The sequence below is a fragment of the Streptomyces similanensis genome (assembly GCF_039543625.1).
GTDB classification, from domain to species: domain Bacteria; phylum Actinomycetota; class Actinomycetes; order Streptomycetales; family Streptomycetaceae; genus Streptomyces; species Streptomyces similanensis.
The window spans coordinates 114,669-155,600 of record NZ_BAABKC010000006.1 but is presented as its reverse complement, the minus strand read 5'-3'; the positions used below and the strand labels follow the sequence as shown (position 1 = coordinate 155,600).

40 protein-coding genes and 1 pseudogene (1 of these 41 cut by a window edge) are annotated in these 40,932 nt (G+C 73.7%); 25 read left to right on the top strand and 16 right to left on the bottom strand.

From position 1 onward, the window contains the following. The 5 genes and pseudogenes from ABEB07_RS02335 to ABEB07_RS02315 form a co-directional block, all read left to right on the top strand. Nucleotides 1–1,322 (top strand): annotated as a pseudogene (locus ABEB07_RS02335) (hypothetical protein); the annotation flags it as partial. A 226-nt stretch (nucleotides 1,323–1,548) separates the two neighbouring features. Continuing rightward, nucleotides 1,549–2,478: an ABC transporter ATP-binding protein gene (locus ABEB07_RS02330; protein WP_203633189.1), complete on the top strand. Its 930-nt coding sequence runs from the start codon at nucleotides 1,549–1,551 to the stop codon at nucleotides 2,476–2,478. After that, complete coding sequence (locus tag ABEB07_RS02325) at nucleotides 2,475–3,215, top strand: ABC transporter permease (protein ID WP_164583113.1); 741 nt, start codon at nucleotides 2,475–2,477, stop codon at nucleotides 3,213–3,215. The genes ABEB07_RS02330 and ABEB07_RS02325 overlap by 4 nt, the downstream gene beginning before the upstream one ends. 5 nt (nucleotides 3,216–3,220) lie before the next feature. Further along, nucleotides 3,221–4,414 carry a sensor histidine kinase gene (locus tag ABEB07_RS02320; RefSeq protein WP_345666771.1) on the top strand — a complete coding sequence of 398 codons (1,194 nt, stop codon included), beginning with the start codon at nucleotides 3,221–3,223 and terminating at the stop codon, nucleotides 4,412–4,414. Continuing rightward, nucleotides 4,411–5,025: a response regulator transcription factor gene (locus tag ABEB07_RS02315; RefSeq protein ID WP_345666760.1), complete on the top strand. Its 615-nt coding sequence runs from the start codon at nucleotides 4,411–4,413 to the stop codon at nucleotides 5,023–5,025. Before ABEB07_RS02320 ends, ABEB07_RS02315 begins: the two co-directional genes overlap by 4 nt. 78 nt (nucleotides 5,026–5,103) lie before the next feature. On the opposite strand, the gene ABEB07_RS02310 is transcribed toward ABEB07_RS02315, so the two are convergent. After that, a complete protein-coding gene (locus ABEB07_RS02310; protein ID WP_345666759.1) occupies nucleotides 5,104–5,976 on the bottom strand; it encodes a transglutaminase-like domain-containing protein in 873 nt (290 codons plus the stop codon). Further along, complete coding sequence (locus ABEB07_RS02305) at nucleotides 5,973–7,016, bottom strand: GNAT family N-acetyltransferase (protein WP_345666758.1); 1,044 nt, start codon at nucleotides 7,014–7,016, stop codon at nucleotides 5,973–5,975. Before ABEB07_RS02305 ends, ABEB07_RS02310 begins: the two co-directional genes overlap by 4 nt. A 139-nt stretch (nucleotides 7,017–7,155) precedes the next feature. Here ABEB07_RS02305 and fdxA point away from each other — a divergent pair, with 139 nt between their 5' ends. Next, the gene (gene fdxA, locus ABEB07_RS02300) at nucleotides 7,156–7,476 is read left to right on the top strand and encodes a ferredoxin (protein WP_030746389.1); all 321 of its coding nucleotides are present in this window, start codon (nucleotides 7,156–7,158) and stop codon (nucleotides 7,474–7,476) included. A 117-nt stretch (nucleotides 7,477–7,593) separates the two neighbouring features. Further along, complete coding sequence (locus tag ABEB07_RS02295) at nucleotides 7,594–8,685, top strand: bifunctional succinyldiaminopimelate transaminase/glutamate-prephenate aminotransferase (RefSeq protein ID WP_345666756.1); 1,092 nt, start codon at nucleotides 7,594–7,596, stop codon at nucleotides 8,683–8,685. A gap of 206 nt (nucleotides 8,686–8,891) precedes the next feature. Here ABEB07_RS02295 and ABEB07_RS02290 read toward each other — a convergent pair whose 3' ends face one another. Next, the gene (locus ABEB07_RS02290) at nucleotides 8,892–9,311 is read right to left on the bottom strand and encodes an ATP-binding protein (protein WP_176150381.1); all 420 of its coding nucleotides are present in this window, start codon (nucleotides 9,309–9,311) and stop codon (nucleotides 8,892–8,894) included. Between the two features lie 382 nt (nucleotides 9,312–9,693). Beyond that, nucleotides 9,694–10,683, bottom strand: coding sequence for a heavy metal transporter (locus tag ABEB07_RS02285; RefSeq protein ID WP_345666755.1), 990 nt, complete (start codon nucleotides 10,681–10,683; stop codon nucleotides 9,694–9,696). Between the two features lie 172 nt (nucleotides 10,684–10,855). Between ABEB07_RS02285 and dapE the strand changes: the two genes are divergently transcribed. Together dapE and ABEB07_RS02275 are read left to right on the top strand one after the other, a co-directional pair. Continuing rightward, complete coding sequence (gene dapE, locus ABEB07_RS02280) at nucleotides 10,856–11,935, top strand: succinyl-diaminopimelate desuccinylase (RefSeq protein WP_345666754.1); 1,080 nt, start codon at nucleotides 10,856–10,858, stop codon at nucleotides 11,933–11,935. A 114-nt stretch (nucleotides 11,936–12,049) separates the two neighbouring features. Next, nucleotides 12,050–12,808, top strand: a complete 759-nt coding sequence (locus ABEB07_RS02275) for an LOG family protein (RefSeq protein WP_176150384.1) — start codon at nucleotides 12,050–12,052, stop codon at nucleotides 12,806–12,808. A gap of 276 nt (nucleotides 12,809–13,084) precedes the next feature. Here ABEB07_RS02275 and folP read toward each other — a convergent pair whose 3' ends face one another. Then, the gene (gene folP, locus ABEB07_RS02270) at nucleotides 13,085–13,945 is read right to left on the bottom strand and encodes a dihydropteroate synthase (protein WP_176150385.1); all 861 of its coding nucleotides are present in this window, start codon (nucleotides 13,943–13,945) and stop codon (nucleotides 13,085–13,087) included. Between the two features lie 118 nt (nucleotides 13,946–14,063). On the opposite strand from folP, the gene ABEB07_RS02265 reads away from it, so the two are divergent. Next, nucleotides 14,064–14,420 (top strand): DivIVA domain-containing protein, encoded by a 357-nt coding sequence (locus tag ABEB07_RS02265; RefSeq protein ID WP_345666752.1) that lies wholly within the window; start codon nucleotides 14,064–14,066, stop codon nucleotides 14,418–14,420. A 183-nt stretch (nucleotides 14,421–14,603) separates the two neighbouring features. Next, complete coding sequence (locus ABEB07_RS02260) at nucleotides 14,604–15,191, top strand: DNA-3-methyladenine glycosylase I (RefSeq protein ID WP_345666770.1); 588 nt, start codon at nucleotides 14,604–14,606, stop codon at nucleotides 15,189–15,191. A gap of 28 nt (nucleotides 15,192–15,219) precedes the next feature. Here ABEB07_RS02260 and chcB read toward each other — a convergent pair whose 3' ends face one another. After that, nucleotides 15,220–16,023, bottom strand: a complete 804-nt coding sequence (chcB, locus tag ABEB07_RS02255) for a 2-cyclohexenylcarbonyl CoA isomerase (RefSeq protein ID WP_345666751.1) — start codon at nucleotides 16,021–16,023, stop codon at nucleotides 15,220–15,222. 68 nt (nucleotides 16,024–16,091) lie between these two features. Between chcB and ABEB07_RS02250 the strand changes: the two genes are divergently transcribed. Together ABEB07_RS02250 and ABEB07_RS02245 are read left to right on the top strand one after the other, a co-directional pair. After that, nucleotides 16,092–16,256: a hypothetical protein gene (locus ABEB07_RS02250; RefSeq protein WP_176150387.1), complete on the top strand. Its 165-nt coding sequence runs from the start codon at nucleotides 16,092–16,094 to the stop codon at nucleotides 16,254–16,256. Nucleotides 16,257–16,415: 159 nt separating this feature from the next. Further along, the gene (locus tag ABEB07_RS02245; protein ID WP_003966491.1) at nucleotides 16,416–16,583 is read left to right on the top strand and encodes a DUF3117 domain-containing protein; all 168 of its coding nucleotides are present in this window, start codon (nucleotides 16,416–16,418) and stop codon (nucleotides 16,581–16,583) included. A 92-nt stretch (nucleotides 16,584–16,675) separates the two neighbouring features. Here ABEB07_RS02245 and ABEB07_RS02240 read toward each other — a convergent pair whose 3' ends face one another. Beyond that, entirely contained in the window at nucleotides 16,676–17,308 is a 633-nt protein-coding gene (locus tag ABEB07_RS02240) for an O-methyltransferase (RefSeq protein ID WP_164582131.1), read from the bottom strand. A gap of 254 nt (nucleotides 17,309–17,562) precedes the next feature. On the opposite strand from ABEB07_RS02240, the gene sigE reads away from it, so the two are divergent. From sigE to ABEB07_RS02215, 5 genes are all read left to right on the top strand, one after another. After that, nucleotides 17,563–18,339, top strand: coding sequence for an RNA polymerase sigma factor SigE (gene sigE / locus ABEB07_RS02235; RefSeq protein WP_203632849.1), 777 nt, complete (start codon nucleotides 17,563–17,565; stop codon nucleotides 18,337–18,339). Beyond that, on the top strand, nucleotides 18,336–19,334 hold the full coding sequence (locus ABEB07_RS02230) for an anti-sigma factor family protein (RefSeq protein WP_345666750.1): 999 nt from the start codon (nucleotides 18,336–18,338) through the stop codon (nucleotides 19,332–19,334). Before sigE ends, ABEB07_RS02230 begins: the two co-directional genes overlap by 4 nt. A gap of 143 nt (nucleotides 19,335–19,477) precedes the next feature. Then, the gene (locus ABEB07_RS02225; protein WP_345666749.1) at nucleotides 19,478–21,700 is read left to right on the top strand and encodes a S1C family serine protease; all 2,223 of its coding nucleotides are present in this window, start codon (nucleotides 19,478–19,480) and stop codon (nucleotides 21,698–21,700) included. A gap of 213 nt (nucleotides 21,701–21,913) precedes the next feature. Beyond that, a complete protein-coding gene (locus ABEB07_RS02220) occupies nucleotides 21,914–22,354 on the top strand; it encodes a sec-independent translocase (RefSeq protein ID WP_345666747.1) in 441 nt (146 codons plus the stop codon). 253 nt (nucleotides 22,355–22,607) lie between these two features. Next, nucleotides 22,608–23,279, top strand: a complete 672-nt coding sequence (locus tag ABEB07_RS02215; RefSeq protein WP_345666746.1) for a hypothetical protein — start codon at nucleotides 22,608–22,610, stop codon at nucleotides 23,277–23,279. 125 nt (nucleotides 23,280–23,404) lie between these two features. Here the strand turns inward: ABEB07_RS02215 and ABEB07_RS02210 are convergent, their stop codons facing one another. From ABEB07_RS02210 to ABEB07_RS02200, 3 genes are read right to left on the bottom strand one after another with little or no spacing between them, the layout of a single operon-like run. Then, nucleotides 23,405–24,538, bottom strand: coding sequence for an Mrp/NBP35 family ATP-binding protein (locus ABEB07_RS02210; RefSeq protein WP_176150390.1), 1,134 nt, complete (start codon nucleotides 24,536–24,538; stop codon nucleotides 23,405–23,407). A 43-nt stretch (nucleotides 24,539–24,581) separates the two neighbouring features. Beyond that, complete coding sequence (locus ABEB07_RS02205; RefSeq protein ID WP_164588734.1) at nucleotides 24,582–25,178, bottom strand: DUF1003 domain-containing protein; 597 nt, start codon at nucleotides 25,176–25,178, stop codon at nucleotides 24,582–24,584. Further along, nucleotides 25,168–26,454 carry a magnesium transporter MgtE N-terminal domain-containing protein gene (locus ABEB07_RS02200; protein ID WP_176150392.1) on the bottom strand — a complete coding sequence of 429 codons (1,287 nt, stop codon included), beginning with the start codon at nucleotides 26,452–26,454 and terminating at the stop codon, nucleotides 25,168–25,170. Before ABEB07_RS02200 ends, ABEB07_RS02205 begins: the two co-directional genes overlap by 11 nt. Nucleotides 26,455–26,732: 278 nt before the next feature. Between ABEB07_RS02200 and ABEB07_RS02195 the strand changes: the two genes are divergently transcribed. Next, nucleotides 26,733–27,485, top strand: a complete 753-nt coding sequence (locus tag ABEB07_RS02195) for a hypothetical protein (protein ID WP_164588736.1) — start codon at nucleotides 26,733–26,735, stop codon at nucleotides 27,483–27,485. Between the two features lie 81 nt (nucleotides 27,486–27,566). Here ABEB07_RS02195 and ABEB07_RS02190 read toward each other — a convergent pair whose 3' ends face one another. Beyond that, nucleotides 27,567–28,079 (bottom strand): hypothetical protein, encoded by a 513-nt coding sequence (locus ABEB07_RS02190; protein ID WP_345666744.1) that lies wholly within the window; start codon nucleotides 28,077–28,079, stop codon nucleotides 27,567–27,569. Nucleotides 28,080–28,122: 43 nt separating this feature from the next. Further along, the gene (locus ABEB07_RS02185) at nucleotides 28,123–29,241 is read right to left on the bottom strand and encodes a magnesium and cobalt transport protein CorA (RefSeq protein WP_345666743.1); all 1,119 of its coding nucleotides are present in this window, start codon (nucleotides 29,239–29,241) and stop codon (nucleotides 28,123–28,125) included. Between the two features lie 557 nt (nucleotides 29,242–29,798). Between ABEB07_RS02185 and ABEB07_RS02180 the strand changes: the two genes are divergently transcribed. Beyond that, nucleotides 29,799–30,395 (top strand): suppressor of fused domain protein, encoded by a 597-nt coding sequence (locus ABEB07_RS02180; protein ID WP_345666742.1) that lies wholly within the window; start codon nucleotides 29,799–29,801, stop codon nucleotides 30,393–30,395. Between the two features lie 52 nt (nucleotides 30,396–30,447). Here ABEB07_RS02180 and ABEB07_RS02175 read toward each other — a convergent pair whose 3' ends face one another. Then, nucleotides 30,448–31,677 (bottom strand): MFS transporter, encoded by a 1,230-nt coding sequence (locus ABEB07_RS02175; protein ID WP_345666741.1) that lies wholly within the window; start codon nucleotides 31,675–31,677, stop codon nucleotides 30,448–30,450. Between the two features lie 202 nt (nucleotides 31,678–31,879). On the opposite strand from ABEB07_RS02175, the gene ABEB07_RS02170 reads away from it, so the two are divergent. From ABEB07_RS02170 to ABEB07_RS02160, 3 genes are all read left to right on the top strand, one after another. Beyond that, nucleotides 31,880–32,521 carry a DUF6758 family protein gene (locus ABEB07_RS02170; protein ID WP_176150397.1) on the top strand — a complete coding sequence of 214 codons (642 nt, stop codon included), beginning with the start codon at nucleotides 31,880–31,882 and terminating at the stop codon, nucleotides 32,519–32,521. Between the two features lie 168 nt (nucleotides 32,522–32,689). Beyond that, nucleotides 32,690–33,547, top strand: a complete 858-nt coding sequence (locus tag ABEB07_RS02165; protein ID WP_345666740.1) for a PHP domain-containing protein — start codon at nucleotides 32,690–32,692, stop codon at nucleotides 33,545–33,547. A gap of 77 nt (nucleotides 33,548–33,624) precedes the next feature. Further along, a complete protein-coding gene (locus tag ABEB07_RS02160; RefSeq protein WP_164588743.1) occupies nucleotides 33,625–34,230 on the top strand; it encodes a MarC family protein in 606 nt (201 codons plus the stop codon). Between the two features lie 87 nt (nucleotides 34,231–34,317). Here ABEB07_RS02160 and ABEB07_RS02155 read toward each other — a convergent pair whose 3' ends face one another. After that, the gene (locus ABEB07_RS02155; RefSeq protein WP_019980331.1) at nucleotides 34,318–34,470 is read right to left on the bottom strand and encodes a hypothetical protein; all 153 of its coding nucleotides are present in this window, start codon (nucleotides 34,468–34,470) and stop codon (nucleotides 34,318–34,320) included. 230 nt (nucleotides 34,471–34,700) lie between these two features. Between ABEB07_RS02155 and ABEB07_RS02150 the strand changes: the two genes are divergently transcribed. Then, on the top strand, nucleotides 34,701–35,609 hold the full coding sequence (locus ABEB07_RS02150; protein ID WP_239146829.1) for an NYN domain-containing protein: 909 nt from the start codon (nucleotides 34,701–34,703) through the stop codon (nucleotides 35,607–35,609). A 31-nt stretch (nucleotides 35,610–35,640) separates the two neighbouring features. On the opposite strand, the gene ABEB07_RS02145 is transcribed toward ABEB07_RS02150, so the two are convergent. Both ABEB07_RS02145 and ABEB07_RS02140 read right to left on the bottom strand, forming a co-directional pair. Then, nucleotides 35,641–36,507, bottom strand: coding sequence for an alpha/beta fold hydrolase (locus ABEB07_RS02145; RefSeq protein ID WP_176150399.1), 867 nt, complete (start codon nucleotides 36,505–36,507; stop codon nucleotides 35,641–35,643). 450 nt (nucleotides 36,508–36,957) lie between these two features. Further along, nucleotides 36,958–39,696 carry a DEAD/DEAH box helicase gene (locus tag ABEB07_RS02140; protein WP_345666739.1) on the bottom strand — a complete coding sequence of 913 codons (2,739 nt, stop codon included), beginning with the start codon at nucleotides 39,694–39,696 and terminating at the stop codon, nucleotides 36,958–36,960. Between the two features lie 504 nt (nucleotides 39,697–40,200). On the opposite strand from ABEB07_RS02140, the gene ABEB07_RS02135 reads away from it, so the two are divergent. Beyond that, nucleotides 40,201–40,932, top strand: partial view of a ferritin-like domain-containing protein gene (locus ABEB07_RS02135; protein ID WP_176150401.1) — the 5' portion only. 12 nt of this gene lie beyond the right edge of the window; 732 of the gene's 744 nt are visible here — the first part of the coding sequence; the start codon lies at nucleotides 40,201–40,203; the stop codon falls past the right edge of the window.

Sequence of the window (40,932 nt, the reverse complement as noted above, 5' to 3'; positions counted from 1 at the left end):
TCGCGGCCGCCGCCGGACCCGGCACCGCGACCGGACCCCGCGCCGCCGCCGGACCGGTCGTGGCCGGCGACCCCGGCGCGCACACCGCGCGCCCCGGCGGCGGCCTGAGCGACGACACCGCGATCCTCACCCCGCAGAAGCCCGCCCCCGCCCCGGGCGCCCCGGGCCACCCGGGCCGGCCGGACAACGTCTCCGGCCAGACCGTCACCAGCGGCATGCCGGTCGTGACGCCCGGCGCCGACTCGCCGTTCCGGCCGGGCGCGGGCGGCGACGGCGCGCCCTCGCCGGCGTTCCCGAAGCTGTCCGAGCTGCCCCAGCCGAACGCCGCGCCCGCCAAGCCGGCCAAGGGCAAGGCGGCCAAGGCGGCCAAGGCGCCCAAGAAGAAGGGCCGCAGCAAACTGGTGCTGCTCTGCGTCGGCCTGGTCATCGTCGGCGGCGTCGCCTACGGCGCCGGGCTGCTGATGAACCACTCCGACGTGCCCAAGGGCACCACCGTGCTCGGCGTCGACATCGGCGGCGGCACCCGGGACGACGCGGTCAAGAAGCTCGACGACGCCTTCGGCAAGTGGGTCCACCAGCCGCTGAAGCTGTCCGTGGACGGCCGCACCGTCGCCCTCAAGCCGGACCAGTCCGGCCTCCAGCTCGACACCCAGGCCACGGCCAGCGCGGCGGCCACCAGCGACTACAACCCCGTCTCGGTGATCGGCTCGCTGTTCGGCAGGCACCGGGTGGTCGAGCCGCAGATGCCCGTCGACGAGGAGAAGCTCCAGGTCGCCCTGCAGAGCGCGGCGGGCGGCGCCGGTTCCGGCGACGGCACCATCAAGTTCGAGCCCGGCAAGGCCGTCGCCGTGTACGGCAAGGCGGGCAAGGGCATCGACGCCGCCGGTTCGGCCCGCGCGGTCGAGCAGGCGTACCGCACCCAGGTGGAGACCGGCACGACCACTCCGGTGCGGGTGGCCACCACCAGCCGGCAGCCGACGGTCTCCAACGCCGAGGTCGACCGGATGATGAAGAAGTTCGCCGAGCCGGCGATGTCGGCCCAGGTGAAGATCACGGCCGGTCCGGGGCACGAGGTGGTGTTCAGCCCCGAGAAGTCGCTGTGGAAGTTCCTCCAGGTCAAGGCCGTCAACGGCAAGCTGGTCGACTCCTACGACGAGGCCAGGCTCAAGGGCCTGTACGGCGGGATCTTCGACGGCGTCCTGATCACCCGGGGCACCGGCCAGAAGACGCCCGTCACGGTCCAGGACGTGATCAGCGCCCTGCGCCCGGCCCTGATGAGCACGACCAACCGGGTCGGCGTCATCGAGACCAACCCCAGCTAGCGGATTCTCGCGCCGCGGGGGCGTGACCGGTCGAGGACCGGTCACGCCCCCTCGCCGTATCCCGCCGTATCCCGCCGTATCGCGCCCCCTCGCCGTATCGCGCCCCCGCTGTGCAGCCGCGCCGCGCCGCCCCGCCCTGTCATGCCGGGCGCATGACATCTGTCATCCGGTGCTCAGGACCCCCGACACTGCCGCCCGCCCCGGCCGTCCGGCCAGGATGGGGGACATGACGACGACAGCGGAGACCGCCACCGCGACCGCGGTGGTGGCGTTCGACCAGGTGACCAAGAGCTACGGGAACGTGCGGGCCGTGGACGGACTGTCCCTCGCCCTGCACCCGGGGGAGACCGTGGCCCTGCTCGGCCCGAACGGGGCCGGCAAGTCCACCACCCTCGACCTGCTGCTCGGCCTCAAGCACGCCGACGGCGGCACCGTCTCCGTCTTCGGCACCGGCCCCCGCGAGGCGATCGTCGCCGGCCGCGTCGGCGCGATGCTCCAGAGCGGCGGACTGATGGAGGAGGTCACCGTCGCCGAACTGGTGCGCCTCGCCTGCGACCTGCACCCCAAGCGGTTCAAGGTGCAGGACGTGATGGCCCGCGCCGGCGTCTCCCAGATCGCCGACCGCAAGGTCAACAAGCTCTCCGGCGGCCAGGCGCAGCGCGTCCGCTTCGCCCTCGCGACGGCCGGTGACAGCGATCTGATCGTGCTGGACGAGCCGACCACCGGCATGGACGTCTCCGCCCGCCAGGCATTCTGGGCCACCATGCGCGAGCAGGCCGACCAGGGCCGTACCGTCCTGTTCGCCACCCACTACCTGGAAGAGGCCGACGCCATCGCCGACCGGGTGCTGGTGCTGCACCGGGGCCGGCTGCTGGCCGACGGCACCGCCGCCGAGATCAAGGCGAAGGCCGGCGCCCGCAGCGTCCGCTTCGACCTCGACGGCGCCATCGACGAGGCCGCCCTGGGCGCGCTGCCCCGCGTCACCTCCGTGGACGTCAGCGGCCAGACCGTCCGCATCCAGTCCACCGACGCCGACGCCACCGTGCACGCCCTGTACGGGCTCGGCGTCTACCCCCGCAACCTCGAAGTCGCCGGGCTCGGTCTCGAGCAGGCGTTCGTGGCCATCACCGAGGCCGAGGAGGCCAAGCAGTCGTGAACAGCCTCATCAAGCTGGAGCTCGCCCGCGCCCTGCGCAACCGCAAGTTCCTGTTCTTCTCGGTGCTCTACCCCTCGATCCTGTTCCTGATCTTCTCCAGCAGCGCCGGCTCCGACGACCACGTCGACAACACCGGGCTGACCGTGGCCACCTACCTCATGGTGTCCATGGCCTCCTTCGGCGCCCTGACCGCCGTCCTCATGGGCAACAGCGAGCGCATCGCCAAGGAGCGCGAGAGCGGCTGGGTGCGCCAGCTGCGGCTGACCAGCCTGCCCGGCCGCGGCTACGTCCTCGCCAAGACCGCCGGCGCCGCCGTGGTCAGCCTGCCGTCCATCGTCGTCGTCTTCGCCGTCGCCGGGGCGGTCAAGCACGTACGGCTCGACGCCTGGCAGTGGCTGGCCCTGACCGGCGTCATCTGGGCCGGCAGCCTGGTCTTCGCCGCGCTCGGCGTCGCCATCGGCTACCTCGCCAGCGGCGACGCGGTCCGCCCCATCACGATGATCATCTACTTCGGCCTGTCCATCCTCGGCGGCCTGTGGATGCCCTCCACCACCTTCCCGCAGTGGCTCCAGGACATCGCCGAGTGGCTGCCCACCCACGCGTACGCTGCTCTGGGACGGGCCATCGAACAGAGCCAGGCCCCGAGCACCCAGGACATCGCCGTCCTCGCCGTCTACTTCGTCCTGTTCGCGGGCGGCGCGGCCTGGCTGTACCGGAAGGACACGCTGAAGGCGTGAGCGTCATGACCGAGGACCGGGGAGCCGACCGGGCGGACCGCCTGATCGCCATGGGCCAGTCGCCCCGCAATCTGCGGGAGCTGCTGCGCAAGATCGTATGGATCGGCATCTGGCTGGTCTTCCTCAGCTCGCCCGTCCACGACCTGGCCGCCGGCCACCACAGCCCCGCCGGCACGGCGGCCGGCTGGGCGGGCCTGGCGGCCTTCGTCGGCGCCTATCTGGCCCTGGTCTTCCGCAACTGGGGCAGGCCCTTCGACCGCGCGGCCGTCGCCGGCATCATCGTCTTCCTGTGCGCGCTGGCCGTCGTGCTCTGCCTCACCCTCGGCTCGGGCTGGCTCGGCCTGTTCTGCTACGTCTCCGTCGCCTGCGGGGCGACCCTGCCGGTGCGGGCGGCCTACTGGGCGGTGCCGGGCACCGCCGCCGTGATGATGCTGACCGGCCTCGCCACGGACCTCGCCGACGCCAAGGACCTGCTCCTGCTGGTGCTGCTCATCGGCTTCGCGATGATGGGCGTGAGCCAGCTCGTGCGCACCACCGTCGAACTGCGCCAGGCCCGCGCCACCGTCGCCCAGCTCGCCGCCAACGAGGAGCGCCTGCGCCTCGCCCGCGACCTGCACGACCTGCTCGGCCACTCGCTCTCCCTGATCACGCTGAAGAGCGAGCTGGCCGGCCGGATGCTGCCCGGCCACCCCGACAAGGCCGCCCAGCAGGTCGCCGACATCGAGCAGGTCAGCCGGCAGGCCCTGGTCGACGTGCGGGAGGCCGTCACCGGCTACCGCCGCCCCCGCCTGGCCGCCGAACTGGCCGGCGCGCGGGTCGCGCTCACCGCGGCCGGGGTCGAGGCGCGCCTGCCCGCCGAACCTGACACACACCTCGACGGCGTTCCCGAGGAGAGCGAGTCCGCCCTCGCCTGGGCGCTGCGCGAGGCGATCACCAACGTCGTACGGCACAGCGGCGCCCGGCGGTGCGCGGTGGAGCTGGTGCGCCGCCAGACCCTGGACGGGCCGGTGCTGGAGCTGTCCGTGGAGGACGACGGCGCGGGCGGCGCGGGCGGCGTCCCGGGCAACGGTCTGACCGGTCTGTCCGAACGGCTCGTGAAGGCCGGCGGCGGGCTGGAGGCGGGGCGCGTCAAGCGCGGCTTCCGGCTGGTGGCGCGGGTGCCGCGGGGTGCGGGAGGGGACGTAGGATCCCCCGCATGAGCCGCACGATCAAGGTCCTCCTGGCCGAGGACCAGTCGATGGTCCGCGAGGCCCTGGCCGCCCTGCTGGGTCTGGAGGACGACATCGAGGTCGTCGCCCAGGTGGCGCGCGGCGACGAGGTCGTGGCGGCGGCGCACGCGCACGGCGTGGACGTCGCCCTGCTCGACATCGAGATGCCCGGCTGCACCGGCATCGAGGCCGCCGCCCGGCTCCACAAGGAGCTGCCCGCGGTGAAGCTGGTCGTCCTCACCACCTTCGGCCGCCCCGGCTATCTGCGCAGCGCCATGGAGGCGGGCGCGGACGCGTTCCTGGTCAAGGACGCCCCGGCCGCGCAGCTCGCCGCGGCGGTGCGCAAGGTGCTGGCCGGTGAGCGGGTCATCGACCCGACGCTCGCCGCCGCCGCCCTGGCCGGGGGCGCCAATCCGCTGACCGACCGCGAACGCGAGATCCTGCGCGCCGCCGCCGACGGCTCCACCAACGCCGAGCTGGCCGCCGCCCTGCACCTGTCCCAGGGCACGGTCCGCAACTACCTGTCCACGGCCATCCAGAAGCTCGCCGTCCGCAACCGCGCGGAGGCGGTCCGCACGGCGCGGGAGAAGGGCTGGCTGTAGGGCCGGCGGGCACGCGGGCACCGCGAGGACCGGGCCGCCCTCAAAGGCCGCCAGGGCTCCGCCGGGGCTCCGCCGGCCTCAGTTCAGCAGGGCGCGGGCCGCCTGGGCCTGGCCCCGCACCTGCTCGGCGGTGGACTCGTCGACCGCCGACACCAGCTCCGCGTACGCGTCCAGCTCCAGCGCGCCGCCCACGAAGTCACCGCGCTGCACGAGCAGCTGGGCCCGCTCGTAGCGCAGCCGGGCCGGGTGGGAGGGCAGCACCAGGGACAGTTCGACCGCCCACAGGGCCACGTCCGAGCGCTCGGGCCGTACCGCCGCCCAGGCGCGGATGTTGTTCAGGACGCGCAGCACCACGTCCAGCGGATCGGCGGGCTCCAGCATCGAGGACCGCAGCGGCGCCCCCGTCGCCCCCGCGACCAGCAGCTCGGCGTCCGGCCCGGTGAGCACCCGGCCGCCGTCGAACGGATCGGCGAGCACCTGCTCGCCGGCCGCGCCGAAGCCGACCACGAAGTGCCCGGGCAGCGCCACCCCGTACACGGGCGCCCCGGCCCGCCGCGCCACCTCCATCCACACCACCGACAGCAGGATGGGCAGCCCGCGCCGACGGCGCAGCACCTCGTGCAGCAGCGAGGAGTCCAGCCGCTGGTAGTCGGCGGCCGAACCGCGGAACCCGGACCGCCCGCCCAGCAGCTCGCCCACGGCCCGCGCCCAGGCGAGCGGCCCGCCCGGCCGGTACGGCAGCCGCCCGGCCAGCCGGTCCAGCTCCATCTGTGCCGCGTCGAGCCCGGCCTCGTCCAGCGCTTCGTCGCCCGCCGCCCCGATCAGCAGGCACAGCGCGGACAGATCGGGCCGCTCGCCGCGCGCCTCCTCCGCGAACCGCCGGAGCACCTCGGCGGCCCGTTCCGGCGGCGGGGGACAGGGCGCGCCCAGGGCGAGTTCGAACCCGCTCATGACGGGCCGTCGCCGGCGGCGGCCGAGCCGGTCCCCGGCTCCGGCGCGCGGTAGTGGTGGTAGGCGTGGTGGGCGCCGAAGCCGAGGCGGCTGTACAGCTCGCGCGCGCCGGTGTTGCCGGCCTCCACCTGGAGCCAGCCGGCCGACGCGCCCTCTTCGAGAGCCCGTCCGGCGAGCGCGGCCATGACGGCGGTCGCCAGCCCCCGCCGCCGCAGCGCCGGGTCCACCTCCACGGCGGCGAAGGACGTCCACCGCCCGTCCACGACACAGCGCCCGATCGCGGCGGGCGCGCCCGCGCCCTCGCCGGGCACCGACGCGAACCACACCGAGGGCCCGCCGCCCAGGACCTTCAGGGCCACCTCGCTCACCCCCTTGCGCTGGTAGCGCGCAAGCCACGCCTCGTCGGCCGTGCGGGACAGCACGACCCCGTGCCCGCCGGCGCCCTCGGGCCGGTCGGCGACCGGCGCCAGGGCGCCGGTCCACAGCTCGGCGCTCACCTCGCGCGTCCAGCCCCGCCGCTCCAACTCGGCGCAGAGCAGCTCCTGCGTGCCCTCGGCGCCGGTGGCGGTCTGGACGTACGCGGGCAGCCCGCGCTCGCCGTACCAGCGTCGTACGGCGGCCACCGCCGCGTCGAGCGGAACGCCCGGATCGCCGAGCGGCAGCACGGAGTTGGCCCGCCGGGTGAACCCGCCCGCGGCCCTCAGCACCCACTCGCCCAGCCGCTCGCTCTCCACCGGCGGCCAGGCCCGCGCGGCGACCCGGGACAGCTCGGCGTAGGAGGCCGCGGGACCGCGCCGGCGGGCCGGGGCCGGGGGCACGACCTTGCCCGCGACCAGTGACGATTCCGCGATCCGGACGCTCGCCCCGTCCTTTTGTGTGATCAGCAGCACACCGTCGTCCCATGATGTGAGAACGCCGATCGTGTCGGTGAACTTCTCGCCCCGGCCACCCGGTTCGCCCAAGCGCCGTACGGAGACGCGTTTCCCCACGTCAGCGGCGGTGATACGGACCACGAGGCGTCCTGCCCCCGAGATTTCCACAGGTCGGTCCACCCCTCCTGTTCGGATCATGCCCAAGAACGGAGATACTAGGGGGGGCATCGACGACGCCGCGCTCCCGCGCGCCAGGCGGCGGAGCCTGTGGAGGCCCGCCAGCGCCCTATCGAGGAGGAACGACAGCGTGACCTACGTCATCGCGCAGCCTTGTGTCGACGTGAAGGACAAGGCGTGCATCGAGGAGTGCCCGGTCGACTGCATCTACGAGGGCCAGCGGTCCTTGTACATCCACCCGGACGAATGCGTCGACTGTGGTGCCTGTGAGCCGGTCTGCCCGGTCGAGGCGATCTTCTACGAGGACGACACGCCGGAGGAGTGGAAGGACTACTACAAGGCCAACGTCGAGTTCTTCGACGAGCTCGGCTCCCCCGGCGGCGCCAGCAAGCTGGGCCTGATCGAGCGTGACCACCCGTTCGTCGCCGCGCTGCCGCCGCAGGGCGAGTAGCACTCCGGCGGTCCCGCGCCGCGCCGCCCCGGTCCCGTACGGCCTGATCGCCCCGAGCGCTCCGACCGCTGTGCGGGACCGAGGCGTTTTCCGCAAGCGAAAGTGAGCCTGATCCCCGTGTCCGCAGTCTCCGACCGGCTTCCCGTCTTCCCCTGGGACAAGCTGGAGCCGTACAAGAAGACGGCCGCCGCCCACCCGGACGGCATCGTCGACCTGTCCGTCGGAACGCCGGTCGACCCGGTGCCCGAGCTGATCCAGAAGGCGCTGGTCGCGGCGGCCGACTCACCCGGCTATCCGACCGTCTGGGGCACGCCGGAGCTGCGCGACGCGATCACCGGCTGGGCCGAGCGGCGCCTGGGCGCCCGCGGGGTCACCCACCGCCACGTCCTGCCGATCGTCGGCTCCAAGGAACTGGTGGCCTGGCTGCCCACCCAGCTGGGCCTGGGCCCCGGCGACACGGTCGCCTTCCCGCGCCTGGCCTACCCCACCTACGAGGTCGGCGCCCGCCTGGCCCGCGCCGAGTACGTCGCCTACGACGACCCCACCGAGCTGGACCCGGCGCACCTGAAGCTGCTCTGGCTGAACTCGCCGTCCAACCCCACCGGCAAGGTCCTCGGCAAGCGGGAACTGACCCGGATCGTGGCCTGGGCCCGCGAGCACGGCGTCCTCGTCCTGTCCGACGAGTGCTACCTCGAACTGGGCTGGGAGGCCGACCCCGTCTCGGTCCTGCACCCGGACGTCAACGGCGGCTCGGTGGACGGCCTGGTGGCGGTCCACTCGCTGTCCAAGCGGTCCAACCTGGCCGGCTACCGCGCCGCCTTCCTGGTCGGCGACCCGGCCGTCCTCGGACCGCTGCTGGAGATCCGCAAGCACGGCGGCATGATGACCTCGGCGCCCACCCAGGCGGCCGTCGTGGCGGCCCTCGGCGACGACGCCCACGTCCGCGAGCAGCGCGAACGCTACGCCGCCCGCCGCACCCTGCTGCGGCAGGCGCTGCTCGACCACGGCTTCCGCATCGAGCACAGCGAGGCCAGCCTCTACCTGTGGGCGACCCGTGACGAGTCCTGCTGGGACACCGTGGCCCACCTCGCCGAGCGCGGCGTCCTGGTCGCGCCGGGCGACTTCTACGGCCCGGCCGGCGACCGGCACGTACGGGTGGCCCTCACGGCGACCGACGAGCGGATCGCGGCGGCCGTCGCCCGGCTCTGACCCACGGCGCGGGCCGGACGCCGGCCCGCGCACGCCGACGGGGCCCAGGAGTTCTCCTGGGCCCCGTCGGCGCGTACGAGGCGCGCTAGGCACGTTTGAGGCGCGTGAGGCACCGAGGTGCGTACGAGGCGCGCGAGCGCCGGTGCTCGGCCACCCGGCGGCGGGCCGGACGCTCTCGGCCGCCCGGTGGCGAGCGGACGCGGCGGTCAGCTCAGCGGCAGACCCGAGACCGGCAGGCCCTTGGCGGCGGGCACGCCGCCCTTGGTGGCCGTCTTCGCGGTGTCGCCGAGGACGCCGCCCGCGGCGCCGGTCGCCTCGCCCGCCGTCTTCTGCGCCACCGGGGTGGTCTGCTTGACGAGCTTGCCGCCGGTCCTGCCCGCGGTCGGCACCGCCTGCTCGACCGTCTTGCCGCCGGTGCCGCCCGCGACTCCGGCCACCTGCTGCGCGGCGCCGTCCACGCCGTTGCCGACGTGCGCCCCGTCCAGCGCGGTCAGGCCGCCGAGGTTCGGGCTGGCGGGCAGCTGCGGGGCAGCGCCGGCGGAGCCGGCCGCACCGACCCCGGCAGCCGCTCCCGCGGCGACGATGAGCGCGGCACGGGCGATCCGGCGGGTCAGGGGGAGGGACATGTTGCTCCTTCGACGGAAGTGAACCTTGAAGTCTTCGACCCGGCCCGGAAGTTGGCCGACCGGGCTCGGACGCAGTGACTACCGCTCGAAGCCCGGGAAGGTTGCGGCGCGCCGACGCAAAGAGTTGGCAATGTGTCGCATTATCGGTTCCGGAGGAAGTAGGACAAAGCGTCCACCTCCGAGGCGGGCGCCACGCCCCTACGGCCTTGTGTTCCCAAGGGTTTCGGCGAGCACGGGGGTGACGGCACGAAAACCTGCGCACCCCGCCGCCCGGGACACCGTCATATGACCCGGGCGAGCGACGAACCGCACGGCTGTCCGGGAACCGCCAGGAACGTGTCCGGGCCGGATCAGCGGCCGGTGGTGAGGCGCCGGGGCCGGGTCAGCGGCCGGTGGTGATGCGCACGGCGCTCGCCTCGGCCGCCGTGCCGTCGCCGTTCTTCGCGTCCGTCGTGTGCCACGCCCCGTCGGTGACCCCGGCGGTCCACTCCCGCCCCGCGTACGTCACCCGTTCGATGTGCAGCGCGGAGGCGTTGGCCACCGCCCAGTGCGCCAGCTGCCAGCCGCGCTCGCGCACATCGCGCCCGTCGGCGCCCTCGCCGGAGCGCACCGGCAGCGTCACGGTCCGCCCGCCCGCGCCCGAGGACGGCGCGCCCGAGGACGGCGCGCTCGGCACAGGCGTCGGCGTCACCGCGCCGCCCACCTCCGCGCCGGCCTCCTCCACCGCGTCCCGCCCGAAGTCCCGTACCAGCGCCGCCCGCACCGCGTCCGGACCCGCGGCGCGCGCGGCGCCGGGGCGGCCCTGGCAGGTCAGCGTGGCCGCGGAACGCCCGGTCAGGGCGGCGGCGAGCAGCGTCGCGTCCGGCTCGTGCTTGGCGTACGCCTCCGGGAAGCCGCTGCGCTGCACCCGCTGCGCGGCCACCGTCAGCGGCAGCCCCTGGTAGCCGGGGACCTTGGCCAGGTGCTCGTAGAACACGCCCGCCGAGTACGTCGGGTCCATGATCTCCTTCGGCGTGCCCCAGCCCTGCGAGGGTCGCTGCTGGAACAGGCCGAGGGAGTCCCGGTCGCCGTGCTCGATGTTGCGCAGGCCCGACTCCTGCAAGGCGGTCGCCAGCGCGATGGTCACCGCCCGCTCCGGCAGGTCCCGCCCGGTGCCGACGGCCGCGATCGTCGCCGCGTTCACCGCCTGCTCCGGCGTGAACGCGTACGACGTGCCGCCCCCGCCCGCGGAGACGACCTTGCAGCCGGGCCCGGTGCCGCCCGTCAGGTACTGCACCACGAGATAACCGGCGACCGCGAGCAGGACGGCGAAGGCCGCCCCGGTCCTGAGGAGGCGGCCACGGCGCTGCGGAGAGGCGGACGGCTCTGGCACGCGTACAAGGTACTTGAGGCGGGCGGGGCTGCCGAGCCCGGTGCGCGCGCTGCGCCGCGCCGCACGGCCGGTCTGCCGCACGGCCGGTCCGGCGCACGGCCGGTCTGCCGCACGGCCGGTCTGTCGCACGGCCGGTTCGCCGGACGGCACGGACAGGCCCTAGGGTCCGGACATGCCCGAAACCCCGCTCGACCTCACCCAGGACGCCGCGCGGCTGACCGCGCGGCTCGTCGACTTCCGCTCGGAGAGCGGCACCGAGAAGCCGCTCGCCGACGCGATCGAGGCCGCCCTGCGCGCCCTGCCGCACCTGACCGTGGACCGCCTCGGCAACAACGTCGTGGCCCGCACGGACCTGGGCAGGTCCGAGCGCGTCATCCTGGCCGGCCACATCGACACCGTGCCGATCGCCGACAACGTCCCCTCCCGGCTGGACGAGGACGGCGTCCTGTGGGGCTGCGGCACCTGCGACATGAAGTCCGGCGTCGCGGTGCAGCTGCGCATCGCGGCCACCGTCCCCGCCCCCAACCGCGACCTGACGTTCGTCTTCTACGACAACGAGGAGGTCGCCGCCGAGCTGAACGGCCTCAAGCACGTCGCCGAGGCCCGCCCGGAGTGGCTGGCGGGCGACTTCGCCATCCTGCTGGAGCCCTCCGACGGCGAGGTCGAGGGCGGCTGCCAGGGCACCCTGCGGGTCCTGCTGCGGACCGCGGGGGAGCGGGCGCACTCGGCGCGCTCCTGGATGGGCTCCAACGCCATCCACGCCGCCGCGCCGATCCTGCGCAGGCTGGCCGAGTATCAGCCGCGGTACCCGGTCATCGACGGCCTGGAGTACCGCGAGGGCCTCAACGCGGTGCGGATCTCGGGCGGGGTGGCCGGCAACGTCATCCCCGACGAGTGCGTCGTCGCCGTCAACTTCCGCTACGCGCCCGACCGCACGGAGGAGGAGGCCGTCGCCCACGTCCGCGAGGTCTTCGCCGACTGCGGCGTCGAGGAGTTCGTGATCGACGACCACAGCCCGGGCGCCCTGCCCGGACTCGGCCACCCGGCCGCGGCGGCCTTCGTGGCGGCGGTCGGCGGCGCCGCGAAGCCCAAGTTCGGCTGGACGGATGTGTCGCGCTTCTCCGCGCTGGGCATCCCTGCCGTCAACTACGGTCCGGGCAACCCGATCCTCGCGCACAAGCGGGACGAGCGGGTGGAGACGGCGAAGATCCTGGCCGGCGAGGAACGCCTGCGCGCCTGGCTGACCGACTGATCTCCGCTCCCGGCCCCGGCACGCCGCCGCGGGGCGGACATGCCGGGGTCCCCCGCCCGTAACCCGAGTGGATCTACGCTGAGGTGGAACGACCTGCAAGCGGAGGGAGCGCACATGCCTACTGGCAATCCCGAGGGCAAGAAGCAGCCACCGGACGAGCAGCGCCTGGGGCCGGTCCTCCGACGTCGGGGCGCGGTCCAGGCCAGCACCACCGATCAGCGGCTGCTGGACGAGCGCGCCCCCACCGACTGGGTGCACACCGACCCCTGGCGGGTGCTGCGCATCCAGTCGGAGTTCATCGAGGGCTTCGGCACCCTGGCCGAACTCCCGCCCGCCATCAGCGTGTTCGGCTCGGCGCGCACCCCGGTGGACTCACCCGAGTACGAGGCCGGGGTACGGCTGGGCCGGGGCCTGGTCGAGGCGGGCTTCGCGGTGATCACGGGCGGCGGCCCGGGCGCGATGGAGGCGGCGAACAAGGGCGCCTGCGAGGCCGGCGGCACCTCGGTCGGCCTGGGCATCGAGCTGCCCTTCGAGCAGGGCCTGAACCAGTACGTCGACATCGGCCTGAACTTCCGCTACTTCTTCGTCCGCAAGATGATGTTCGTGAAGTACGCGCAGGGCTTCGTGGTGCTGCCCGGCGGCCTGGGCACCCTCGACGAGCTCTTCGAGGCCCTCACCCTCGTCCAGACCAAGAAGGTCACCCGCTTCCCCATCGTCCTGTTCGGCACGGCGTACTGGGGCGGCCTGGTCGACTGGCTGGAGAACACCCTCATCGCCCAGGGCAAGGCCGCGGCGGCCGACCTCACCCTCTTCCACGTCACGGACGACGAGGAGGAGGCGGTGGCCCTGATGTCAAAGGAAGCGGGCAAGTAGCGCGGGGCGCGGGGCCGTGTCGTCGTGCGGCTCCGCCGCATGGGCGCGCTCTTGAGTGAACGCCCGCTGTAAAGGGGCGCGGGGCTGTGTCATTGTGCGGCTCCGCCGCATGGGCGCGCTCTTGAGTGAACGCCCGCTTCAGTAGGGGCGCGGGGAACTGCGCGACCAGCCCCCACCGGGCCGGCACCCGCGCACACACCACCACCCCCACCCCCTGAGGCGCAGGCCCGCAGGGCCAAGGGGGGCCAGGGGGCGCAGCCCCAGGCCCCCACCCCCCTACGCCAACCCCCGCCGGGCGACAGCGGGCCCGCGATGCCCAGCGATCGCCCCCACCATGTCCACCACCTGCCGAGTCTCGGCAACCTCATGCACCCGGTACACCCGCGCCCCCAGCCACGCCGACACCGCCGTCGTGGCCAGCGTCCCCACCACCCGCTCCTTCACCGGCCGGTCCAACGTCTCCCCCACGAAGTCCTTGTTGGACAGGGACACCAGCACCGGCCACCCGGTCTCCACCATCTCCCCCAGCCGCCGAGTCGCCTCCAGACTGTGCCGGGTGTTCTTCCCGAAGTCGTGCCCGGGATCGATCAGCACCGACTCCCGCGGCACCCCGAGCGCGACGGCCCGCTCCGCCAGCCCCACCGTCACCGCCAGGATGTCGGCCATGACGTCCTCGTAGACCACCCGGTGCGGCCGGGTCCGCGGCTCCGCGCCCCCCGCGTGCGTGCACACCAGCCCCACCCGGTACCGCGCGGCGACCTCCGCGAGCCGCGGATCGACGCCGCCCCACGCGTCGTTCAGCAGATCCGCCCCCGCCTCGCACACCGCCTCGCCGACGTCCGCCCGCCAGGTGTCCACGCTGATGATCACCTCGGGGAACCGCCGCCGCACCTCGGCCACGAACCCCACCGTCCGCCGCGCCTCCTCCTCGGCGGACACCTCCTCGCCCGGCCCGGCCTTCACCCCGCCGATGTCGACGATCGCGGCGCCCTCGGCGATCGCCTGCTCCACCCGGGCCAGGGCCGGCTCGTCGCGGAACGTGGCCCCCTGGTCGTAGAAGGAGTCCGGGGTCCGGTTCACGATCGCCATGACCACCGGCTCGTGCGCGTCGAACTCGCGCTTGCCCAGCCTGAGCATCCCCTGTGACCTCTCCTCGTACGCTGTCGGTCTTCGGCCGCCTGCGACCCTAACCGTCAGCGTCGCATGGCACGATCGGACCCTGACACATACGACGGACTCCGTGGGGACCCCAGCGATGGTTATGTTCTTGTTCCTGGTCGTGGCGCTCGCCGTCGTGGTCGCCGCGGTCACCCTGGCGGTGGTGGGCGGCGGCGAGGGCCGCGCGCCGCTGTCCGAGGCGGCGCCCGAGCTGGTGCACGACCCGCTGCCGGCGGACCGGCCGCTGGGCCGCGCCGACCTGGAGAGCCTGCGGCTGCCGGTCACCGTCCGCGGCTACCGGATGGCCGACGTGGACGACGCCCTCGGCCGGCTCGGCGCGGAGCTCGCCGAGCGCGACGCCCGGATCGCCGAGCTGGAGTCCGCGCTGGCCGGCGCCCGCGCCGCCGCGGCCCACGCCCGCCCGGCCGAGCCCGGCCCGGAGGACCAGCGATGACGGCCGACGCGACGACGAAGAACCGCGCGACGCCGGCGACGACGAACGCGACGACGAACGAGGCGGGACCGAGGACGTGACGGCGAACGAGGCGGGACCGAGGACGTGACGACGAACGAGGCGGCGACCGGCGACATGACGACGAACGACGTGGTGACCGTCGAGACGACGGTGGGCGCCGCGCTGACGGCCGGCGCGCCGGTGGCCGGCCCGGACGGCGGCCTGCGCTGCCCCTGGGCGCTGTCCGCGCCGGAGTACGTGGCGTACCACGACGAGGAGTGGGGCCGCCCGGTCCACGGCGACGACGCCCTCTACGAACGCCTCAGCCTGGAGGCGTTCCAGTCCGGGCTGTCGTGGATCACGATCCTGCGCCGCCGCCCCGGCTTCCGCACCGCCTTCGCCGGCTTCGAGATCGCCGCGGTGGCGCGGTTCACGGACGCCGACCGCGAGCGCCTGCTCGCCGACGCCGGCATCATCCGCAACCGTGCCAAGATCGACGCGACCCTCGCCAACGCGCGCGTGCTGGCCGACTGGTCCCCGGGCGACCTGGACGCCCTGATCTGGTCCCACGCCCCCGATCCGGCCGCCCGTACGGCGCCCCGGGCGCTGGGCGACGTCCCGGCCGTCACCCCCGAGTCCACGGCCCTGTCCAAGGCCCTGAAGAAGCGCGGCCTGCGCTTCGTCGGCCCGACGACGGCGTACGCCCTGATGCAGGCCTGCGGACTGGTCGACGACCACCTCGCCGACTGCGTCGCCCGCCGCCGCCCCTGAGCCCCCCGAGGGGCCGGGGCGGTCCGGATCAGCGGCCCAGGTACTTCGGCTTCTCCTTGTTCACGAACGCCTGTACGGCGATGGCGTGGTCCTCGGACTGCCCGGCCCGCCCCTGGAGTTCGTCCTCCTTCTCCAGGGTCTCGGCCAGGGAGTGCGTCAGACCGTAGGCAACGGCCTCCTTGAGCGCCGCGTACGCCACCGTCGGACCCTGCGCCAGCGCCCGCGCGACCTTCTCGGCCTCGGCGCGCAGCTCGGCCGCCGGCACCAGCCGGTTGGCGATGCCCAGCTCGTAGGCCTCCTGGGCGGAGACGCTGCGCGGGAAGAGCAGCAGGTCTGCGGCGCGGCCGGGACCCACCACCCGCGGCAGGGTCCAGGAGACGCCGGAGTCCGCGGTGAGCGCCACGCCCGCGAAGGAGGTGTTGAAGGCGGCGGTGTCCGCCACGATCCGGTAGTCGGCGGCGAGCGCGAAGCCGAAGCCGGCGCCGGCGGCCACGCCGTTGACCGCCGCGACGACGGGCTTGGCGGCGCCCGCCAGGGCCCGCACGATCGGGTTGTAGTGCTCGGCGACGGTGCTCATCGTCCGGCCTTCGCCGCTCTCCCGGTCGGCGGCCAGCAGCCCGATGTGCTCCTTGAGATCCTGACCCACGCAGAACGCCCGGTCCCCGGCGGCGGTGAGCAGGACGGCGCGCACGGCGGCGTCGGCCGCCGCGGACTCGGCCGCGTCCCGCAGGGCGACCTTGGTCGCGACGTCGAGCGCGTTCATCGCCTCGGGGCGGTTGAGCGTGATCGTCGCGAGTCCGTCGCTCACCTCGTAGAGCACGGTGTCGGCCATGGGACATCCCCTCCGGTGTGGCGGTTCTGAGGCGTACCGCTCGGTACGTGCTGGGTCCGAAGGACAGCATGACGGAGATCACCGGCCGCGGCGCGGAGCGGACGTGTGACCTGCGTCAAAGAATTCCGCCGGGCCGGACGGCGGAGGAAGTCGGCGCGGGCGCGCAGTATCGCAGCCACATCGCCGAATTGGGTGGTTTTGCTCGCGCGCGTTGCCCAAGCGATGCCTGCTGATGTTGGTCATCGGGTCCTGGGATGCGGGATAATGGCTGGGAAGCAATGTGTTCGATGCCGGTGTCGCGTGTCCTGCGTCCTTTGGGGCACTGATCACGCGTGCCCTTCGGTGGGGCGTCGGCTTAGACGATGAGCTGGGTTTCAGGAAGGGGTACGAGCATGGCGGCCATGAAGCCGCGGACGGGTGATGGCCCGCTCGAGGTGACCAAGGAGGGGCGGGGCATCGTCATGCGCGTTCCGCTCGAAGGCGGCGGTCGACTCGTCGTCGAGCTGACCCCTGACGAGGCCGACGCGCTCGGCGACGCCCTCAAGAAGGTCGTCGGCTGACGCGCGAGCGGACAGATCCTTTTCGACCGCCCCGGCGCCGCATGCGGCGCCGGGGCGGTCGTTTCGCTCATCGAGCCCGTTGACCGCGCGCCTCAGCGCTTGACCGCGCACAGCAGGCCGTCGCCCACCGGCAGCAGCGACGGCACCAGATCGGGGCTCTCGCGCACCGTGCGCAGCAGCTCGCGCAGCCGCAGCACCTCGGTCGGCTGCGGCCCGGAGTCCACCGTCCGCCCGTGCGCGAAGACGCCCTCGAACACCACCAGGCCCCCCGGTCGCAGCAGGCGCAACGATTCGGCGAGATAGTCCAGGAACTCCTGACGGTCGCCGTCGCAGAAGACCAGGTCGTATCCGGCGTCCGCGAGCCGGGGCAGCACGTCCAGGGCGCGGCCGGGGATGAAGCGGGCGCGGTTGCTGGCGAAGCCGGCGGCCCGGAAGGCCTGCCGGGCGAACTGCTGGTGCTCCGGCTCCGGGTCCACGGTGGTCAGCACCCCGTCCGGGCGCATGCCGTGCAGCAGGTGGATGCCGGAGACGCCGGTCCCGGTCCCGATCTCCGCGACCGCCTTGGCGTCCGCGGTGGCGGCGAGCAGGCGCAGGGCCGCGCCCGCGCCGGGTGACACCGAGCGCAGCCCCGCGTCACTGGCCCGGTCCCGGGCCCAGAGCAGAGCTTCGTCCTCGGCGACATAGGCGTCGGCGAACGCCGAGCTCGTCTGCCGGTTGCCGGTAATGACCCTCTCCTATGTCCCGTGGATGCCTCGGGCGTGACTGTATCCGTTGGGGCCGGGAACCCGCAGATGGGACCGGTCGTTTGAAGGGGTGTGCGAAGCGGCGGCGCGGGGGCGCCGGGACCGGCCGGGGGCAGGACGGGGGATATGGGATGGATCGGGACGCGGGACACGTGCTGACGCGGCCGGCCCGGGCCGGGCAGCGGGTGTCAAATTCTCGTAAAACCGCTTATCCGGAGCTAACGGGCGAGGTGGTTATGGTAGGGGCTCCACTGGACACCACCAGAGCCGACAGGGGAGGTGCGGCTGTGCCTGTGGATCGGGGAGGAGCGCTGCGGCGCCTTCTCGGATCGGCGGGCAGGCCGAAATCCGTGACCGACACAGCCGCTGACCCGAGCCGCGCCGACGGCTTCGCCCAGACCGCGACCTTCTCCACCGACGCGGACGGGCAGGCGTGGACTCCGCCCACCTGGGAGGAGATCGTCAGCACGCACAGCGGCCGCGTCTACCGCCTGGCCTACCGCCTCACCGGCAACCAGCACGACGCCGAGGATCTCACCCAGGAGGTCTTCGTCCGCGTCTTCCGCTCCCTGTCGACCTACACCCCGGGCACGTTCGAGGGCTGGCTGCACCGCATCACCACGAACCTCTTCCTGGACATGGTCCGCCGCAAGCAGCGCATCCGCTTCGACGCGCTCGGCGAGGACGCCGCCGAGCGGCTGGCCAGCAAGGAGCCCACCCCGCAGCAGCTGTTCAACGACGCGCACTTCGACGCGGACGTCCAGCAGGCGCTGGACACCCTCGCCCCGGAGTTCCGGGCGGCGGTCGTCCTGTGCGACATCGAGGGGCTGTCCTACGAGGAGATCGCCGCCACCCTCGGCGTCAAGCTCGGCACGGTGCGCTCCCGGATCCACCGCGGCCGCTCGCAGCTGCGCAAGGCCCTCGCGCACCGCTCGCCCGAGGCGCGCCGGGCCGAGCGGCGCGGTTTCGTGGCCCGGGTCCCCGCGCTGGGGGGAGGAGGCGCGACCGCGTGAGTGGCTCCCGACCCGAATCCGCCGCGAGCGGCTTCGCGGAACAGCATCTGGGAGACCGGCTCTCCGCCCTGGTGGACGGAGAGTTGGGTCATGAGGCGCGCGAGCGCGTCCTGGCGCACGTGGCCACCTGCCTGAAGTGCAGGACGGAGGTGGAGGCGCAGCGCCGCCTGAAGAACGTCTTCGCGGAGACGGCCCCCCCGCCGCCCTCCGCGAGCTTCCTGGCCCGGCTCCAGGGCCTGCCCGGCGGCGGTGACGGCGGCTCGCCCCTGGACGACGCGGGCTTTCCCGCACTGCCCGGACGGAGCTCCCAGGACTCCGGGGCGTCCGGGGTGTTCGGCGTGCGCCGCGAGCGGTTCGAGTTCGGTTACGTCCCGGCCCAGCCGCACCCGCACCGCCCGGACGCCGCGGAGGGCTTCCGCGTCCATCCCGTCGGCCGTCCCGACGGTGAGCGGTCGGCCTCGCGCGGGCTGCGGTTCGCCTTCGTCGCCGCCGGAGCGGTGTCGCTGGCCGCGGTCGCGCTCGGCGGGGTGACCACCGGCGCCGTGGGCGACACGGCGGCGGAGGCCCGCGGGGGCTCCGGCGCCGGCAGCAATGTGACTCCGGCGCGTACGGCGGCCGGCGGCGCGGGTGCGGTGACGTGGCCCGAGGCCGCCCGCCGCCGCCAGCCGGCCGGCCCCGTGTCCGCCCAGGGCCAGCGGTCCTCCTCCGGTACGGCGCCGCTCGTGCCCACCTCGCTGTCCGCGCCCCTGCTGCCCGGAGCGCGGCCGTCGGCCGCCGGGCAGCAGTCGGCGGGGGACCGGGCGATGACGACGCCGGTGCTGACCGGCGCCGCCATGCTCTCGCCGCTGATACGCCCGCTCGGCGCCCGGCCGCCGATCTCGCTGACCGGCTGGTCGGCGGAGGCGGGGTTCACCCCGCCCGGCCTGCTGGCCGCGCCCGCCGCCACCCCGGCGCCGGACCCCTCCGGCTCCGCCGCCGCGCGCACCGCGCACTGACCGGTCGTCCACCGGTCTCTGCGCGGTGGCCCGCGAACCTGGTTGAATCCTGGTGGTCGCGCCCATGACACCGGTCGGGGCGCGGAGACGACGAAGCGCGTCCTCCGTGCTGGGGGCGTGCCGCGGGCACCTGTGGGGAGAGCATGAACGAGGGCAAGCCCACGAAGTCCACCCGCCCGAGGTGGCGCACCCGCACCCGCCCCCCGGGCGACACCACACCACCCACCCCTGACGCCGTCGCCCCGGCCGCCGCCGCGCCGCCCGCTCCCGAGGCCGCCGCCGCGCCTCCCACTCCCGAGGCCGCCGCCCCTGCCCGCACCGCCTCGGCTGACGCAGCCTCGCCTGCCGTCGCGGCCGAGGCCCCGTCGCTCGCCGTCCCGGCCGACGACGTTTCGCCTGCCGTCGGCTCGGCCGATGCCGTCTCGCCCGCCGCTGAGGGGGAACCCCGTACGGCCGCGCCGTCCAGGCCGCGCGACGACGGCGACTACGAACTGAGGCACCCCTCGGAGAGCACCCCCGCCCCGTCTGCCGACGCCGACTTCGAACTCGCCCGCCCCGCAGGGCCGGAGACGTCCGGGACCGCCGGGGCCACCACCGTGCCGCCCCAAGGGCCGCAGGCCATGGAGGTGCCCGGGTCTGCCCGAGCAGCCGCCGCGTCCGCCCACCCGCCGCAGGCGGCGGCGGAGACCGCGGTGGGGACCGGGGCGGCGGAGGCGGTGTCGCCGGGTCCGCCGCCGCCGGTTCTCACGAAGCAGCCCGCGGCACCGCTCGCCGACGACACCTCGGCCACGCCTCCCGCGCCCGTGTCCGCGCGTCCCAGCCCCCTGCACGACCCCGACCCCTACGACACCCCGCCCTACGGCGAACCGGGCCCCTGGGCCCCCGCCCCGCCCGTCCAGCACCCCACCCTGCCCCGCCCCACGCCCCCGGCGGACGCGTCCGCCCCCACCTCGCCGTTCCCCGCGCCCGCGACTCCCGCCACCCGAGCGGCCGCCTCCGCCGAGCCGCCCCCGGCCTCGGCGGAGGCAGCCGCCCCCTTCGTGCCGCCCCCGGCCCCGGCGGAGGCACCCGCCCCCTTCGTGCCGCCCGCGCAGGCCCCCGGCGAGCGCGCCGCCTCCGTGTCGCCGCCCTCCGGGGCGGACGGTGGGGGAGGGGAGGGGCCGGCCGGGGCCGGTGATCCCTGGGGGCGGTACGACCCCTGGGCCGTCGCGCCGCTTCAGGAGAGCGGGGCCGCGCAGCGCGGCGCGGCCCAGCGGCGCCGCAGGGTGCGGCGCGCTCTGGTCGGCGGTGCCCTCGCCCTCGCGCTCGTCTCCGGCGTGCTCGGCGGTCTCGTCGGCGCCGTCCTCGAACGCGACGGCGGCATCGGCGCCGTAGAGCTGCCGCAGGCCGGGAAGGAGCCCGCCGGGCGCGCCCCGGACAGCGTCGCGGGGATCGCCGCCCGCGCCCTGCCCAGCGTGGTCACCCTGCACGTGTCCGGCTCCGGCGAGCAGGGCACCGGCACCGGCTTCGTGCTCGACGGCCTCGGTCACATCCTCACCAACAACCACGTCGTCGAGCCGGCCGCGTCCAGCGGCGCCATATCGGTGACGTTCAGCGGCGGTCAGACCGCCAAGGCCCGCGTCGTCGGCCGCGACACCGGCTACGACCTGGCCGTGGTCCAGGTGACCGGCGTACGCGGGCTGACCGCGATGCCGCTCGGGAACTCCGACAACGTGCAGGTGGGCGACCCGGTCGTCGCCATCGGCGCGCCCTTCGACCTGGCCAACACCGTCACCTCCGGCATCATCAGCGCCAAGGACCGCCCGATCACGGCCGGCGGCGAGAAGGGCGACGGCGGCGACGTGTCGTACGTCGACGCGCTCCAGACCGACGCGCCCATCAACCCGGGCAACTCCGGCGGCCCCCTGCTCGACTCCGGCGGCCGCGTCATCGGCGTCAACTCGGCCATCCGCAGCGCCGACACCGGCTCCGACGTGCAGACCGGCCAGGCCGGCTCCATCGGGCTCGGTTTCGCCATCCCGGTCAACCAGGCCAAGCGCGTCGCCGAGGAGCTGATCAACACCGGCAGGGCCAGCCACCCGGTGATCGGCGTGACCCTCGACATGAACTACACCGGGGACGGCGCCCGGGTCGGCGACAAGAGCCGGGACGGCGGGGCCCCGGTCACCCCGGGCGGCCCCGGCGCCAAGGCGGGCATCAAGGCCGGCGACGTGATCACGGCGGTGGACGGCCGGACCGTGCACTCGGGCGAGGAGCTGATCGTGCGGACCCGCGCCCACCGGCCGGGCGACCGCCTGCGGCTCACCGTCCGCAGCGGCGGCCGGGCCCGCGAGGTCACCCTCGTGCTCGGGTCCGCCGGCGGCTGAACCGCGCCGCACGGGCGCGAGACGCGTGCGGCGCGGGCGAACGCCGGGCGAACGCACCGCGAATCTCGTCGTGTACACGCGGTCCGACACCTCGGGACGGTACCGGTCGCGCGCGTGCTGCGGGTACCGTGGAGCCGGCCCGGACCATGGATGGACCCGTACAGACCGGACCGCCCGAGGGCCGAGGACCACGGACATCGCAAGGAGCTTCAGGTGTTCAACGACATAGGACTGCCCGAGCTGGCGACCATCATCGTCCTGGCCATGCTCGTGTTCGGTCCGGACAAGCTCCCGAAGGTCATCCAGGACGTGACGCGCACGATCCGCAAGATCCGCGAGTTCTCCGAGAGTGCCAAGCAGGACATCCGTCAGGAACTCGGCCCGGAGTTCAAGGACTTCGAGTTCGAGGACCTCAACCCCAAGGCGTTCCTCCGCAAGCAGCTGGACAACGACGACCTGGGGCTGAAGGAGATCCGCAACGGCTTCGACCTGAAGAAGGAGATGGCCGAGGTCACGGACGCGGTGCACAGCCGCGACACCGCCACCCCGTCCTCCCCGTCCTCCCCGTCCTCGGGGAGTGCCCGGATCGACATGACGAAGAAGCCCGAGGGCGCCGACGACGACCGGCCGCCCTTCGACGCGGACGCCACCTGAGTCGTTCTCGGCGGTGTGAGGCGTGTCATACCGTCATATCGCCGTGATGCGCGTCATATCGTCGTCACACCGTCGTGCCGCAGGCGCGGCACGCGCGGCCTGAACGGGTCCTCCCGCACCCCGAGCGCCGGGAGCTTCCGGGCTGCCCGAGGCGGGGTGGATATGCTGCCGAGTTGTTGTGCGGACCGGACGGGTGCGCCCGAAGGGGGGCGGGCCGCCCCGGTCCGACGAGAGCGAGGAGGCGTCCGGGCAGATGGAGACGACAAGTAGGGCGGTGGCGCAGGCGCCGGCCGGGGAGGGCGGACAACCGGCCCCCGCCGCCCGGCGCGCGGTCGACGGCTATCTGCCGGCGCCCTTCCCGTGGTACGGCCTCGACGAGGCCTTCACGGGCCCGCGCTGGCTGATGCAGGTCGGCACCTCCGCCGACGGCTCCGTGGAACACGGTTCGATCGGACACGGCGACGAGCCCTCCCTGCGCAACGAGTTCGTCTCCGGGTCCCCGGACGAGCCCAAGGAGAAGTTCGCCGTCGTCGTCACCGTCGCCGCCAACCCCGTCCGGCACCTCGCCGACGGGACCGGGCGGCTGGAGGCCACCACGGTCTCCTCGGCGGCCTGGCTGGCCGGCGTGGGGCTGCTGTCCTTCACCTGGCCGATGCAGATGGACCACGCCCTGCGCGACGACTGGCTGGACCAGCAGACCGAGACGGCGTGGGTGCTGGCCGACGACCTGTCCGGCCCGGACTGGTCGACGCTGTCCCTGCCCGTGGACGGCGTCCCCGCGGCCTTCCACTACCGCGATTCCGAGTACGGCTGGGTGCTCGCCGGCACCACCGAGCAGGGGGTGCACCTGGGCGCGTACGGGCGCGGGATGAGCGCGTACGGGCTCGGCTTCGCCGTCGTCAAGGACATCACCGCTTACGCCTGACCGGTCCGACCGGTCCGACCGGTCCGACCGGTCCGACCGGTACACGGACCCGGCGGACCGCACGGCGAAGGGCGCCGCCCCCGGTGGGGACGGCGCCCTTCGCGTCGTACGAAGCCTCGCCGCGGCTAGAACTTGTTCCTCGGCGTGATGCCCAGCGACAGGCCCGACAGGCCCCGCTGGCGGCCGCCGAGCTTGCCCGCGATGGCGCGCAGCGCCGAGCCGGCCGGGGAGTCCGGGTCGGACAGGACGACCGGCCTGCCCTCGTCGCCGCCCTCGCGCAGCCGCACGTCGATCGGGATGGAGCCGAGGACCGGGACCGACGCGCCCGTGGTGCGGGTCAGCCCGTCGGCGACCGTCTGGCCGCCGCCGGTGCCGAAGACGTCGACCATCTCGCCGCAGTGCGGGCAGGGCAGCCCGGACATGTTCTCCACCACGCCGACGATCTTCTGGTGGGTCTGCACGGCGATGGAACCGGCCCGCTCGGCCACCTCGGCGGCGGCCTGCTGGGGCGTCGTCACGACCAGGATCTCGGCGTTCGGGACCAGCTGCGCCACGGAGATCGCGATGTCGCCGGTGCCGGGCGGCAGGTCGAGCAGCAGGACGTCCAGGTCGCCCCAGTACACGTCCGCGAGGAACTGCTGGAGCGCGCGGTGCAGCATCGGGCCGCGCCAGACCACCGGCGCGTTGCCCGGGGTGAACATGCCGATGGAGATGACCTTCACGCCGTTCGCCGACGGCGGCATGATCATGTTCTCGACCTGGGTGGGACGTCCGTCCGCGCCCAGCATCCGGGGCACGCTGTGGCCGTAGATGTCGGCGTCGACCACGCCCACCTTCAGGCCGTCGGCCGCCATCGCCGCCGCGAGGTTCACCGTGACCGAGGACTTGCCGACGCCGCCCTTGCCGGAGGCGACCGCGTAGACGCGGGTCAGGTTGCCGGGCTTGGCGAACGGGACCTCGCGCTCGGTCTGGCCGCCGCGCAGCGCGTTCGCCAGCTCCTTGCGCTGCTCGTCGCTCATCACGTCCAGCGAGACGCCGACCCGCGTGACGCCCTCGACGCGCGCGACCGCGTCGGTCACCCGCTGCGTGATCGTCTCGCGCATCGGGCAGCCGGAGACCGTCAGGTACACGGTGACCGCGACCGCCCCGTCCGCGCCGATCTCCACCGATTTGACCATGCCCAGCTCGGTGATGGGCCGGTGGATCTCGGGGTCGTCAACCGTCGCCAGCGCTTCGCGCACCGCGTCTTCCGTAACCATGCCAACGATGGTACGGCGCGCGGCCGTCGCCCCGGGACCCCCGTCAGCGGTCGTCCATGTCACGTCCGCGCGGGTGATCCGCCGGGAATACGGCAGGCGGCCGGTGGCCGTCGGTCCGCTCCTCCAGCTCCTTGATCAGGTCCTGGAGCTCGGAGCGGATCCAGTCGCGGGTCGCCACCTCGCCCAGGCCCATGCGCAGCGCGGCGATCTCCCGCGTCAGGTACTCGGTGTCGGCGATCGACCGCTCGTTCTGCTTACGGTCCTGCTCCAGGTTGACCCGGTCGCGGTCGTCCTGCCGGTTCTGCGCGAGCAGGATCAGCGGAGCGGCGTAGGAGGCCTGGAGGGACAGGGCCAGGGTCAGGAAGATGAACGGGTACTGGTCGAAGCGCAGCGCGCCCGGCGCGGCGATGTTCCACACCACCCAGAGGATGATCACCACCGTCATCCAGACGATGAACCGCCCGGTGCCCAGGAAGCGGGCGATGCGCTCGGAGAGCCGGCCGAAGGCGTCCGGGTCCCACTCGGGCAGCAGCCGGCGCCGCAGCGCGCGCGGCTGGTCCAGCCGGGCGCGCTGCGGCCGGCCGGCCGCCGTGGCGCCCACCGGGTGCCGCTCGCGGTTGCCCTCGCGCTCAGCCGCCATGGCCGACCACCCCCTCGTCGTCCAGGTGGAACTCCGTCTCCCGCCAGTCCTCCGGCAGCATGTGGTCCAGCACGTCGTCCACGGTGACCGCGCCCAGCAGCGAGCCCGACTCGTCGACCACGGGCGCCGCCACCATGTCGTAGGCGGCGAAGAACCCGGCGACCACCGGCAGCTCCGCGTCCGGCGCCAGCGGCTGGAGGTCGTCGTCCAGCAGCGAGCCGACCAGGCTGTAGGGCGGGTCGCGCAGCAGCCGCTGGAAGTGCACCGTGCCCAGGTACTTGCCGGTCGGGGTCTCGTCGGGCGGCCGGCAGACGTAGACCTGGGCGGCGAGCGCCGGCGACAGGTCGGGGTTGCGGACCCGGGCCAGCGCGTCGGCGACGGTCGCGTCCGGGCGCAGCACGATCGGCTCCGTCGTCATCAGACCGCCCGCCGTGTGCTCCTCGTACGACATCAGCCGGCGCATGTCGGCCGCGTCGGCGGGCTGCATCAGACCGAGCAGCCGCTCGCGCTCCTCCACCGGCAGCTCGGCCAGCAGGTCGGCCGCGTCGTCCGGGTCCATCGCCTCCAGCACGTCGGCCGCGCGCTCCCCCTTCAGCTTGCCGAGGATCTCGATCTGGTCGTCCTCGGGCAGTTCCTCCAGCACGTCGGCGAGCCGGTCGTCGTCCAGGGCGGCGGCGACCTCCGCGCGCCGCTTGGGGGAGAGGTGGTGCAGCACGTTGGCGAGGTCGGCGGGGCGCAGCTGCTCGAAGGTGGCGAGCAGGTTCTCCGCGCCCTGCCCGTGCTCCTCCAGCGAGAACCCGCTCACCGCGGACCACTCGACGGTCAGCGTCTCTCCCTTGTTGCGCCGGAAGGCGCCGCTCCTGCGGCCCTTGCGGACGAAGACCCGGTCGATCTCCCAGTCGCGGCGCGCGGGCAGCTGCTGCACCGACAGGTCCAGGACGGTGACCTCCTCGCCGCTCTCCACGAGCGTCACCCGCCGGTCCATCAGCTCGCCGAACACCAGCCGCTCGGTGGGCCGCTGCTCGAAGCGCCGCACGTTGAGCACGCCGGTGGAGATGATCTGGCCGGACTCGATGCTCGTCACCCGGGTCATGGCAAGGAAGATGCGGCGCCGGGTGGGCAGTTCGACGACCAGGCCGAGCAGCCGGGGCGGCTTGCGCCCGACGCGCAGCATGACGACCAGGTCGCGCACGCGGCCCACCTGGTCGCCGCTCGGATCGAAGACGGCGACACCGGCGAGGTGCGAGACGAAGATCCGGGGGGCGCCGGCTGCCATGGGTGCGCCTCCTTTGCGTGCTCCGTGATGCCGAGGGCATCGCGTGGGTGGGGTGGTGTTCTTCGACGGTGTCCTTCCCCTGCCCGCTCAGGTCGGGTTCAGGCTAGCCCGTCCCGTTCCGATACGCCCTGGTGAGGGGTCCGGACGGACCGGCTCCGTGGGCCCGCCGCGGCCCCGGTACGCTGCGGTACGCCGCGTCGGGCGCCGCCCTGGCATCCGCCCCGCGTCCTTTGGCCCGCCGCGCATCCGCCGCTCGCGTCTGAAAGGCAGCGCCACCTGTGACTGCGATTCCCCGGGGCCGTATCCGCCGGACCGTGCTGAGGGGCGCGCTGTGCGCCGTGTCCGTCGTCGCGGGCGCGGGGCTGACGGGGTGCTCCGGGGACGACCCGGACGCGGGCACCAACGGGGTCGGCAAGCTGCCGGCCGCGCAGATCCAGTCCAGGACGAGGGCGGCGGCGGACTCCGCCGGCGCCGTGCACGTGTCCGGCGACGTGGTCAGCAACGGCCGTACGTACCGGCTCGACATGCGGCTCAAGCCCGACGGCGGCACCGGCTCGGTCACCTCCCAGGGCGTCGCCTTCGGACTGCTGCGGGTCGGCGAGCAGCTCTACCTGAAGGCGGACGCCGCCTTCTGGAACCACGCTGACGACGCCGGCAAGGGCGACGGCGGGGCGGCCGGCAAGCTCGACGGCAAGTACGTGAAGGTGCCCCAGGGCGACCCCTCCTACCAGCGTTTCAGCGGCTTCACCGACAAGAAGGCGCTGCTGGACGGCCTGCTCACGCTGCACGGCACGCTGGCGACCGACGGCCGTCACGAGGCGTCCGGCGTCCGCACGATCCGCCTCACCGGCGCCGGCGGCACCGGCGGCACCCTCGACGTCTCCCTGGAGGGCAGCCCGTACCCGCTGCGCCTGCAGCGCGCCGGCGGCGCGGGAACGCTCGGCTTCTCGGAGTGGAACAAGGACTTTCCGCTGACCCAGCCGGCCAAGGACCAGACGGTCGACTACGGCAAGCAGCTGCCGACGTCCTGAGGGCGCGGCCGGGGCGGGCCGCGCGCCGGGGGGCGGCGGCCCCGGAAGGTCAGGTGCCGAGGGAACGGCGGCCCCGGAAGGTCACGTGCGGCGGCGCTTCTTCAGGAGCAGGCGGGGCAGGGCCGCCGGGGCCGGCCGGCGGGTGGTCGCCGGGGTGGGCAGCGGCGCCTCGGCCAGCGAACCGTCCGGCAGCGGCTCGCTCGCCCCGGCCGGCTCCAGCCGCAGCACCCGGCACTCACGGGCCCACCGCTCGGGCATGGCCTCGCCGTCGGGGGCGTTGAGCCGCTTGCCCTTCAGCTCGGCCACCGTCTCCCGCCACGCCTCCGACTCCGGCGCCAGCTCCACGACCCGGGCCGGCCAGGTGACCAGCCGGCCGCCCTTGTCCTTGCTGCGCACCGTCACCTCGGCCGCCGCCCCGTCGGTCAGGTGCGGCAGCGGCTGCTCGCCGGGACCGTCGCCGACCAGGCAGGCCGCGCCCTCGTGCCAGACGTGCCACAGGGCGCGGGCGGGCGTGCCGGGGCCCTTGACCCAGATCAGGCCGGACTTCTTCGTGGCCTCCTCGATGAGGGCCCGGTCGAGCAGCGCGCTTGTCATGGCAGAAGGGTAACGAGGCGCCGCGGGACGGAGCCCGGCCCGCTCACAGCCAGCCGTTGCGCTTGAGCGTGCGGTGGATGCCGAGGCAGATCACGACCGTGACGCTCATGATCACCGGGTAGCCGTACTTCCAGTGCAGCTCGGGCATGTGCTTGAAGTTCATGCCGTACACCCCGCACACCATCGTCGGCACGGCGATGATCGCGGCCCACGCGGTGATCTTGCGCATGTCCTCGTTCTGCGCCACGGACGCCTGGGCGAGGTTGGCCTGGAGGATGGAGTTGAGCAGTTCGTCGAAGCCGATGACCTGCTCCTGGACGCGGGCCAGGTGGTCGGCCACGTCACGGAAGTACTTCTGGATGTCCGGGTCGATCAGCCGCATCGGCCGCTCGCTCAGCAGCTGCATGGGCCGCAGCAGCGGCGACACCGCCCGCTTGAACTCCATGACCTCGCGCTTGAGCTGGTAGATCCGCCCGGCGTCAGTGCCGCGCGCGGTGCCGCCGCGGCCCGGCGAGAACACCTCCGTCTCCACGTCGTCCACGTCGTCCTGGAGGGCGTGCGCGACCGCGATGTAGCCGTCCACGACGTGGTCGGCGATGGTGTGCAGCACCGCCGAGGGGCCCTTGGCCAGCAGCTCGGGGTCCTCCTGGAGCCGGTGCCGCAGGGTGCGCAGGGAGCCCTGGCCGCCGTGCCGGACGGTGATGAAGAAGTCCCGGCCGGTGAAGCACATCACCTCGCCGGTCTCCACGACCTCGCTGGTCGCGGTGAGCCGGTCGTGGTCGACGTAGTGGATGGTCTTGAAGACCGTGAAGAGGGTGTCGTCGTAGCGCTCCAGCTTGGGCCGCTGGTGGGCCTGGACGGCGTCCTCGACGGCCAGCGGGTGCAGCCCGAACTCTCCGGCGATGCCGGCGAACTCCGCCTCGGTCGGCTCGTGCAGCCCGATCCACACGAAGCCGCCGTCGCGCCGCACCAGGCGCATCGCCTCCTGCGGGGTCAGCGGCGCGGGCGTCTCCAGGCGGGCGCCGTCGCGGTAGACGGCGCAGTCGACGACGGCGGACGGCGTCGCCGGGTCGCGGGTGGTGTCGTAGGTGCCGCCGTTGTCCTTGCGCTGCGCCGGGCGGGACGGACGGACGGCGGCGCGCAGGTCACGGATCATCGACATGGCGGGGCTCCTTCGTGAGGAGCGACGAAGAGGCGCCGGGCGCCGGTCGGAACTGCCCGGAATGAGGACGTCCTGCCAAGGGTCTTCCGCCCGTCGGGCAGAAGAAGGATGTTTCGCACGTCCACAAAGCGGGGAGCACCGCACCGTCGCGGTGGCGGGCTTCGTCACTGACTCGGATCAGACGAACCAGACGGATCAGCCGGACCGGACGATCCGACGGACGAGACGAAGTGCTCTTCCGTAGACGTGCGCGGCGGCACGAACGCGAGAGGTGGCGGGTCAGCCGGAGCCGGAACAGCTACATCAGCGGCGGGAAGAGCGGGTGCTACTGCACGGTCGACTTCGATCCATGCCAGCCCCACCTCCTCCGGCCGGTCCCTCGTGAGGGACGATCCATACCCTGTTTGAAGGGTGCCCCGTCAGGGGAGTTTCAACGGCGTCGGGACTCGATACGCGACGCTTCTGCGTGCTGCCCCGAACCGCCGGGTAAGACTATCAGTCAGCCGACGTGTCAAGGTGCCGCTTTGCCGGGTACTGACGAGTTCTATGCTCGCGGCATGGCAGATGTTCTTCCTCTGGTCGAGGCCCGGTTGCGCTCCGCGCTGGGCGATCCGGACGCGCGCGCGGCGGTCACCTTCCTCGGCACGGACCGCGTCGAGGTGCTGCGCTTCCGGGACTCCGACGCGGAGGGCGCCCTCGTCCGCTACGCCACGCTCGGCATGTCGGCCCAGCCCATGGCGGACCCCACGGCCGTGGTCGCCGACCCGGTCAAGGGGCCGCGCGCCGAGCTGGTCCTGTCGGTGCGGGCCGGCCTCGCCGACACCGACAAGGTGCTCCGCCCGCTCGCCGTGCTCGGTGCCTCCCCGCAGGTCGAGGGCGTGGTCGTGGCGCCGGGCGCCTCACTGGACGTGGGCGAGGCGCTGTGGCCCGGCGCGCCCTTCACCTCGGTCCTGGTGGCCGAACCGGGCGGCCTGGTGGCGGACCTGGAGCTGGACGAGCCCCTGGACCCCGTCCGCTTCCTGCCGCTGCTGCCGATGACCCCGAACGAGGCCGCCTGGAAGCGGGTGCACGGCGCCCAGGCCCTCCAGGAACGCTGGCTGAACCACGGCACGGACCTCAGGGACCCGTCGCGGACCTCGGTGCCCCTGGAGTGACGAACCCCTCCGGAGGACACCTGGCGAGTCAGTCGTCGGGACACCTGGCGGCTCACTTGGCGAAGACGGCGACCCCGTCCTCGGAGGCATGGCGGGGCCGCAACTCCTCGGCCTCGTGCGCGAGCGCGCCCCTGCGCACCAGGACGACGAGCGCGCCCACCAGCGCGGTCGCCCCCGCGACCACGAACGGCACGTGGATGTCGCTCCACTCCTCGATCTTCGGCGCGAGGTAGGGCGCGGCCGCGGCCGCGAACCACCGCACGAAGTTGTACCCGGCGCTCGCCACCGGCCGCGGCGCGTCGGAGACCCCGAGCGCCAGCTCCGTGTACACCGTGTTGTTCACGCCGATGAACGCCCCGGACAGGATCGTGCACACGATCGCGGTGGTGTGGTCGCCGTACCCCAGCACGACCACGTCGGCGGCCAGCAGCACCAGCGACCCGCCGAGCACCTTCAGCGACCCGAAGCGCTCCTGCATCCGCGGTGCGACGATCACCGAGAAGACGGCCAGCAGCACGCCCCAGGCGAAGAACACCGCGCCCGACTTGTAGGGCGTCATGTTCAGTACGAACGGGGTGAAGGCGAGCACGGTGAAGAACGTGTAGTTGTAGAAGAACGCGGAGGCGGCCGCGGAGGCCAGACCGCCGTGGCCGAGCGCCTTGATCGGGTCCAGCAGCGAGGTCCTGCGGGCCGGCTTCGGCTGCTCCTTCAGGAACACCGTGACGCACAGGAACCCGACGGCCATCAGGAACGCGGTGCCGAAGAACGGGTAGCGCCAGCTGGCGTCGCCGAGCAGCGCGCCCAGCAGCGGTCCGCAGGCCATGCCGAGGCCGAGCGCGGACTCGTAGAGCAGGATCGCCGCCGCGCTCCCGCCGGCCGCCGCGCCGACGATGACCGCGAGCGCGGTGGAGACGAACAGCGCGTTGCCCAGGCCCCAGCCGGCCCGGAAGCCGACCAGTTGGCCGACCGATCCCGAGGTGCCGGCCAGTCCCGCGAAGACCACGACGAGGGCGAGCCCGAGCAGCAGCGTCTTCTTGCCGCCGATGCGGCTGGAGACGAAGCCGGTCACCAGCATCGCGACGGCGGTGATCAGGAAGTAGGAGGTGAACAGCAAGGAGACCTGGCTCGCGGTGGCGTCCAGGCCCTTGGCGATGGAGGGGAGGATCGGGTCGACGAGCCCGATGCCCATGAAGGCGACGACGGACGCGCCGGCCGTCGCCCAGACTGCCTTCGGCTGCCGCAGGAGGCTGCCCGCCCCCGCGTCGAAGGGATCCGCGGCCATGCCTTCTCCAATCCCGGGACGGAGCCGAGCGGTCCCGGTGTGCTCTCGGTGAACCAGATGGTTGGTGTATGCACATAGTAAGTTAGCTCAGCTAATTAATGCAATATGCATCTACCTGGTCCTGGTGGGGGCGTGCGGAGCGCGCCGCCGGACGGGTGATCGTCCTTGACGTGACGCGGTCGGGGTAGGACCGTGGAGCCCTATGAGGGGCGAACCCAGTTGCCCGAAGTGCGGTGGCCGGGTCAGGGCTCCCGGACTCTTCAACGACTCCTGGCAGTGCGATGTCCACGGGACCGTGCACCCGGTGCAGCCCGTGATACCGCCCAGCGTCGAGGCCCTCGGCGTCGTCGTGCACCGCACCCAGGTGCCGGTGTGGATGCCGTGGCCACTGCCGGTCGGCTGGCTGTTCACGGGCGTGGCCAGCGCGGGCGACGACCGCAGCGGCGGTCGCGCCACCGCCGTGGCCTGCTCCGGACCCGGCCCGCTCGGCGGCATGGGCGAACTCATCCTGGTCGCCGAGGAACTCGGCGTCGGCCTCGGCGCGCGCTACGCCGGCATCGACGGCCCCGACCCCGGCCCCTGTCTGAACGTCGAGAAGCCGCCGGACGCCAAGGTCCTGGCCGGCGGCCGGCCGACCCCGCTGTGGCACGTCTCCGGCGCGCCCGTCGACCGCGCGGTCTTCGCGGGCGAGGCGCTCGGGCTGTGGCTGTGGGCGGTGGTCTGGCCCGAGCAGTCCGGCCTGCTGATGTACGACGAGCTGGTCCTCGCCGATCTGCGGGACGCGGGCGCGGAGGTCGACCTCGTGCCGTGCGGGGCGCTGTCGCCCCGGCTGCTGCGGCCGTGAGGTCGGCGGGAACCCCGTAGGGGATGTCCGGACGGCTCGGCTGTAGGGGATGTCCGGACGGCTCGGCTGTAGGGGGCGGCCGGGCGTCGCGGGTGTGACGGGCACGCTCGGGCGCCCGCTATCCTTTGGGTGTCCCCCTCCGTCCCGTCACCGCCTGGAGTCCGTGTCGTGCGCATCGATCTGCACACCCACTCCACCGCGTCCGACGGCACGGACAGCCCGGCCGAGCTGGTGCGCAACGCGGCGGCCGCCGGTCTGGACGTCGTGGCGCTGACCGACCACGACACCACCCGCGGCCACGCCGAGGCCGTCGCGGCGCTGCCCGCGGGGCTCACCCTCGTGACCGGCGCCGAACTCTCCTGCCGGGTCGACGGCGTCAGCATGCACATGCTGGCCTACCTCTTCGACCCCGAGGAGCCCGCCCTGCTCGCCGAGCGCGAACTGGTCCGCGACGACCGGGTGCCGCGCGCCAAGGGCATGATCGACAAGCTGAACGCGCTGGGCGTGCCCGTCACCTGGGAGCAGGTCGCACGCATCGCGGGCGACGGCTCGGTCGGCCGGCCGCACCTCGCCACCGCGCTGGTGGAACTCGGCGTGGTGCCGACCGTGAGCGACGCCTTCACCGACCAGTGGCTGGCCGACGGCGGCCGCGCCTACGTCGGCAAGCACGAGACGGACCCGTTCGAGGCGATCCGGCTGGTCAAGAACGCCGGCGGCGTCTGCGTCTTCGCCCACCCGGCCGCCGTCAAGCGCGGCCGTACGGTCCCCGAGTCCCGGATCGCCGACCTGGCCGCCGCCGGCCTCGACGGCATCGAGGTCGACCACATGGACCACGACCCCGACACCCGGGCGCGGCTGCGCGGCCTCGCCAAGGAGCTGGGCCTGCTCACCACCGGCTCCAGCGACTACCACGGCAGCCGCAAGACCGTCGCCCTCGGCGCGTTCACGACCGACCCCGAGGTGTACGGGGAGATCACGCGGCGGTCGACCGGGGCATTCCCCGTCCCGGGCGCCGGCGGGATCTGAACCCCGCCCCGCGCCCCCCGCCCACTCCCCGGTACGGGTCTGTTCCCGTGCTGCTTTCGCAAGGCTGTTCCGCACCCATGTTCGACGCTGCCGTCTTCGGCTCCCTCTTCCTCACCCTGTTCGTCATCATGGATCCCCCTGGGATCACCCCGATCTTCCTCGCGCTGACCGCCGGCCGCCCCGGCAAGGTGCAGAAGCGGATGGCCTTCCAGGCCGTCTGCGTGGCCGGCGGCGTCATCGCCGTGTTCGGCGTGCTCGGCCACCAGATCCTCGACTACCTGCACGTGTCGGTGCCGGCGCTGATGATCGCCGGCGGACTGCTCCTGCTGCTGATCGCCCTGGACCTGCTCACCGGCAAGACCGACGAGCCCAAGGCGACCAAGGACGTCAACGTCGCCCTGGTCCCGCTCGGCATGCCGCTGCTCGCCGGCCCCGGCGCGATCGTCTCCGTCATCCTCGCCGTGCAGAAGGCCGACAGCGTGGCCTCCCAGGTCTCGGTGTGGTCGGCGATCCTCGCCATCCACGTGGTGCTGTGGCTGGTGATGCGCTACTCGCTGCTGATCATCCGGGTCATCAAGGACGGCGGCGTGGTCCTGGTGACGCGGCTGGCGGGCATGATGCTCTCCGCGATCGCCGTCCAGCAGATCATCAACGGGATCACCCAGGTGGTCCGCGGCGGCTGAGCCCGCCGGACGCCCGGAGCGCGCACGAAGCCCCCGTACGGCAGCTCGCCGTACGGGGGCTTCGTGGTGTCGAAAGCGGGCCCGCTGTTATGAGGCCGGGGTGTCGGCCGGGCGGATCCAGAGTCGCTGGCCGATCGCGGCGGCCTGCTGAACGATCCGATTGACGGAGGCGGCGTCCACGACGGTGGTGTCCACGGTGGTCCCGTCGACCTCGTCGAGTCGCATGATCTCGAAGCGCATGGGGCTTCTCCCTTCGTCTGGTCATCCTCCTGCGGAGAATTACTTGGGTGAGGGCGGCGTACGGGGCATCGGTGCCCGTGCTCTGTACCTATCTAACGGGCCGCACGTTACAAACATTCCCTTGGCTAAATAAATTTTTCGAACGCCTAATTACCGACCAGTACGTCTGGTTTCGTCGACCGTTCGGGACCGGTTGTGTTCGCACGGTGACCACCGGGAGAATGGAAGGGATGAACGAGGCCATGAACCAGGACCCCGCGGCGCTGGCCGCCCGCATCGACCGCACCAACGAGCTGCTGGAACGCATGCTCGCCGAGGTGGCCAAGACCCCCTCGACGCACGCGATCTTCGTCGATGCCGGGTACCTCTACGCCGCCGCGGGCCGGCTGGTGGCCGGGACCGAGGACCGCCGCGCCTTCGACCTGGACGCCGAGGGGCTGATCGACGCGCTCATCGACCGCGCCCGCAACGTCTTCGCCGACAGCCGGCTGCTGCGCGTCTACTGGTACGACGGCGCCCGGCGCCGTATCCACACCGCCGAGCAGCAGACCATCGCCGAGCTGCCCGACGTCAAGGTCCGCCTCGGCAACCTCAACGCCAACAACCAGCAGAAGGGCGTCGACTCCCTCATCCGCTCGGACCTGGAGTCCCTGGCCCGGCACCGCGCCATCAGCGACGCCGCGCTGCTCGGCGGCGACGAGGACCTGGTCTCCGCCGTCGAGGCCGCCCAGGGCTACGGCGCCCGGGTCCACCTGTGGGGCATCGAGGCCCCCGAGGGCCGCAACCAGGCCGAGCCGCTGCTGTGGGAGGTCGACAGCCAGCGCACCCTCGACCTCGAGTTCTTCAAGCCCTACGTCTCCCGGCGCACCGCGGTCGCCTACGACCCGACGGGCACGGACCGGCCCACCCGCGAGGACGTCCGCTTCGTCGGCGCGCAGATCGCCGCGAAGTGGCTCGCCGAGCGCGGCCGCGACACCCTGGTCGAACTCCTCCCCGGCCACCCCTACCTGCCCGGCTCCGTCGACCAGGACCTCCTGGTGGAGGCCGAGGGCCTGCTGCGGTACTCGCTGCGCGGCCAGGCCGACCTGCGGCGCGCCCTGCGCGACGGCTTCTGGGACCACCTCCAGGCGCAGTACTAGCGCTGCTCGGCCGGTGGCCGTCGGGCGACGGTCAGCTGCCGTCCCAGAAGTCGGCCAGCGCGCGGGCGGTGGGCAGCGGGCGGTCGCAGTTGGGGGAGTGCTCGGCGCCCTCCACCACGGTGCGCCGGGCGCCGAGCCGCCGGGCCATGTCGTCCAGGAGCGGCACCGGCCAGGTGTCGTCCCGCGCGCCCGACAGCACGTGGCACGGCAGCCCGATCGCCGCGAGTTCGGCGACGCGGTCCGGCTCGGTGCACAACTGGCGCCCGGTGGCGAGGAGTTGGGCGGGGCTGCCGGCGAGCCAGCGGCGGCGCAGGTCCGCCCGGTCGTCCAGCCCGGCGTCCAGTCCCGCGTCGGTCTCCTCGGGCGGTTCCATCGCCTGGATGGCCTCCCACACCTCGCCCATCGTCAGCACCCCGAGCGCGTCCCGCAGCAGCTTCACGCGCTGCTGCTGCGGTTCGGAGATCTGGGCGGGTCCGGAGGACATGAGCGTGAGCGAGCGGAACGCGGAGGGGTCCAGCAGCGCGGCCGCGCGAGCGATCTGCCCGCCGAGCGAGTGCCCGACCAGATGCGGTGCCGTGCCGAGCGCCTCGGCCTGGGCGAGGACGTCCCGCGCCAACTCCTCCTGCGCGTAGGCCGATACGTCGTCCACCGGTCCGGCCGACTCGAACTGACCGCGCCCGTCCACGGCCACGGTCCGGTAGCCGCGCGCCGCCAGCGGCTCGTGCAGCGGGTTGAAGTCCTCCTTGCTGCCGGTGAACCCGGGCAGCAGCAGCGCGACGCCCCGGGGCTCGACACCGACGGCCACGGGCGCGTCGACGACGGCGAACTCCCCACGAACGGTACGCAGCCGGTACGCCCGGGCACCGGGCGGCGGAACAAAGGTAGGAGGCCTGCTCATGCGCCGAGGCTACCGGCCCGGCACCTGCCTGGGCAGCGACCCGGCGCCCACCCGGCAGCGACCCGGGACCTGCCCGGCAGCGACCCAGGACCCGCCTGGGCAGCGGCCCGGCGTCCAGGTGGGCAGCGCCGCCTTCGCGGTTCGGGAGACGCCCTGGGTGAGGGGTCCGGATGCGTCGACCGCCCGGCTCCGCGTGGGCGGGGCTGGGCCGTCGGTTTGTGTGGGCGTCGCTGTTGCGGGTGCTGGGCTGGCCTGCGTGGCGGAGGCTGCCGGCCCGGCGCGCAGGCGGGCTGCGACCTGACACCCCGGCCCGGCGCCCGCGCGGGCAGCGTTCCCGTCGCGGTTCGGGGGCCGCCCGGGTGAGGTGGTCCGGGTATGCCGGCGGCCCGGCTCCACGGGGGTGGGGCCGGGCCGTCGGTTTGTGCGGGTGCCGCTGTCGCGGGTGCCGGGTCAGGCTTCCGCTGCGGCCGTCTTGCGGGTGCGGCGCGTGGCGGGCTTCGCCTCGGTCGCCTCGGTCGTGTCGGCCTCCGCCGTCTCGGCGGCCTTGCGGGTGCGGCGGCGCGGCTTGGCCTCCGGCTCGCCGGTGGCCTGCGCCGGGATCCCCGCGGCGACGGCCTCGGGGACCGCCTTGCGGGTCCGCCGACGCGGAGTCGCCTCGGCGGCCTCGACCGTGTCCGCCACCGCTTCGGGCGCGGTGGCCGTCTTGCGGGTGCGGCGTGCGGCGGGCTTGGCCTCGGTCGCTTCGGCGGTGTCGGCTTCTGCCGTCGGTGCGGCTTCGGCGGCCTTCTTGCGGGTGCGCTTCGGCTTGGCCTCGGTCTCCTCGGCGGGGGCCGGGGCGGTGGCCGCGGTCTTGCGGGTGCGCTTGGGCTTGGCCTCGGCTTCGGTGCCTTCGGCGGTCGCCACGGCGCTCTCGGCGGCGGCCGCGGCCGTCTTCCGGGTGCGCTTCGGCTTCGCCTCGGCGGCCTCCGGGGCCTCCACCGCGGCGGCCGTCTTGCGCGTACGGCGCGGCTTGGCCTCGGTGGCCTCGGCCGTGTCCGCCACCGCTTCGGGCGTTGCGGCCGTCTTGCGGGTGCGGCGCGTGGCGGGCTTGGCCTCGGTCGCTTCGGCGGTGTCGGCTTCTGCCGTCGGTGCGGCTTCGGCGGCCTTCTTGCGGGTGCGCTTGGGCTTGGCCTCGGCTTCGGTGCCTTCGGCGGTCGCCACGGCGCTCTCGGCGGCGGCCGCGGCCGTCTTCCGGGTGCGCTTCGGCTTGGCCGGGGCGTCCTCCACCGTCTCCGCCGGGGCGGCCTCCGCCGTCTTGACGGCTTCGGCGGCCTTGCGGGTGCGGCGGCGCGGCGCGGTCTCGGCGACGGTGTCCGCCACCGCCTCGGCGGCCTCGGCGGCCACGGCGGCCTTCCGGGTACGGCGCGGCTTCGCCTCGGCGGCCTCGGCCGCCTCCACCGCCGCCTCGGCGGCCGGGGCCGCCTTCTTGCGGGTGCGGCGCGGGGCCGGCGCGGCCTCCACGGCCTCGGGCTCGGCGGTCACCGTCGCGGTCACCGTCTCCTGCTCGATCGGCGCCGTCGCCGTGTCCTCCGCGGACCTGCGGGTCCGGCGGCGGCGCGGCTTCGCCGGCGTCTCGACCGCGTCGGCGGCCGGAGCCGTGGCGACCACGGCCTCCACCGGCGCGGTGTTCTCCACGGCCGCGACGGCCTGCGCCGCCGGCTCGCTCACCGTGGTCGCCGCGGTGGCGGCCACCGGCTGCTGGGCCGGGGCGCCGCCACGCGTGCGCCGGCGACGGCGCGGGGTGCGGGTGGCGGGAGCGGCGTCCGCGGCCGGCGACTCGGACCGCGCAGCCGCGGTGTCCGGGGTCGCCGCGGGGGAGTCGACCAGCGAGCCGCCGCGCGTGCGCTGACGGCGGCGCGGGGTCCGCGACGAGCGCTCGCGCTCGCCGGAGCGCGCCTCGTCCCGGCCGCCGCGGCCACCGCGGTCACGGTCGTTCCGACCGCGCGCACCGCGTCCACCGGTCTCGCCGAGGTCTTCGAGCACCTCCGCGTCCAGCCCGGCGCGGGTGCGCTCCGAGCGCGGCAGGATGCCCTTGGTGCCCGCGGGGATGCCCAGGTCGGAGAAGAAGTGCGGCGAGGTGGAGTACGTCTCCGGCGGGTCGCTGAAGCCCAGGTCCAGCGCCTTGTTGATCAGCTGCCAGCGCGGGATGTCGTCCCAGTCGACGAGGGTGATCGCCGTGCCCTTGGCGCCCGCGCGGCCGGTGCGGCCGATGCGGTGCAGGTACGTCTTCTCCTCTTCCGGGGACTGGTAGTTGATGACGTGCGTGACGCCCTCGACGTCGATGCCGCGGGCGGCGACGTCGGTGCAGACGAGCACGTCCACCTTGCCGTTGCGGAAGGCGCGCAGCGCCTGCTCGCGGGCGCCCTGGCCCAGGTCGCCGTGGACCGCGCCGGAGGCGAACCCGCGCTGCTTGAGCTGGTCGGCGAGATCGGCCGCCGTGCGCTTGGTGCGACAGAAGATCATCACCAGCCCGCGGCCGTCGGCCTGGAGGACGCGCGCGACCATCTCGGGCTTGTCCATGTTGTGCGCGCGGTAGACGAACTGCGTGGTGTTCGCGACCGTCGCGCCCTCGTCGTCCGGCGCGGTGGCGCGGATGTGCGTGGGCTGCGACATGTAGCGGCGGGCCAGACCGATGACCGCGCCCGGCATGGTGGCCGAGAACAGCATCGTCTGCCGCTTGACCGGCAGCATGCCGATGATCTTCTCGACGTCGGGCAGGAAGCCTAGGTCGAGCATCTCGTCGGCCTCGTCCAGGACGAGCGCCTTGACGTGCTTCAGGTTCAGCTTCTTCTGGCCGGCCAGGTCGAGCAGTCGGCCGGGGGTGCCGACGACGACGTCGACGCCGTTCTTCAGGGCCTCGACCTGGGGCTCGTAGGCCCGCCCGCCGTAGATCGCGACGACCCGCACGTTGCGCACCTTGCCGGCGGTCAGCAGGTCGTTGGTGACCTGCGTGCACAGCTCGCGCGTGGGGACGACGACCAGCGCCTGCGGGGCGTCGGTGAGGGCCTCCGGCTTGGCGCGGCCGGCCTCGACGTCGGCGGGGACGGTCACGCGCTCCAGGAGCGGAAGGCCGAAGCCGAGCGTCTTTCCGGTGCCGGTCTTGGCCTGGCCGATGACGTCCGTGCCCGTGAGGGCCACGGGCAGCGTCATCTCCTGGATGGGGAAGGGGGTGGTGATGCCGACGGCTTCCAGCGCCTCGGCGGTCTCGGGAAGGATGCCGAGTTCTCGGAACGTGGTAGTCAGGGTGCTGCCTCTTCTGTGTGTGTGCGGCGCGAGGCGAGCGCGGGGGTCGTGTCGTCTGACCGTGCCGGGGACGTCGGCCGCCTCGGGGGGCGGCTCGATGGCACAGGACCACAGCCGACGCTCTAGCGCTCGTACCGCTGAGGGTGTCCCTCCGATCGTCGTACGCACAGTGCCGTACGGTCAGGGAGGGCTGTCGGGTCGGAGCCGATCGGGCCACCGACCGGGCATCCTCATGCGTGCGCCCTGTCGGCATACGTCCGAACGCAGCGGATGCATCGGCGTACTCGGCGGGCGCATTACCACCATACCCCGGAATGCCGCACACGCGATGGCCGAATTGGTCACGTAGTCGTCGTCACACTCGCTGACCAGGTCCTTCCGAGGCGCGGCGAGCGGGCTATTGTGCGCTTCATGACGAGCTCCGACAAGCCCGACCACGTCTCCGACTCTCCCGCGCGCACCGGGATCGCCGCCCAGGACTGGGCGACGGCCGCCGCCGACCCGCAGTACCGCGCCGCGGTCGTGGACCTGCTCGGCGCCCTCGCCTACGGCGAACTGGCGGCGTTCGAGCGGCTCGCCGAGGACGCCAAGCTGGCGCCCACCCTGGCGGACAAGGCCGAGCTGGCGAAGATGGCGTCGGCGGAGTTCCACCACTTCGAGCGGCTGCGCGACCGGCTCACCGAGATCGGCGCGGAGCCGACCGAGGCGATGGACCCGTTCGTGGCCGCCCTCGACGGCTTCCACCGGCAGACGGCGCCCTCGGACTGGCTGGAGGGCCTGGTCAAGGCGTACGTCGGCGACTCGATCGCCAGCGACTTCTACCGGGAGGTCGCCGCCCGCCTCGACTCCGACACCCGTGAGCTGGTGCTGGCCGTCCTGGACGACACCGGGCACGCCGGTTTCGCGGTGGAGAAGGTGCGCGCGGCGATCGACGCGGACCCGCGCCTCGGCGGCCGGCTCGCGCTGTGGGCGCGGCGGCTGATGGGCGAGGCCCTGTCGCAGTCCCAGCGGGTGGTGGCCGACCGGGACGCGCTGTCCACGATGCTGGTCGGCGGGGTCGCCGACGGCTTCGACCTCGCCGAGGTCGGCAGGATGTTCTCCCGGATCACCGAGGCCCACACCAAGCGCATGTCCGCCCTGGGA

What these genes read in the sequence shown, in the direction of transcription:
- ABEB07_RS02330 (WP_203633189.1), top strand. Translation starts at nt 1,549, where the DNA reads ATGACGACGACAGCGGAGACCGCCACCGCGACCGCGGTGGTGGCGTTC.
- ABEB07_RS02320 (WP_345666771.1), top strand. Translation starts at nt 3,221, where the DNA reads ATGACCGAGGACCGGGGAGCCGACCGGGCGGACCGCCTGATCGCCATG.
- ABEB07_RS02315 (WP_345666760.1), top strand. Translation starts at nt 4,411, where the DNA reads ATGAGCCGCACGATCAAGGTCCTCCTGGCCGAGGACCAGTCGATGGTC.
- ABEB07_RS02310 (WP_345666759.1), bottom strand. Translation starts at nt 5,976, where the DNA reads ATGAGCGGGTTCGAACTCGCCCTGGGCGCGCCCTGTCCCCCGCCGCCG.
- ABEB07_RS02290 (WP_176150381.1), bottom strand. Translation starts at nt 9,311, where the DNA reads ATGTCCCTCCCCCTGACCCGCCGGATCGCCCGTGCCGCGCTCATCGTC.
- dapE (WP_345666754.1), top strand. Translation starts at nt 10,856, where the DNA reads ATGCCCGAAACCCCGCTCGACCTCACCCAGGACGCCGCGCGGCTGACC.
- ABEB07_RS02275 (WP_176150384.1), top strand. Translation starts at nt 12,050, where the DNA reads ATGCCTACTGGCAATCCCGAGGGCAAGAAGCAGCCACCGGACGAGCAG.
- folP (WP_176150385.1), bottom strand. Translation starts at nt 13,945, where the DNA reads ATGCTCAGGCTGGGCAAGCGCGAGTTCGACGCGCACGAGCCGGTGGTC.
- ABEB07_RS02265 (WP_345666752.1), top strand. Translation starts at nt 14,064, where the DNA reads ATGGTTATGTTCTTGTTCCTGGTCGTGGCGCTCGCCGTCGTGGTCGCC.
- chcB (WP_345666751.1), bottom strand. Translation starts at nt 16,023, where the DNA reads ATGGCCGACACCGTGCTCTACGAGGTGAGCGACGGACTCGCGACGATC.
- ABEB07_RS02250 (WP_176150387.1), top strand. Translation starts at nt 16,092, where the DNA reads ATGACGGAGATCACCGGCCGCGGCGCGGAGCGGACGTGTGACCTGCGT.
- ABEB07_RS02245 (WP_003966491.1), top strand. Translation starts at nt 16,416, where the DNA reads ATGGCGGCCATGAAGCCGCGGACGGGTGATGGCCCGCTCGAGGTGACC.
- sigE (WP_203632849.1), top strand. Translation starts at nt 17,563, where the DNA reads ATGGTAGGGGCTCCACTGGACACCACCAGAGCCGACAGGGGAGGTGCG.
- ABEB07_RS02225 (WP_345666749.1), top strand. Translation starts at nt 19,478, where the DNA reads ATGAACGAGGGCAAGCCCACGAAGTCCACCCGCCCGAGGTGGCGCACC.
- ABEB07_RS02215 (WP_345666746.1), top strand. Translation starts at nt 22,608, where the DNA reads ATGGAGACGACAAGTAGGGCGGTGGCGCAGGCGCCGGCCGGGGAGGGC.
- ABEB07_RS02210 (WP_176150390.1), bottom strand. Translation starts at nt 24,538, where the DNA reads ATGGTTACGGAAGACGCGGTGCGCGAAGCGCTGGCGACGGTTGACGAC.
- ABEB07_RS02205 (WP_164588734.1), bottom strand. Translation starts at nt 25,178, where the DNA reads ATGGCGGCTGAGCGCGAGGGCAACCGCGAGCGGCACCCGGTGGGCGCC.
- ABEB07_RS02200 (WP_176150392.1), bottom strand. Translation starts at nt 26,454, where the DNA reads ATGGCAGCCGGCGCCCCCCGGATCTTCGTCTCGCACCTCGCCGGTGTC.
- ABEB07_RS02190 (WP_345666744.1), bottom strand. Translation starts at nt 28,079, where the DNA reads ATGACAAGCGCGCTGCTCGACCGGGCCCTCATCGAGGAGGCCACGAAG.
- ABEB07_RS02185 (WP_345666743.1), bottom strand. Translation starts at nt 29,241, where the DNA reads ATGTCGATGATCCGTGACCTGCGCGCCGCCGTCCGTCCGTCCCGCCCG.
- ABEB07_RS02180 (WP_345666742.1), top strand. Translation starts at nt 29,799, where the DNA reads ATGGCAGATGTTCTTCCTCTGGTCGAGGCCCGGTTGCGCTCCGCGCTG.
- ABEB07_RS02175 (WP_345666741.1), bottom strand. Translation starts at nt 31,677, where the DNA reads ATGGCCGCGGATCCCTTCGACGCGGGGGCGGGCAGCCTCCTGCGGCAG.
- ABEB07_RS02170 (WP_176150397.1), top strand. Translation starts at nt 31,880, where the DNA reads ATGAGGGGCGAACCCAGTTGCCCGAAGTGCGGTGGCCGGGTCAGGGCT.
- ABEB07_RS02160 (WP_164588743.1), top strand. Translation starts at nt 33,625, where the DNA reads ATGTTCGACGCTGCCGTCTTCGGCTCCCTCTTCCTCACCCTGTTCGTC.
- ABEB07_RS02155 (WP_019980331.1), bottom strand. Translation starts at nt 34,470, where the DNA reads ATGCGCTTCGAGATCATGCGACTCGACGAGGTCGACGGGACCACCGTG.
- ABEB07_RS02150 (WP_239146829.1), top strand. Translation starts at nt 34,701, where the DNA reads ATGAACGAGGCCATGAACCAGGACCCCGCGGCGCTGGCCGCCCGCATC.
- ABEB07_RS02145 (WP_176150399.1), bottom strand. Translation starts at nt 36,507, where the DNA reads ATGAGCAGGCCTCCTACCTTTGTTCCGCCGCCCGGTGCCCGGGCGTAC.
- ABEB07_RS02140 (WP_345666739.1), bottom strand. Translation starts at nt 39,696, where the DNA reads ATGACGCTGCCCGTGGCCCTCACGGGCACGGACGTCATCGGCCAGGCC.